We start from the raw sequence: 44,702 nt of genomic DNA, 5'->3' as shown, positions 1-44,702 counted from the left end.
GTGCCGATGATGCCGAAGCCCTCAAAAAGACGCAACGGTAGTACTAGGGAGAAAATTCGGCCTTCACGAACGTGGGCTCGCGCGCCGGCGCGAGCGCGGTGGGGATGCGGGTGCCGCGATCCGGCCACCGGATCGCGCGACCGACAGGGCCGGCACCGGGGGAGAAAGGTTTGGCGGGGGCGAGAAATCACCAGCTCGACGGCTTGCGCGGCTGTGCGGCGGCGGCGGTGGTCGTCTATCACGCCATCCTCGCCACCGATCCCACGTTGCTCTCGCGGGTTCTGTCGCCGCCGGTCCACCGTCTGCAGGACGCAGCCGATCTTCCGATCAAGGCCGCGCTCGCGCTCGCCAATGGCGAGGCGGCGGTGACGATCTTCTTCGTGCTGTCCGGCGCGGTGCTGTACGCCAGCCTGCAGCGGCGGCCGGCGCCGCTGTCGTTCCCGGTGCGGCGGCTGTTTCGCATCTATCCGGCGCTGATCGGCGCGGTTCTGCTCGGGGCGGGGGTGCTCGCCGCGCAGGGGAACCCGCCGGCCCTCGGCCAGATCGCCGCCGACGCCGCCTTGCTGGACACCGCCGTCATCGGGCCGGCCTGGACGCTGCAGGTGGAGGTGCTGGCGATCCCGTTCGTGCTGGCGAGCGCCTGGGCGGGAAAACGATTCGGGCCGGGGGGCATCGTCGGCGTTTTTCTGGCGGCGTTTCTGGTCACCAAGATTCCGCTGCTCGCGCCGGTGGTGGCGACCATCAAATCGCAGCTCCTGCCGTTCACGCTGGGCTTCCTGGTGGCGACGCCGCTCGGCGCGGCGCTCGGCAGGCGCTTGTCGGCCGGCTGGTTCGCCGCCGCATTGGTGGTCGTGCTGCTCGCCCGGCACGTGATCCCGGGGCCCAACACGGCGCTCCTGGCGCTGCAGCTCGGCGCCGGCCTCATGGTCTGCGCCCTCCATCACGGCCATGCCGGCGGGTTCGGCACGCTGCTCGGGCGCCCGACGGCGTGCTTCGTCGGCCGCATCAGCTACAGCCTCTATCTGTTCAACGTGCCGCTGCTGATCGCCGTCGATCCGCTGTTGCGCGGCAGTGATCCGCTGTTGGTCGGGGTGCCGCTCGGACTGCTGATCGTCGCGCTGACGGTGCCGATCGCGGCGCTCGCCGAGCGCTGGATCGAGCGGCCCGGCATCCGGCTCGGCAGCCGCGTGGCGGCGATCCGTTTCGGCGGCACGCCGGCCGACCGCGCTCGCCCCGTGCCCGAGGCGTCGAACGGGCTTTAGGGCCGTCCCGAGGCGGCGCGCTCGGCGAGCGGCCGCGCCGGCTCCTCCTCCTCGTCGTCGGGCTCGGGCGGCGTCACCAGCGTGCGCCACAAGCCGCGCAGGCCGATCCAGATCAGGCCGATGACGGAGAGAAAGCCGATCAGCACGAGGCCGCCGGCGAGCGCGGCGATCACCCCGCCGAGCACTCGGTCGTCGAGATAGGCGAGCAGTCCCGCACCCACGGCGAATACGAGAAACACGAGCACGCGTACGATATTCGCCAGCATGGAGGTCCTGCTGTAGGGCGGGGCGGTCATGACGGGTCCCGCGGGTCGCAGCGACGTCCGCCGGGCGGTGTCGTCGTATCGTCATGACGGCCGCCGGGCAACCCGGGCGGCGCCTCACCATGCGGGGTGGTCGACGGATTCTTGCGGTCGGCGAGAACGGTCTGCGCACCTCGGCGCGCAAAAAAACTCACAGCCAGCCGAGCAGGCGCCACCACACGATGTCGAGCGGCCAGATCAGCACCACCGTGAGCACGGCGAGCACGAAGCAGTAGAGCGCGCCCTCGCGGCCCGGGATCACGCCGGCCTGCACGGCGACCGCGAGCGGCGGCGCCTGATAGGGCAGCAGCACGGTGGAGAAGCCGATCACCTGGCTCATCACCACCGCCTCGACCGGCAGGCCGGTGGCCGCGGCCAGCATCGGGGCGATCGGCGTGAGAATTGCCGGCACGCCGACCGCGGTGACGAACGGGCCGATCGCGAAGGCGACGCCGGCGAGCACCAGCACCGCCATCAGCGGGCTCGCGCCGGCCGGCCCCACCACCGCGGGGATCGCCTGGGCGAGCATCGCGCCGATGCCGGTGTGGTCGACGATGGCGCCGAGCCCGACCACGCCGGCGACATAGACGATGGTCTCGAAGCCGACCGCCTTGAGCGGCTGCTGCGGCATCAGGCCGGAGCCCGGCCACAGGCAGACGATCGCCCCCAGCATGCCGACCCAGGCGGCCGGGATGCCGTGCCAGCCGTCGGTGAGCCACAGGCCGATGGTGCCGATCAGCAGCGCGACGAGCCGCTTCTCGACCGCCGACAGCGGCGGCAGCGCGGTCCTCTCGCCCCCCGGCAAAGGCGCGACGTCACGGAAGCCGATCGAGAGGAGGGCGACGATCAGCGCGAGCTTGCCGAGCCCGAGCACCGGAAAGTGCAGCAGGAGATAGCGCGAGAACGACGGCACCCCGATCCCGGTGGTCTCGAGCAGGCCGGCCAGCACGTTGTTCGGCACGTTGGCGGGCAAAATCGCCATCGCCGGGAAGAAGGTGCCGAAAATGCCCGCCAGCATGATGCCGGCGCGGGCGCGCGAGCCCGGCGCGAGGCCGGCCCGCACCGCGAGCGAGTCGAGCAGCGGCGCCAGCAGGAAGATGCGGCCCATGCCGGACGGCATCACGAAGGCGAGCCCGGTGCCGAACGCCGCGACTCTTGCCAGCACCAGCGGATAGGAGCCCTTCACCAGCCCGGCGAGCATCGCGCCGAGCCGGTCGGACAGGCCGGTGTGGCGCAGCGCGACGCCGATCACCGCACCGGAGACGACGAGCCACACCGCGGGGCCGGTGAAGCCGGAGAGAAACACGCTGGGTGGCGCGATCGTCCCGAGCGCGCACAGCACGAAGAAAATGAAGGCGACGAGATATTCGGGCAGGACGCGGGTCGCCCACAGCGCGATGGTGACGACGACCACCACCAGCGGCAGCACCATGTCGTGGCCACCGAGGAGATGGCGCGCCAGCGCCCAGCCGGCGAGCAGGGCGACGAGGGCGACCGTGATCCACGGCTTCAGCGCGGCGGTGGTCATGGTCGATGTCTTGGAAACGATGTCTCGGAAACGACGGGCACCCCGTTTTGTCGCATCGCGGCGCAACGGTCGCAATTGCGAACTTTTGGCAATCCGCCCCGTCCGGCGCGCAAAGCTCGGGCATCGGCGGCACGAAGACCACCGGGTCCGGCCGGAGCCGAACCCGGTGGCGGGTGCGTGGGAATGGGGCCGGCCCGGCGGAGACGTCGACGACGGGCGAAAAGTGGGGGGACGAGTCCCGGGGACGAGTCCCGGGGGCTAGCCCCCTCGGCGCTCGCTGTCGAGCTGGGCGAGCTGTGCCCCCGCATAACGGTCGCCGGCCGCCGATCCTTTCGGCACCGCCCGCTCGATCGCGGCGAGATCCTGCGGCCTGAGCGTCACGTCGAGTGCGCCGAGCGCCTCGGTCAGCCGGTCGCGGCGGCGGGCGCCGACCAGCGGCACGATGTCGGCCCCCTGCGCCGCCACCCAGGCGATCGCCACCTGCGCGACGCTCGCGCCGAGGTCCTTCGCCACCGCCCGCAACGCCTCGACCAGCGCGAGGTTGCGGTCGATATTGTCGCCCTGGAAGCGCGGGCTGTGGGTGCGGAAGTCGGTCGCGTCCTGGCCCTGTTCCTTGCTCCAGTGGCCGCTGATCAGCCCGCGCGACAGCACGCCATAGGCGGTGACGCCGATGCCGAGTTTTCGCACCGTCGGCAGGATGGTCTCCTCGATGCCGCGCGAGATCAGCGAGTACTCGATCTGCAAATCCGAGATCGGATGTACTTTCGCCGCCCGCTCGATGGTCGCCGCCCCCACCTCCGACAGGCCGATGTGGCGCACCCAGCCCGCCTTCACGAGATCGGCGATCGCGCCCACCGTGTCCTCGATCGGCACGTTCGGATCGAGCCGGGCCGGGCGGTAGACGTCGACATGATCGGTGCCGAGCCGCTGCAGCGTGTAGGCGAGGAAGTTCTTCACCGCGGCGGGGCGGGCGTCGTTGCCGAACCAGCCGCCGGCCGGATCGCGCAACGCGCCGAACTTCACGCTGATCACCACCTTTTCACGAGGCACTTCGCGAAGGGCTTCCGCGATCAGCATCTCGTTGTGGCCCATGCCGTAAAAATCGCCGGTGTCGAAGAGCGTGATGCCGGCATCGAGCGCCGCGTGGATGGTGGCGATGCTCTCGCTGCGGTCGGCCGTCCCGTAGAACGCCGACATCCCCATGCAGCCGAGGCCGAGGGCGGACACGGCGGGTCCGGTCTTTCCGAGGGTCGTTTGGTCCATTGGTCGTCTCCGTCGAAAGGGGCGCCCGGCGCCACGACGAGAAACACGTGGCCGGGCCGATGCGGAGAGAATGGCGGTTTGCACGGCGTTCGATAATCCGTCACGATTGAAACAGGTCGTACGGAAAGACGAACAGTGGCCGATATCGATCTCGCAAATCTCGCCGCCTTCTCGGCGGTCGCCCGCCAGCGCAGCTTTCGCGGGGCGGCGGCGGTGCGCGGGGTCTCGGCCTCGACCCTGAGCGAGGCGGTGCGGCGGCTCGAGGCGCAGCTCGGCGTGCGGCTCCTCAACCGCACCACCCGCAGCGTCACCCCGACCGAGGCGGGCGCGCGCCTGCTCGAGCGGCTCGCCCCGGCGCTCGCCGAGGTCGCCTCGGCGCTCGATGCGGTCAACGGCTTCCGCGACAGCCCGACCGGCACGCTGCGGCTCAACGTGCCGACCATCGTCGCCCGTGAGATTCTGCCGAAGCTCGTGCCCGGATTTCTCGCCGCGCATCCCGGCATCACGCTCGAGATTTTGGCGGAGGACGGTTTTGTCGACGTCCTGGCGGAAGGGTTCGACGCCGGCGTGCGCTACGACGAGCGGCTCGCCCAGGACATGATCGCGGTGCCGATCGGCCCGCGTCGCCAGCGCTTCGTCGCCGCCGCCGCCCCCTCCTATCTCTCCGTGCGCGCAAAACCGGAAAGGCCGGAGGATTTGCTCGGCCACGCCTGCATCCGCCATCGCTTCACCAGCGGTGTGGCGCTTCCCTGGGAGTTCGAACGGGACGGCGCCGTGGTGCGGATCGCGCCCGCAGGGCCGCTGGTCGCCTCGAACCTGGAGCTCGAGGTTTCTGCGGCGCTCGCCGGGCTCGGGGTGGTCTACACCTTCGAGGAGACGCTCGCCCCGCACCTCGCATCGGGCGCCCTGGTACCGCTGCTCGAGCCGTGGTGGCAGAGCTTTTCCGGGCCGTTCCTCTATTACGCCAGCCGCCACCACGTCCCGGCGCCGCTGCGGGCGTTCGTCGACTGGCTGAAGGGCTCGGCGAAGGCGATGGAGTGAATTTTTGTTCGGCTGTCACTCCGGCACGGCGGCGGTGCGCGCCGCGGCGGGCGTTTCGGCAGGCACGCGCGTGACGTTGTCGGGGCCGGTCGTGACCGGCTCGGGGGCACTCGCCAGCCACAGGTCGAGGAAATCGGCGAGCCAGGCGCGCACCGCCCCGTCATAGACCGGCCGGTCGGCGAAATGCGCGAGCCGCGGCCGCGCGCCCGGCAGCGACAAACGCTCGTCGCCGCGCGTGGTCCAGCGGCACATCATCGCGTGGGTGACCTCGGGGTGGAACTGCACCCCGAACGCCGCCGGCCCGTAACGGAACGCCTGCACCCGAAAGGTGTCGCCGGCCGCCAGAAGCTCGGCGCCGGCGGGCAGCTCGAGCCCCTCGCGGTGCCACTGATAGACGTGGTCGGGCCAGGACGGCACGACGCTGCGGCCGCTCTCGGTCGCGCGCAGGGGGTAGTAGCCGATCTCGACCCTGCCGTCCGGCCGCGGTCCGACCGCCGCGCCGAGATGCTTCGCCAGCATTTGCGCACCCAGGCAGATGCCCAGGAACGGCTTTCTCTCGCGCAGCGGCACCTTCAGCCACTCGATCTCGGTCCTGACGTAGTCGTCGGGGTCGTTGGCGCTCATCGGCCCGCCGAACACCACCGCACCGGCGTGCTCGTCGAGCGTTTCCGGCAAGCGCTCGCCGAAGCGCGGGCGGCGCACGTCGAGCGGCAGGCCGCGCACCTGCAGGTAATGGCCGATCCGGCCGGGAGTCGATTGCTCCTGATGGAGAACGATCAGGACGGGTTTCAGCATGCGGCCGTTCGCACTCCGGCGTCGCTCCTTCGGGTTGCTCGGCCCGTCAGGCTAACGGGTCTTCGGCGCCGGCCGCAAGCGCGAGCGGCGAGCCGTCAGGCCACGCTGCTGCTGCGGTTGCGGAACTGGCCGGTCTTTCGATAGCGCCAGAGATAGGACGGAAGGATGGCGGCGGGCGGTCGCGGATCGATGCCGAGATCGGCCAGCGTGCGGTGCTCGGCGACGGCGGCGTCGGAGACCACGTTGTCGACTTTGAGAAGCTCGACCTGGTCCGGCGTGAGGGGCGGCGTGGGCAGGATCTTCAGCATCGCTCCCAGCAGCTTGGCGGCCCAGAACGGCACCGGCAAGAGGAGCCGGCGGCGCTCGGTCACCTGGAGCACGAGGCGCAGGATCTCCTTGAAGGTCATCACGTCCGGCCCGCCGAGTTCGTAGATGGTGCCGGGCCTCGCCTCGCCGGCGGCCGCCTTGCGCACCGCCTCGCCGACGTCGCCGCCAAAAACCGGCTGGAACTTCGTGCGGCCGCCGCCGATCAGCGGCAGGACCGGCGCGAACCGCGCCATCGACCCGAACTTGTTGAAGAAGTCGTCGTCCGGCCCAAAGATCACCGAGGGACGCAGGATCACCGCGTCGGGCGCGGCGGCGAGCACGGCCTGCTCGGCGCGGCCTTTCGTGCGGGCATAGAGGGCGCGCCCGTTCGGGTCGGCGCCGATCGCCGAGACGTGCACCAGCCGCGCGCCCTGCGCCGCCGCCGCCTTCGCCACCGCCTCCGCGCCGGCGAGATGCACTGCCTCGAAATTCTGCTTGCCCTTCTCGAACAGGATGCCGACCAGGTTGATCACCACCGCGCTGCCTTCGACGGCGCGGGCGATCGAATCGGCATTGCGGAGATTCGCCTGCACGGGGTGGATCTGCCCGACCCGGCCGAGCGGCTGCAGGTGGCCGGCGAGATCGGGGCGGCGCACCGCGATTCGCAGGCGCCACAGATCGGGGGCGAGCGCCCGCACGACGTGGCGGCCGAGAAAGCCCGAGCCGCCGAACACCGTGACGAGGTCGTCGCCGCGCAGCGGATCGGTGAGAGGGGTGTCGAGGCCGGTGGCGATCATGACGTGTCTCCCGCATCGAGACGGTGCCGCCGCATCGAGGCGGTGCCGCGGCGGAGCGGCGAACGGCGCAGCAAAACCGTTGCCGCACCGGCACCGCGGGCCGTTTCGGGCAATACAGGATCGCCCCCGGCCTGTACAGGGCGGCTGCGGCCGCAGGCCGCGATCGGGTGTTTCGCCCGCCGCGCCTTGGTGGTGCCGGGCGGCTTCGGGCTGGCGTCCGGGGCGACCTCGGGGCGGTTTCCGGGCGGCCTCGGAGGCGGCCTGCGGACTGACCTCGGGACGGCTTCGGAACCACACTGCACAGATTCTCGCCCGCCCTGCATGACGCGCCGTTGACAAGGACGAATCCGCCCCTCTATGAGTGCGCCCGTGCCCAGGTGGCGGAATTGGTAGACGCGCTGGCTTCAGGTGCCAGTGGCTTCACGGCCGTGAAGGTTCGAGTCCTTTCCTGGGCACCAAGCCATCCCAAAAGCTTTCCCAAAAAAGCTCGATGTCGAACGACCTCCGAGCATCGAAGGCGTTTTGACCGCCCGCCGGGTCACACGCGGGTGGTCCACATGGTGCTCGCAATGGCCCGGCCGTCCCGGCGCTCCGAAAGCTCCAACTTCCTCTTCTGCAAGCGCGTCCCCGCCGACACCCGAGCCAAGCAGGCCGGCGGCAAGGTCGTGTTCTCGTTCCCGCCCGAGATGGGGTCCGGCGAGCCGATCCGGGTGACGGGGGCGATCGGCGCCGAGATCAAGGTGTCGGTCAGGACTCGCGACCCGGAGGTGGCGTGCGCCAAAATAAGAAGGCCGGGGAACGGATGCAGCCCTACGACGACGCCGAGGTCGGCCGCATCCTCGCGCTGGCCGACAAGGAGACCAATCCGGCCAAGCGGTGGCTGCCCTGGCTGCTCGCGCTCAGTGGGGCGCGGGTGGGCGAGGTCGCCCAGCTCTGGGGGCTGCGGATCACCGAGGTCGACGGTGTCCCGGTGATGAAGATCGCGCCGGCCGAGGACGGCGGCTCGCTGAAGAACGAAGGCTCCGAGCGCACGGTGCCGATCCACCCGGCGCTCATCGAGCGCGGCTTCCTCGACTTCGTGCAGAAGCGGGGCGACGGACCGTTGTTCTACTGCGACAGGCGGATGCGAACCGACGCGAAGCCCGGCGATGCCCGCCGACACGCCTCGAAGGGCGTCGCCAATCACCTCGCGGCGTGGGTCCGGGAGAACGGGTTCACCAACCCGAGAAAAGCCCCGAGCCACGCCTTCCGGCACTGGCTCGAGACCCGCTGCCAGCGGCTCGGTATCCTCGACAGCGTCGCCGACGCGATCCAGGGCCACGCCAGCGGTCAGGAAGCGGACGGGTACCGGCATGGACCGATCGCGACCCTCGCCGAAGCGGTTTGCCGCATCCCGGTCCCCGAGGAGCCGACGCCCAACCGGCGTTGACGCTCAGGGCGATGGCTGGCCAAGGCCCGGCCGCGGGCGGCTCGAACACCCCCGCCGTCCGCCGGCTCCCGCGCCTCGGGCACCCGAACCGTTCGGCGAGGCGGGCGAGCGGGAAGGCCCGGCCGCGGGTGCAGACGAGTGTCTGCATGTCCAGCTCGGCACCGAAGGGGCACTCTCGGACGGACTTCATGGCCTCCCGCATCCCCCAGGCGCACCGCATGTGGACTCGCCAGCTCGCGTCCAGGGCCTCGACCAAGGTCGCGATCATGTGAACAAAGTGAGAACTTTTCCGTGGTCGTCAGTCCGAAAGGGCGCTAACGTGGTGTCCTCCGGCCTCGACCAGCCGCCCGCGACCCTGTGCGATCGGCAGCGGTCTCGGCCGCGGCTTCGTGTCGGTGAGGTCGGCCATGATCTACTACGTGGCGTTGCCGTTCGTGCGGCTCGACGAGGGCCTCGTTCCAGGCGAGGCAGTCGAGTGCCCCCATGCCGCTGCAGCGATCCGGCGGGCGGCTGCGTTGGCGTCCGCATCCACGAACGCGGGAGCCGTCGCCTTCTCCCGGTCCGGTGACCCCGACACCGGCGACTTCGACGAGGCGGTCGTCCTGCGGATTTTTGGCGAGGTCCCGGACGAGATCGCAGGGCAGCCCGACGATGACCGGACCGGCTCGTCCGGCTTCCCCTGAGCGGATGTGCAATCTCTACGCGATCACGAAGGGGCAGGCGGCGATCCGGGCGCTGTTCCGCATCGCGCGGGACAACACCGGCAACCTGCCGCCCATGCCCGGCGTCTTCCCGGACTACGCGGCGCCGATCGTCCTGGTCGGCCCCGACGGTCGGGAGCTGGCGCTGGCGCGGTGGGGCATGCCATCCCCGGTGTTCGCCCTGAAGGGCCGGACCACCGACCCCGGCGTGACCAACGTGCGGAACGTGAAGTCCCCGCATTGGCGCCGCTGGCTCGGCGAGGGCTGCCGGAGCGTCGTGCCGTTCACGTCGTTCTCGGAGTACGAGACCACGGCCGAGGGGAAGAAGGTCCCGGCGTGGTTCGCCCTCGACCCGAGCCGACCCCTCGCCGCGTTCGCCGGCATCTGGACGAGCTGGATGTCCGTGCGGAAGGCGAAGGAGGGCGAGGTGACCACCGACGTGTTCGCCTTCCTCACCACGGACGCAAACGCGATCGTGGCGCCGATCCACCCGAAGGCGATGCCGGTGATCCTGCGGACCGAGGACGAGGTCGAGACGTGGCTCCGGGCGCCGGCTGCCGAGGCGCTCGCACTGCAGAGGCCGTTGCCCGACGACGCGCTCCGGATCGTCGCCCGCGGGGAGCGGAAGGACGAGGCGCCGGGCCTCTGATCGGCGTCGCTCGAGAGGTTAGAGGAGAAGGGCACGGGCCTGCGCATCCTCAGCCTCGCCGGCGATACGATCGACACGCGCAGCGCCACCGGCAAGCTGATCCTGACCATCTTCGCCGGCTTTGCGCAGTTCGCGCGCGAGATGATGCTGGAGCGTCAGCACGAGGGCATCGCCAAGGCCAAGGCCAAGGCCAAGGCCAAGGCCAAGGCCAAGGCCAAGGCCAAAGCCAAGGCCAAGGCCGAGGGCTTGTACCGCGGCCGCAAGCCCACGGCTCGCGCCAAGGCGGAGGAGGCTCGCCGGCTCCACGCCGCCGGCAAGACCGTCACCGAGGTCGCCAGGGCGCTCGGCATCGGCCGGGCGAGCGTGTACCGGGCGCTGGGAGGGGCGGAGGGCTGAACGCGACGGCAGCGCGTCCCGGATCGCTGGACCCAGGCCCGCCGGCCGCATTTTTTCTGCGACCGCCCGAGAGCATCTGTTTTTTGCGAACTCGGTACGGCCGCTTACAGCCAAGCCCGCGGACGAGCCAAAGACGCGGCCCTGCGCCGCAAAAGCAAAGAGGCGGACCGGAGCCCGCCTCGATCTGGTGGCATGTGCCTTGTTAACGGAGAGGCCACGCCGCGTTCCTTGCTAGACGATGGCAACATACCATATCGCGCCTTCTTTTCAAGGTGCGCCCGAGCGTTGTACCGTTCGAGCTGGACGGGGAGGCGGGAATGGGGATCCGGTTCGCATTCGACCTCGGAACCAATTCGATCGGCTGGGCGGTTTGGCGGACCGGTCCCGGTGTGTTCGGGGAGGACACGGCCGCCTCGCTCGACGGCTCCGGCGTCCTGATCTTCAAGGACGGGCGCAATCCGAAGGACGGCCAATCGCTGGCGACGATGCGGCGGGTGCCGCGACAGAGCCGAAAGCGACGAGACCGCTTCGTCCTTCGACGGCGCGACCTGCTCGCGGCGCTGCGAAAGGCGGGGCTCTTTCCGGTCGACGTGGAGGAGGGGCGACGCCTCGCGGCGACGGACCCCTACCATCTGCGAGCCAAGGCGCTCGACGAGTCGTTGACGCCGCACGAGATGGGCCGAGTGATTTTTCATCTCAACCAGCGTCGCGGCTTTCGCTCCAACCGCAAGGCCGATCGGCAGGATCGCGAGAAGGGCAAGATCGCGGAAGGGTCCAAACGGCTCGCCGAGACGCTCGCGGCCACGAACTGCCGCACCCTGGGCGAGTTCCTCTGGTCACGGCACCGCGGCACCCCGCGAACACGGTCGCCGACCCGCATCCGAATGGAGGGCGAAGGCGCGAAGGCGCTCTACGCCTTCTATCCGACCCGCGAGATGGTGCGGGCGGAGTTCGAGCGGCTGTGGACGGCGCAATCGCGCTTCGCCCCCGATCTACTCACCCCCGAACGACACGAGGAGATCGCCGGCATCCTTTTCCGCCAGCGTGACCTCGCGCCGCCGAAGATCGGCTGCTGCACCTTCGAGCCGAGCGAACGGCGGCTTCCGCGGGCCCTGCCTTCGGTCGAAGCCCGTGGCATTTACGAGCGCCTCGCGCATCTGCGCATCACCACCGGCCCGGTATCGGACCGAGGGCTGACGCGACCCGAGCGGGACGTGCTCGCGTCCGCGCTTCTCGCCGGCAAGTCGCTCACCTTCAAGGCGGTGCGCAAGACGCTGAAAATCCTGCCTCACGCGCTCGTCAACTTCGAGGAGGCCGGCGAGAAAGGCCTCGACGGCGCTCTCACGGCGAAGCTCCTCTCGAAGCCCGACCATTATGGCGCCGCATGGCACGGCCTGTCGTTCGCCGAGAAGGACACATTCGTCGGCAAGCTGCTCGACGAGGCGGACGAGGAGCGTCTGATCAGGAGGCTCGTCACCGAGAACCGCCTCTCGGAAGACGCGGCACGACGCTGTGCCTCCATTCCGCTCGCCGACGGGTACGGTCGGCTCGGGCGGACCGCGAACACGGAGATCCTCGCGGCGCTCGTCGAGGAGACGGACGAGACCGGCACCGTCGTGACCTACGCGGAAGCCGTGAGACGGGCCGGGGAAAGGACCGGCCGAAACTGGCACCACTCCGACGAACGCGACGGCGTGATCCTCGACCGGCTGCCCTATTACGGAGAAATCCTGCAACGGCACGTCGTGCCGGGTAGCGGCGAGCCGGAGGAGAAGAACGAAGCCGCGCGGTGGGGCCGGCTCGCCAATCCGACCGTTCACATCGGACTCAATCAGCTCCGGAAGGTCGTCAACCGGTTGATCGCCGCCCATGGTCGGCCGGATCAGATCGTCGTCGAGCTGGCTCGCGAGCTGAAGCTCAATCGCGAGCAGAAGGAGCGGCTCGACCGCGAGAACCGCAAGAACCGCGAAGAGAACGAGCGGCGCACGGCAATCCTCGCCGAGCACGGCCAGCGCGACACCGCGGAGAACAAGATCCGGCTCCGCCTGTTCGAGGAGCAGGCACGGGCGAATGCAGGCATCGCGCTCTGCCCTTACACGGGCCGCGCGATCGGGATCGCCGAGCTGTTCACGTCGGAGGTCGAGATCGACCACATCCTGCCGGTCTCGCTGACGCTGGACGACAGCTTGGCGAACCGCGTCCTGTGCCGTCGTGAGGCGAACCGGGAGAAGCGGCGGCAGACTCCCTTCCAGGCGTTCGGTGCGACACCCGCATGGAACGACATCGTCGCCCGCGCCGCCAAGCTGCCGCCCAACAAGCGGTGGCGGTTCGATCCGGCCGCCCTGGAGCGGTTCGAGCGCGAGGGCGGCTTCCTCGGCCGCCAGCTCAACGAGACGAAGTACCTGTCTCGCCTCGCCAAGATCTACCTCGGAAAGATCTGCGATCCCGATCGGGTCTACGTCACGCCCGGCACGCTCACCGGCCTCCTTCGGGCACGGTGGGGGCTCAACTCGATCCTCTCCGACAGCAACTTCAAGAACCGCAGCGACCACCGCCATCATGCGGTCGACGCCGTGGTGATCGGCGTCCTCACACGCGGCATGATCCAGCGGATCGCGCACGATGCCGCCCGCGCCGAGGACCAGGATCTCGACCGCGTGTTCCGCGACGTGCCCGTGCCCTTCGAGGATTTTCGTGATCACGTGCGCGAGCGGGTTTCGACCATCACGGTCGCAGTGAAGCCCGAGCACGGCAAGGGCGGGGCGCTGCACGAGGACACCTCGTACGGCCTCGTGCCCGACACCGATCCGAATGCCGCACTCGGCAATCTGGTGGTGCGCAAGCCGATCCGGAGCCTCACGGCGGGAGAGGTGGACAGGGTGCGGGATCGCGCTCTGCGGGCCCGGCTCGGCGCCCTCGCGGCTCCGTTCCGCGACGAGAGCGGCAGAGTGCGCGATGCGAAAGGGCTCGCGCAGGCGCTGGAAGCATTCGGGGCCGAGAACGGCATCCGGCGCGTTCGCATCCTCAAGCCGGATGCCAGCGTCGTGACGATCGCCGACCGCCGGACCGGCGTTCCGTATCGCGCCGTCGCCCCCGGCGAGAACCATCACGTCGACATCGTGCAGATGCGGGACGGGTCCTGGCGCGGCTTCGCCGCCTCGGTCTTCGAGGTGAACCGACCCGGCTGGCGACCCGAATGGGAGGTGAAGAAGCTCGGCGGCAAGCTGGTCATGCGACTGCACAAGGGCGACATGGTGGAGCTGTCCGACAAGGACGGACAACGACGGGTCAAGGTCGTCCAGCAGATCGAGATCAGCGCCAACCGCGTTCGCCTGTCGCCGCACAACGACGGTGGCAAGCTGCAGGACCGCCATGCGGATGCCGACGATCCGTTCCGCTGGGACCTCGCGACGATTCCTCTCCTGAAGGACCGCGGATGTGTCGCCGTGCGGGTCGATCCGATCGGTGTCGTCACGCTTCGACGATCGAACGTCTGAGACGCGCGTCACACCTCCCTCATCTCCTTTCCGGCGCTCGTTCATCTCGGCACGGATCGTGCGAGAGCCATCTCGCTCACGTTGTTTGGTCTCGTTTCAGAACATCACCGCGTGTCACTCGTGCCATGGAAAGGCGGGTGTGCCGTGCTGGGACGTATCATCGAGGTGGAGGGTGAGGGCCGGCGTCTCTGTCTGGAGCGAGGCTTCCTCCGGATCACGGGTCCGGCGGGTCTTCTGGGCAAAATTCCGCTCGACGACATCGAAGCCGTCATCCTGACGCATCCGGCCGCGAGCCTGACGACGCAGGCCGTCGCCGCCCTGGCCGCGCGAGGCACACCACTCGTCGTCAGTGGTCCCGACTTCCGACCGGTCGCCTTTCTGCTCCCGATCGACGGTCACCACGGCCAAGGACACCGGCTCGAGGCCCAGGCCGAGGCGAGCCGTCCGACCCGCAAGCGAGTTTGGGCCGAGATCGTCCGCGCCAAGGTCACCGCGCAGGCGGACATGGTCGAGCACGTCGGAGGGGCTTCGGGCGCCATTCGCGCTCTCCTCCCGCGGGTGCGATCGGGTGATCCCGACAATGTCGAAGCCCTGGCCTCGCAGCGCTACTTCCCGGCCTTCTTCGGGACTGGCTTTCGACGCGACCGAAATGCCGCCGGAGCCAATGCGCTGCTGAACTACGGCTACACCGTTCTTCGCGCCGCGACCGCTCGCGCGATCGTCGCCGCAGGGCTCCATCCCTCGCTCGCGCTTCATCATCGCAGCCGAGGCGACGCGCTTCGCCTCGCGGACGACGTGATGGAGCCGTTCCGGCCGACCGTCGACCTCGCCGTCAAGATGCTGCTCGACGAAGGCCGCGAGGACCTCGACCAAGGTGCGAAGCGACGATTGGCCGGTGTGCTTCACGCCGACTTCGCGACGTCGGACGGCCGGACGCCGCTTTCGAACGTGCTCGCTCGGCTCGCGGTGTCGCTGGCGCAGGTGTTCACCCGCGAACGGCGGGGGCTCGCATTCCCCGAGACGCTCGTTCCGCTTCCGACCGCCGAAGACGACGGGTCGGCGAATGAAACCGCCGAGCATGCTGTCGGGGTATCGGATCTTGTGGATCATGGCGCTGTTCGACCTGCCCGTACTGACGAAGGCGGAACGCAAGCGGGCCACCAAGTTTCGGCAATTCCTGCTCGACGAGGGCTTCATGATGATGCAGCTCTCCTGCTATCTTCGGTTCACCGCTGGCAAGGAGCAGGCGGAGACGATCACCGGCAGGATAGGGCGCCACGTTCCGGCTCACGGAAAGGTGGATGTGGTGTGGTTCACCGACCGCCAATACGCCAATATCCGCAGCTTCAGGGGGCGTCACGACGGCCCTCGTCCGGCCCGGCCGGATCAGCTTTCACTCTTCTGAGCGATGAAAAGCGATGCGACCCGCCCCTGAAAGACCAGCCGGTGCCGGTTCTGGCGCGGTGCAAATGCAAAAATCCCCCTGTTTTCAGGGGGATCTTCGCAGGCAGGTCTAGCAGGGAACGCGGCGCGGCCCAACCGCAACGGTACTGTCTCCAAAGTGATTTGCGACCCCGGTCTAGCAGGGAACGCGGCGCGGCCCAACCGCAACAAGCGCACCAAGGTGCAGGCGCCGGCACTGGTCTAGCAGGGAACGCGGCGCGGCCCAACCGCAACAGCGAGAAACTTGTGGATGTGCCCGAGCATGGTCTAGCAGGGAACGCGGCGCGGCCCAACCGCAACCGGCACCAGATGCGTCCACCTGACGGTCGCGGTCTAGCAGGGAACGCGGCGCGGCCCAACCGCAACTGTCGTCGAGATGACGCGCACCAAGCATGTGGTCTAGCAGGGAACGCGGCGCGGCCCAACCGCAACCGGACCGCATAAAGCGCAACCCGGGATGGGGGTCTAGCAGGGAACGCGGCGCGGCCCAACCGCAACTCAATCCAGGTCTCGCCGAGGTGGCGGAAGGTCTAGCAGGGAACGCGGCGCGGCCCAACCGCAACCTGCCGACGAAATTCCAGGAGGTCGAGCTCGGTCTAGCAGGGAACGCGGCGCGGCCCAACCGCAACGACAAAGCCAGGCAGAAGCGTCGCGCAGTCGGTCTAGCAGGGAACGCGGCGCGGCCCAACCGCAACGGCGGCGGAAGCTTTGCGATCCGCGGCCCGGGTCTAGCAGGGAACGCGGCGCGGCCCAACCGCAACCTGCCGACGATCGTTATCACGCGGGCCGGCGGTCTAGCAGGGAACGCGGCGCGGCCCAACCGCAACGTGCCAGCGTAACCCCGGCATGCCGATGTCGCTGCTTGTCCGGCGGCCACAGAACTGGTACACAACGCGTCATCCGCGGTCGAAATTCCTTCGTAAGTTCAAGAAATAACAAGCAAAATCGGCCTTTCCTTTCCTAGGCACCACGTCATCCCAAAAGCTTTCCAAAAAAGCTCGATGCCGAACGACTTCCGAGCATCGAAGGCGTTTTGGCCGCCCGACGGGTGACACGCGGGTGGTGCACATGGTGCTCGCAGCGGGCCGTCCGTCCCGGCGCTCCGAAAGCTCCGATTTCCTCTTCGCCAAGCGCGCGATCGAGCGTGCGATCGAGCGGATCCCGATTCCCGCGGGTCCGACAGCCGAACACCCGAGACGGTGATCGGCGGGTGGTGAACGGCGGGGGGTGATCGGCGGGGGTGATCAGCGGCGACGCTCGACCGCGCCCGGCGGGTCGGACAGCGCCGTCACTCGCCAATACGCACATCGAGGGCAACGGTGTCGCTCGGCGAGCCGGCCAGGCGGGAACGGCTGGCGCCGCGTGATCGCCTGCTCGCGAGTGAAGGCCGGCGTCTGCATGCCCGACCGGGCGGCGGAGCTGCAGTCCCGGACGGAGGTCGGCCCTTTCGCGTTCCCGATGCTCTGCGCATGGGGATCCGCCGGCCCGCGTCCGGAGCCACCCCCTGGCAGTCCCATCCCGTCGACCACGGTCGTCCTGCCGCCCAGAATCGCATCGGTCTGGGCCATCAGTGTCCGGGATTGCGCGATCAGCTTGCTGGTGTGGTCGCGCGTGGTGCGCATCTCACCGCACGCCGCAGCGACGCGTTGCTTGAAATCCGTCTGAATTGCGATCGATTCGGTCACGAGCGCGGAGAACGGTCGTCCCATGGGTCGCTCCCGTTGTGCAGGCGGGAGCGCAACCGGTCTCTCGGCCACCGGCGCCCACATGTGGATCGCTGCCGGCGATATGAAACAACCTCCAGCGAGCGCGATTGTTCCGCGCGGGAACGGAGTCCCGGAAGATCCGCCCCGGAAAACCCGCCCCGAGGGACGCCGGGTGTGCGTTGGCGCGGTGACCTCACGGTCTCACGGCGACCGCGTCACCCGGTCGGGCTGCCGTCAGGGCCGAGGGCGGCAGGAGCGCGGTCGCCGTGGCATGAGCCCACACCAGCAGAACGAGGCCGGTGATGATCCAGAGTAGCAACGTCCTGTCGAACATGACGGCCCCGTGCGTTCCGAAGACGACAGAGGAGAACGCCGGACGGAGGGTAAAGGCTCCGCCTGGGATCGTCCGATGGAGCTCGCCGGACCGCGACCGCGCGCCGGTGTCGGCGCCTCCCCCGTCCGTGCGCCGACACCGCCGGCTGGACATCCGCATCGCAGGCCGGCATGAACGGGCCGAGCCGCCGCCTGCGGCCGAGCGAGACGTCATGCCCTCCGATCCGATTCTCGTCACCGGTGCTGCCGGCTTCATCGGCTTCCATCTGACGCGCCGGCTGCTCGCCGCCGGCCGTACCGTGGTGGGGGTCGACGACCTCAACACCTATTACGACCCCGCGCTCAAGCGCGACCGGTTGGCGGCGCTCGGCGGCGGCGCGGATTTCCGCTTCGAAGCGCTCGATCTCGCCGATCGCCCTGCGGTCGCTGCCCTCTTCGCTCGCGAAAAATTTCCGGTCGTGGTGCATCTCGCGGCACAAGCGGGGGTGCGCCACTCGCTCGATGCGCCGTTCGCCTATCTCGACTCCAACCTCACCGGTTTTCTCACCGTGCTCGAAGGCTGCCGCCACAACGGCTGCGGCCATCTCCTCTACGCCTCGTCGTCCTCGGTCTATGGCGCCGACACCGCGGTGCCGTTTTCGACCGCGCAGCACGTCGACCACCCGCTCAGCCTCTACGGCGCGACCAAGAAGGCGAACGAGCTGATGGCGCACGCCTACGCCCATCTGTTCGGCCTGCCGACCACGGGCTTGCGCTTCTTCACGGTGTACGGGCCGTGGGGCCGGCCCGACATGGCGATGTGGCTGTTCACCCGGGCGATCGCGGAAGGCCGGCCGGTGCGGCTGTTCAACGGCGGCGACATGCGGCGCGACTTCACCTATGTCGACGACGTGGTCGAGGCGATGGTCCGGCTGATCGACCGGGTGCCGGCGGGCGACCCCACATGGTCGGGCGAGGCACCGGACCCGGCCTCCAGCCGGGCGCCGTTCCGGGTCTACAATATCGGCAATTCCGCGCCGGTCGCGGTGCCCTACGTGGTCGATCTGATCGAGCGCGCGCTCGGCCGCGAGGCGATCCGCGAGATGCTGCCGATGCAGCCGGGCGACGTGCACGAGACGTTCGCCGACGTCTCCGCGCTGACCGCGGCGGTCGGCTTCCGGCCGAAAACGCCGATCGAGGAGGGCGTCGCCCGCTTCGTCGGCTGGTATCGCGAGCGCTACGGCGTCTGACGCCGGCCGCGTCGCGGTCGACGTCTAGCGGGACGGCGCGTGGCTCATCCCGGCTCGCCGGATCTTTCTCCGGATTTTTCGCCCGGCTGCTCGCCGGGCTTCGAGGCCGCCACCAGCCATGCGGTGACCGCGGCGAGCCCGCGCTCGGGATCGTCGTCGCCGTCGGCCTCGGCAAAGACGCCGAGCTGGCGGTCGGCCGAGGTGCCGGTCGCGCAGATCGTGCGGCACGCCGCGACCTCCGCCGCGCAGCCGAGCGCGTCGGCGTCCTCCGCCACCAGCTCCAGCACCCGGTCGAGCAGCGCCGGCACCGGCACCAGCGCGTCGTCGGTCTCGGTGACCAGCGCCGCCGAGACCCCCCAGCGCTGGGCCCGCCACTTGTTCTCGAGCGCCAGCGCCCGGCCGACCGCCGAGATGTCGGCATTGACCGACGGGTCGCGCACCAGCCGGCGCACCAGCGCCCGGTAGAGCGCGGTGAGCGCGATCGCGTGGTCGAGCGAGGTGCACACGTCGGGCGCCCGCAGCTCGAGTGTCGGCAGCTTCGCCGAGGGCCGCATCATCCACCACACGAAGCTGCCGTCGCGGATCACGCCGGTGCGGGTCAGCGCCGCGACATAGGCCTCGTACTCCTCGGTGCGGCGAAACAGATGCGGCAGGCCGGTGCGCGGCATCTCGTCGTAGAGCGCGAGCCGATAGCAGCGCAGCCCGGTGCGGTGGCCCTGCCAGAACGGCGAGGAGGTGGCGAGCGCGACGAACAGCGGCAGATAGGGCAGGAGCCGCGCCATCACCTCGACCCGGCGGTCGGGATTTGGCAGCTCGACATGCACGTGCATGCCGCACACGAGATCGCGCCGGCCGACGATCTGCAGCTCGCGAATGATGGTGTCGTAGCGCTCGCTCGGCGTCTGGCGGGCGTCGGTCCAGATCGCGGTCGGGTGGGTGCCGGCGGCGACCGGCGCACAGCCGTGCGCGGCGGCGATCTTCGCCACCGTGCGGCGCAGCCCGGCGAGCTCGCGGCGGGCTTCCGCGATGTCGGTGTGCGGCCGCGTCTGCACCTCGATCTGCGCCTGCAGCAGCTCGTGGTCGACCGAATCGCCGAGCGCCGCGGTCGCCGCCTCGTGCAAGCCCTCCGGCGCCTTCTCGATCAAGGCCCGCGTCTCGGCATCGACGAGAAAGTACTCCTCCTCGATCCCGAACCTGTAATCGTCCGCCATGCGCTCGCCCCCACTCGCCTCGCGGATCACGCGTTCCACGCGCGTCTCGCGCTCGCCGTGCCGGCGGCGCCGCCGGCCGCCCGAACAACAGCTCGAACGGCCGGAGCATCTTCCGTGTTCCTCAATGCGACATCAGCACCGGCACGGTCATCGCCGCGAGCATGCCACGGGTGGCGCCGCCGAGCACGAACTCGCGCAACCGCGAATGGCCGTAGCCGCCCATCACGATCATGTCGGCGGAGACGTCGGCGGCATAGGACAGAAGGGTGCTCGGCACGTCGACGTCGTCGGCGACGATCCGCTTCACCTCCACCTTGATGCCGTGGCGGGCGAGATGGCGGCCGAGATCGGCGCCCGGCACCTCGTCGCTGCGGGTGCGGCCGGTGGCGACCATCACCACGTCGACCTTGCGGGCGAGCCGCAGGAACGGCAGGGCGTCGGCGACCGCGCGCGCCGCGGGCTTGCTGCCGTCCCAGCAGACCATCACGTGGTCGAGCGTCAGGCCCTGCTTCTGGATGTAGGGCACGATCACGATCGGTCGGCCGGACTCGAACAGCGCCGCCTCGGTGAACATGTCGATCGGCGACACCCGGTCGGGCTCGCGCTGGCCGACCACCGCGAGGTCGAACCGCCGGGCGAGCCGGCCGAACATTTCCGTCGCGCCGCCGAGCGTCGCCTCGACGATGCGGTGCTCGCAGCCGACCCCGGCCGCGGTCGCCGCCTGCTCGAACCGCTCCGCCGCGCTTTTGGCGAGCGCCTGGCTCTCGCGGCGCTGCGCGTCGATCCAGTCGGTCGAGACGCCGTCCATCACGCTCGGCGCGACCACCGGATCGTAGACGAACACGACGCCGGTGAGATGCGCCTCGAACCGCTGGGCGATCGAGGCCGCGAACGGAACCGCGGGATCGTGATCGGGAACGAGCGCCAGATTGACGATGATGTCCTTGATCATGGTGGAACTCCCGTAGGGCGCGGTCCCCGCGGGAGGGACCGCCTCCGACTTGCGAGGGTAGGGGCGGGACCGGGTCGCGTCTTGACCGGCGTCAAAGCCTCGCACGACGGCCGGTTCCGGCGCCAGTGGCCTCGCGCGGGGGCGCATGGAATCCGTCTTATCGGGACCGATCCGGCGCGCTACCATGACGTCACGAGAGCCCGGCAGAAGGCTCCGTGGAAACGACAGGAGGAAGCCCATGAGCGTGGCCATGCCGCCGCTCGACGCGGGCGTGCTCGCCCGTCGCGACGAGATCGTCGCCGCACTGCGCGCGATCGTGCCGGGCGAGGGCGTGATCGCCACCTCGCGCGAGATGCGCCCCTACGAGTCCGACGGGCTGACCGCCTATCGCCAGCTCCCGCTGGTCGTCGTGCTGCCCTCGACCACCGAGCAGGTGTCGCGGGTCTTGCGCTATTGCCACCAGGCCGGCGTCAAGGTGGTGCCGCGCGGGGCGGGCACGTCGCTGTCGGGCGGCGCGCTGCCGGTCGGCGACGGCGTGCTGCTCGGCATGGGCAAGTTCAACCGCATCCGCGCGATCGACTACGAGAACCGCCTCGCGGTGGTCGAGCCGGGGGTCACCAATCTGGCGATCACCCGCGCAGTGGAAAAATCCGGCTTCTATTATGCCCCCGACCCCTCCTCGCAGATCGCCTGCACCATCGGCGGCAACATCGCCGAGAACGCCGGCGGCGTGCACTGCCTGAAATACGGCCTCACCACCAACAACGTGCTCGGCTGTGAGATGGTGCTGCCGGACGGCGACGTGATCCGGCTCGGCGGCGGCCATCTCGATGCCGGCGGCTACGACCTTCTCGGCGTCGTCACCGGCTCCGAGGGGCTTTTGGGGGTCGTCACCGAGGTGACGGTGCGCATCCTGCCGAAGCCCGAGACCGCCCGCGCGCTGCTGATCGGCTTCGACACCGCGGAGGCCGCCGGCGACTGCGTGGCGAAGATCATCGGCGCCGGCATCATCCCCGGCGGCATGGAGATGATGGACCGCATGACCACCGCCGCGGTCGAGGATTTCGTCCATGCCGGCTATCCGCTCGACGTCGAGGCGATCCTGATCGTCGAGCTCGACGGGCCGTCGGCCGAGGTCGACCATCTGATCGAGCGGGTGTCGGAGATCGCGCGCGGGTGCGGGGCGCGAAATTTGCGGGCCTCGACCTCGGAGGCCGAGCGGCTGCTGTTCTGGGCCGGCCGCAAGGCGGCGTTCTCGGCGGTCGGCCGCATCTCGCCCGACTATTACTGCATGGACGGCACCATCCCGCGGGCGAAGCTCGCCACTGTGCTGCACCGCACCCGCGAGCTGTCGGAACACTACGGGCTGCGCTGCGGCAATGTGTTTCACGCCGGTGACGGCAATCTGCACCCGCTGATTCTCTACGACGCCAACGACCCCGACCAGCTCGCCCGTGCCGAGGCGTTCGGCGCCGATATTCTGAGACTGTGCGTGGAGGTCGGCGGCGTGCTGACCGGCGAGCACGGGGTCGGCGTCGAGAAGCGCGACCTGATGCCGTCGATGTTCTCCGAGCTCGATCTCGAGCAGCAGCGTCGCCTCAAGCGCGCCTTCGACGGCAAGGAGCTTCTGAACCCCGGAAAGGTGTTCCCGCTGCTCTCCAGCTGCGCCGAGCAGGGCCGCATGCACGTCTCCGGCGGCCAGACCGCCTTTCCCGACATCCCGCGGTTCTGAATGGGCCACACCCCGATCGAGCGTGCCCCGATCTCCGCTCGTTCCCGCGAAGGCGGGAACCCAGAGGATCTCGCCGCGGGGCTCCTGGGTCCCCGCTTTCGCGGGGACGAGCGGAGTGTGGTGCGATGCGCTCCCGTTTCGACGACCCGCCGAGCAAATCCGATTCCGACGATCGATCGGGCAAGGGATCCGTCCACATGACGCACACGCTCGCGCCGAAAAATGCCGGAGAGGTCGAGGAGGCCGTGCGCTGGGCGCACGGCGAGAAGAAGACGCTCGCGGTGATCGGGACGGGCTCCAAGCGCGCACTCGGCCGGCCGTCGCAGGTCGACGCCACGCTCGATCTCTCGGGGCTTTGCGGCGTCACCCTCTACGAGCCGAACGAGCTGGTGCTGTCGGCCAGATCCGGCACGCCGATCGCCGAGATCGCGCGGCTCGTCGCCGACAACGGCCAGCAGCTCGCCTTCGAGCCCGCGGACCTCTCGGCGCTGCTCGGTGGCGCGCCGGGCACCGGGACATTGGGCGGCGTGCTGGCGGTCAATCTCTCCGGGTCCCGCCGGATCGTGTCGGGCGCCGCGCGCGACCATTTTCTCGGCTTCTCCGCGGTGTCGGGGCGCGGCGAGACCTTCAAGTCGGGCGGCCGGGTGGTGAAGAACGTCACCGGCTACGACCTCTCCAAGCTGATGGCCGGCTCGTTCGGCACGCTCGCGGTGACGACCGACGTCACCATCAAGGTGTTGCCGCGTCCCGAGACCGAGGCGACCATCCTGGTGCTCGGGCTCGATCCGGCGAGCGCGGTGGCGGCGATAGCGGCAGCGTTGGGCTCGCCCTTCGAGGTGTCGGGTGCCGCGCATTTGCCGGGACCGGTGGCGGCGCGCACCGACGGCGTGCTGCCGGCCGGACACTCGGTCACCGCGCTGCGGCTCGAAGGCGTGGCGCCCTCGGTCGCGCATCGCAAGGCGATGCTGCTGCGGCTCCTGGACAGCCGCGGCTCGCTCGGCGAGCTCGACGCGGCGGCCTCCGCGACGCTGTGGCGGACGGTGCGCGACGTGACGCCGTTCGCCGCCCCGCCCGGCGGGGCCGACGCCGCGCGGCCGGTGTGGCGCATCTCCACCGTGCCCTCGCGTGGCCCGGAGATTGCCGACATCGTCGCCGCGCGCACCGACGCGGACTTTCTGTTCGACTGGGCGGGCGGCCTCGTCTGGGCCTCGCTCGCGCCCGCCGACGACGCCGGCGCGGCGATCGTGCGGGCGGCGACCGCGAGCTGCACCGGCCACGCGACCCTGATCCGGGCACCGGCGGCGGTGCGTGCGGCGGTTTCGGTGTTCGAGCCGCAGCCGGCCCCGCTCGCCGCGCTGACGAAGCGGGTGAAGGAGAGCTTCGACCCGGCCCGCATTCTCGAGCCCGGCCGCATGTGGGCGGGGGTGTGAGCGGGAGGGAGTGCGAGTGCACGCGGCACGACACGGCGGACGGCGGCCGCCGTCCGCAAAATCCATCGGGGCAGGGGTGTGAAGAAAGGGTGACATGAGAACCGAGTTCTCGCTCGCGCAGCTCGCCGATCCCGCCATCGCCGACGCCGATCGGATTCTGCGGGCGTGCGTCCATTGCGGCTTCTGCACCGCCACCTGCCCGACCTATGTGCTGCTCGGCGACGAGCTCGATTCCCCGCGCGGGCGGATCTATCTGATCAAGGACATGCTGGAGAACGACCGCCCGGCCGCGGCCGAGGAGGTGAAGCACATCGACCGCTGCCTCTCCTGCCTGTCCTGCATGACCACCTGTCCGGCAGGTGTGCATTACATGCATCTCGTCGACCACGCCCGCGTCCACGTCGCCGAGACCCACACCCGCCCGCTGCGTGCCCGCTTTTTGCGCGCGCTGCTCACGCGGGTGATCCCGAGCCCGACATTGTTTCGGATGGCGAGTGCCGGCGCGGGTTTTGCGCGCCCGTTCGTGTCGCTGGTCGAGCGGATTTTTGGCCGCGAGCTCGCGGCGCTCGTGCGGATGGCGCCACGCAAGCTCGCAAAGCCCGCACCCTCCGGACGGCGGGTGTTTCCGGCCGAAGGCGCGCCGCGCGGCCGCATCGCGCTGCTGTCGGGCTGCGTGCAGCGGGTGATGGCGCCGAACATCAACGACGCGGCGATCCGCGTGCTGACACGGCACGGCTTCGAGGTGGTGCTGCCGGCGGGCGAGGGCTGCTGCGGCTCGGTCACCCATCACATGGGCGACGAGGCGCGTGCGCTCGCCGCCGCGCGGGCGAACGTCGATGCGTTCCTCGCCGAGATCGACGGCGCGGGGCTCGACGCGATCGCCGTGACGGCGTCCGGTTGCGGCACCACGATGAAGGACTACGGCCACATGCTGCGCACCGACCCCGCTTATGCCGACAAGGCCGCGCGGGTGGCGGCGAAGGTGCGCGACATCTCGGAGGTGCTTTACGCGATCGGTCCGTTGAAGTCGGTCGGGCGTCCGCCGCTGGTCGTCGCGCATCACGCGCCGTGCTCGTTGCAGCACGGACAGAAGATCGTTCGCGAGCCGAAGGAGGTTCTCGAGCGGTCGGGTTTCGTCGTGAGAGACGTGCCCGACGGGCATCTGTGCTGCGGCTCCGCCGGTGTCTACAACGTGCTCCAGCCGGAGTTGGCAAATCAGTTGCGCGAGCGCAAGATCGTGACTATCGAGAGGATCGTGCCCGACGTGATCACGGCCGGCAATCTCGGCTGCATCACACAGATCGCATCGGGGACGACAATCCCGGTCGTGCATCCGGTCGAGCTGGTCGACTGGGCGACCGGAGGATCGGCGCCGTTGGCCATGGAGCGTCGCGAGAATGGGTGAGTCCGGCGTGTCCGGAACGAGGGCGGTGGTTCGGTCCGCGCTCTCGCCGAAGCGGACCACCGTCCGACGGTCGTGGTCGGTATCGACAGTCGAACTCAGCTCACGATCGGGAGAACGATGATGGCGAAGGCAGCGAAGGCGGTGAAGGCGCCGTCGAAGGCGAAGTCCGACACCGCCGCCGAGGAGAGGACGCCGAAGGCGTTTGCCAAAACCGTGAATACCAAGTCCGCGCGTGAAATGGCCGGCACCAGCAAGGGGCCGACGAGCAAGGTGCGGGCGACCAAGGTGCGGGCGGGGAAGTCCGTGACGGCTTCGAAGGGCGCCGCCGCGAAGGCGAGCACGGCGACCAAGCCGGCGAAGCCCGAGAAGGCCGTGAAGGCCGCAAAGGGGTCGAAGCCCGGCAAGGCCGCGACGGTGGCGGCGCCGAAATCCGCTGCGAAGGGGACCGCCGCCAAGGGGGCCGGCAAGTCCGTGGTAGGCAAGTCCGTGGTGAACAAGTCCGTGGCGGGCAAGTCCGTGGTAGGCAAGTCCGTGGCGGGCAAGACGGCCACGACGAAGACGGCCGCGGGCAAGACCATCGCCAAGACCATCACCAAGCCCGCCGCGCGCAAAGCGGCCGCGCCCAAGGGAGCCGCGTCGAAGGGCGCCGCATCCAAAGCTGCTGCACCGAAGACCGCGGCATCCCGCGGAAAAGCGTCGGCGACGAGCGTGCGGACAAAATCCGCCGGCAAGGCGAGTGTCGGCACGGTGCGGGCGAGCAAGGCCGCGGCGAGCGAGCTTCCGGCGCGCAAGCTCGCGCGCACCACGCCGGCGCGCACCGCGCGTGGCGGCGTGCGCGCGGAGGTCGAGAGCAGGGCCGAGGGTTTGGCCAAGAGTTCGGCGAAGAGTTCGGCCAAAGGCCCGGTGAAGAGTTCCGCGAAGCGGAAGAGCACGGTCGCGAAGCCGGTCGAGGTCTCGGCCGCGCGCGCGAGCGAGAAAAGCCCGGCGCCGGCCGCCGCCACGCCCGTCGCCGCCGTGGTCGCGAAATCCGCCCGCCCGCCGCGCCAGCGCGTCGCGGCCGCACCGTCCGCTCCGGCCTCGATCGCGGTGCCGGTGCCGCCCGCCGTGCCGCCGATGGAGCCGCCGGCGCTCGCCGCAAAGCCGCGCCGCGCCGCCCGGCGTCCCGTTTCCGTTCCGTCCGTTCCGGCGGACGTCACCCCCCCGCCGCCGCCCGCCCAGAGCCTCGCGGGCAGCAGCGAGACCGAGCAACAGAGTCCGTAAGGACCGAGAGACCAGCGAAGAGGTCACATGGCCGCGAAGACGAGTCGTCGTTCGAGCAAGAAGAACAAGAAAGCCGACGCGGAGATCGCGTCGAAGGTCGCCGAGCCGAAGCGCAGCAAGACGGCGCGCTCCGCGGCGGCAGCGGCGGACGTCGGCGAGACGAAGCGCACAGGGGCGAAGGCGTCGCGGAGCGCGGCGCCGAAGGCCGGCGGCAAGTCGGCAGGCAAATCCGCGGGCAAGCGCGCCGCCGCCGCGGCGGCGGGCAAGTCCACGGACAAGCCCGCCAAGGGCAAGGTCGCGAAGGCGGGCACCGGCAAGCGTGCGGCCGAGAGCGTCGGCAAGACCCCGTCCAAATCCAAGGCGGCGGGCAAGGCAGCTTCGAAGTCGGCGGCGAAGTCGGGCGCCAAGGCGAAGGACGCCAAGTCCGCGACGGCGAAGTCCGCCAAGGCGGCAAAGGCTGCGAAGCCCGTGAAGGCGGGCAAGGCCGCGCGCACGTCGTCCGCCGCGGCTCCGGCCGAGGGCGCCGCGAAGCGAGGCGGCAAGCGCGCCGCCGCGGCGAAGGCGCCGGCCCGCACCGCCGGCCGCCCGGCGACCGCGCGCACGGCTGCAAAACCCGCGACGGGGCGTTCGGCCGGCAAGTCTGTCACGGGCAAGTCGGTCGGCGGCAAGCCGGCGGCCGGCAAGAGCGCGACCGCGAAGGGCGCGACCGCCAAGGCGACGCGTGGTCGGACGGCCGCGTCGGGCTCGGCCGGCCGCTCCACCGGCCGCAGTGCTGCACCGGCGCGCACCGGCGCCCGCCGTGGCGCCGCCGTGACGACCGGCCGGTCGGCCGCCGCACCGACGACCGCCGCCCGCGGAAAGGCCCGTGCGGCAACGACGCCCGCGACCAAATCCTCGGCCAACTCCGGGTCCAAGTCCGGGTCCAAGTTCGCGTCCAAGTCCGCGTCCAAGTCCGCGGTCGCGGCGGCGCCGTCGAAGCCCGGCCGCAAGCCGGCCTCCAAGACGCTCGCGTCCAAGACGCCCGCCTCCAAGTCGCCCGCATCAAAGCCGCCGGCCTCCGCGTCGCCCCCGTCCAGGACGAGCGCGTCCAAGACGAGCGCGTCCAAGACGAGCGCGTCCACGAGGCGAGCCTCCGGCGGGACGAAGGGCAGAACCTCGGCGACGCCGCCGGCGCACGCCACGGGGCTTTCCGCCGCGGAGCTGTCGCGCGAGCGCGCGGCCGGCCGCGTCAAGCGGGCGGTGCGCCGGGCGGTGTCGTCGGTCGGTGAGGCCGGGTCCTCGGCGATCAAGCCGGCACCGCGGTCGACCTCGGCGCTGCGTCCCGAGACGAAACCGCGTCCGCGCGCTGCGGCGCGCAAGGCCGGCGGACCGCAGGGCGTCGCCGTCAAGGGTCGCATGGGACCGCGCTACACCGAGATCCTGTCGCCGGGCGCGCTCGCCTTCCTCGCCGAGCTGCACCGGAAATTCGAGGAGCGGCGGCGCGAGTGTCTGGAGGCGCGGCGCGAGCGGCAGGCCCGCTTCGACGCCGGCGAGCTGCCGGATTTCCTCGCCGAGACGCAGGAGATCCGCGACGGCGACTGGACGGTCGGCCCGATCCCGGCCGATCTTCAGGATCGCCGCGTCGAGATCACCGGCCCGGTCGACCGCAAGATGATCGTCAACGCCCTCAACTCGGGCGCGACGCATTTCATGGCCGACTTCGAGGACGCCAACTCGCCGACCTGGGCGAACGTCATCGAGGGCCAGATCAATCTGCGCGACCGCTTCGAGGACAAGATCGACTTCACCGACGAGACCTCGGGCAAGCGCTACGCGCTCGGCGAGACGCCCGCGGTGCTGATCGTGCGGCCGCGCGGCTGGCATCTCGTGGAGGAGCATCTGACCGTCGACGGCGAGCCGATCTCGGCGGCGCTGTTCGATTTCGGGCTGTACGTCTTCCACAACGCCAAGACGCTGCTCGCCCGCGGCACCGGGCCGTACTTCTACGTGCCAAAGCTCGAGTCGCATCTCGAGGCGCGCCTGTGGAACGAGGTGTTCGTCCACGCGCAGGAGAAGCTCGGTATTCCGCACGGCACCATCAAGGCCACCGTGCTGATCGAGACTTTGCCGGGCGGCTTCGAGATGGACGAGATCCTCTACGAGCTGCGCGACCACGCCGCCGGCCTCAATGCCGGGCGGTGGGACTACATCTTCTCGTTCATCAAGAAGCTCGCCAAGCGCGCCGACTATGTGTTGCCCGACCGCGGACAGGTGGTGATGGGCAAGGCGTTTCTCGGCGCCTATGCGACGCTTTTGGTGAAGACCTGCCACCGTCGCCGCGCGTTCGCGATGGGCGGCATGGCGGCGCAGATCCCGATCAAGAACGACCCCGCGGCCAACGAGGCGGCGTTCGCAAAAGTGCGTGCCGACAAGGAGCGCGAGGTCAACGACGGCCACGACGGCACCTGGGTCGCGCATCCCGATCTCGTCCCCGTGGCGAAGGAGGTGTTCGACCGGCTGATGCCGCAGCCGAACCAGGTCGACCGCCAGCGCGACGACGTGGTGGTGGGCCAGGAGGATCTTCTGCGCATCCATGAAGGCACCAAGACCGAGGACGGCTTCCGCCTCAACATCCGGGTCGGCGTGCAGTACATCGAGGCGTGGCTGCGCGGCCGCGGCGCGGTGCCGATCTACAATCTGATGGAGGACGCCGCGACCGCCGAGATCTCTCGTGCGCAAATCTGGCAGTGGCTGCAATACGGCGCGGTGCTGGAGAACGGCATCGCGGTGACGCCGGAATTCTTCGAAACGGCCCTCGGCGAGGAGATGGACCGCGTGAAGGAGGAGATCGGCGCGGAAGCCTACGACGCCGGCCGCTTCCCCGAGGCGATCGACCTCTTCAAGCGGCTGTCGCTGGCGCCGGAGTTCGAGGATTTTCTCACGCTGCCGGCCTACAAGCTGATCGCCTGACGCGACCGGCCGGGCCGCCGCCCGTCCGCACGCCGAACGATCGACCGATCGATGCACCGGATGCCCGCGCTCGCTGCGGGCATCCGTCGTTCGGGCCAAGCCAGCGCCACACCCTCTCCCGCGCGAAATCTCGCCCGAACCTTCGCCCGGGCCGCGCGCGGCACGGCGACCCGTCGCGCCTCGCGCCTCGCTCTCGCGAGGTCGGCCCGCGCGGACACTCCGAGGGTGCGGTGCGAGCCGCCTTCGCCGGCGTCGCCGAGCGCCGTGCCGAGCATCGTGTCGAGCGCCGTGGCGCAGCGCGTGCGGGGCCGGCTCCTCGCGTCGTCCGCCCGCCGCCGACCGGCCTCACGGGTGCCGCACGGCCGCCAGAGTCGAGCCGGCGACCGCCCCTTCGCCGCCGTTTTCGCCGCAGAAATACGGGAAATCACTTAGAAAAAGTGGGCTTTCCGGGTGACGAATGTGACCAATTTGCAACGTCTCTAGGAATCAGACGGCGTCTGCTCGAGCATTGTGCAATTGCAAATGGATTTACCTTGCCGTGCACATGTCCCGTATGAGTTTATGATCCTCGATTTCGCCACCGTCGTCACGACGGGAGATCACTGGGGGATTTGGCGAGGCGAGCTCACGGCCCGCCTCGCAAAGGATAGGGGGCTCTCATGAAGAAGATCGCTCTGGCCACCGTGGCTGCGGCGTGTGTCGCCGGTATCGGCACCTCCGCGTTCGCTGCCGATCTGGCCGTCAAGGCGCCGCCGATGGTCGCGCCGCCGGTCGTCAGCCCGTGGGACGTCGCTTTCGGCGGCGCGTTGATGACGGATTACGTCTTCCGCGGCATCAGCCAGTCGGCCCGCAGCGGCTCGGTCGCCGCCTATGTCGAGCCGCGCTACAACGTGCTGCCGAACCTGCAGCTCTATGCCGGCGTCGCCGGTGAGAGCATCAAGTTCGCCAACGACGCCGCGGCCGAGATCGACGTCTATGGCGGCTTCCGGCCGACCTTCGGCCCGCTCGCCTTCGACTTCGGCTTCTGGTACTACGCCTATCCGGACGGATCCAATAGCTATTATGCGCCCTACGGTGATCCGCTCGTCAACTTCTTGGTGCCTGCCCTCAAGGATCAGAACTTCTACGAGGTCTATGGCAAGGTCACCTGGACCATCAACGACTTCTTCGCGATCGGCGGCAACGTCTTCTACACGCCGAGCTTCCTCAACACCGGCGCGGACGGGACCTACTTCTCGGCCACCGCCAAGCTGACCGCGCCGGCCGGCATGCTGCCTTACGACGTCGGCGCCTATGTGTCGGGCGAGATCGGCCGCCAGGAGCTCGGCACCACCGACGTCATTCCGCTGGTCTATACGCCGGCGGTCGATCTGCCGAGCTACACCACCTGGAACGTCGGCCTCGGCTTCACCTGGAAGGCGTTCACGCTCGACCTGCGCTACATCGACACCGACCTGTCGGAAGAGAACTGCTTCGTGCTGACCGGCGATCCGGATGCGTCGAGGGGTACTCTCGGTCTCGGCTCCAACTGGTGCGGCGAGACCTTCGTGGCGAAGCTGTCGTTCGACACGTCCATTCTCTCTCTGAAGTGAGCCGGACGACCTCCGGTCTCTCTCGTCGAAGTCCCGAGGGGCGGCGCTTCACCGAAGCGTCGCCTCTCTCTTTTGGTGCGCCGCCCGCGCGGTTTCCCCGCGGGTGAGCGCGGCCGCAAGCCGATCGGGCCGGGCGCGGAATCGTTCGACTCGAGCGGGTTTTCGCGACGGAGCGGTGACGCTCGCCGCCTACGATGGAGAGACGGGGAGGCGTGCAACCACAGTCGCGAGAGGGCGCCATGCTGAGCTCTCACAAGACGTCGCACTTCGCGTGGAGCAAGGACGACCGGGCGGCGGAGGAATCGTTCTTCCGGGCCCACGCCCGCCACTGGCATCCGACCGCTCACCGGCACGAGCCCGACGCGGTGGTCGCGGTCGCTGTCGACCTCGCCGTCGGGCCCGCCGTCACCGCCGCCGAGACGCCCCTCGAGCCGGCCGCCGAGACGGCGACGCCCGGCTGGACCGCCTGGCAATTCGTCGAGTGAGCCCGTTTCCGGCCTTCGCCGCCGGTCGGCCGTCCGCCTGCCGCTGCCGCCCTGCGCGCCGGGCGGTCGCGCCCGAGTTGCCAGCCCGTTCGCGTTTCGTTAACCTTTTGCCGATGTGGCATCGCAAGCGCCCGGCCGCCGCGAGGACGGACGAGGCGGCTCCGCCCCGGCTGCGGACCGCCCTCCGCGAGGCGCGCCTGGAGGCGGCCGAGCGCACCGGCGTGGTGGTCGATCTGCGCGACGCCGACGTCGCCCGGCTGGAGATTCTGCTGGAGGCGCTCGCCCCGGTGTTCGCCGAGATTCCCGACGAGGTCGACCTGTTCGACCCGGCGATCTCGACCGGCGCGACGCCGCGGCTGTGGATCGACGCGGTCGCCCATGTGGCGATGGCGCGCGACAAGCGCACCTATCGCTTTCTCCACGACACCCGGATCGGCCGCAAGGTCTCGGCCGAGTCGCCCGAGCTGTCGGAGATCGTCGCGGCGGTCACCCGCTACGTCGCCCGGCGGCTGGTCGAGCGCGAGCGGGCGCTCGGCGAGACCCGCGAGGGTTTCCTCGACGGCTCCGGCCGGGCGCGCCGGCGGCGCCTGCTCGGCGCGGTGGGGCTGGTCGTGCTCGGCATGCTGCTCGGCGTCGCCACGGTATTCGTCGCCGCCTTCGTGGTCGCGCTCGGCCTATCCGGCGGGTAGCAGCACGCGGCGGCCGAGCTCGCCGATCGGCGCGGTGGCGGTGGAGAAGCCGCGCGTCGTCATGGTGCAGCGCCAGGCGCCCGGCTCGCCCTCGATGCCATAGAGATTGTAGGCGGCGGGCGGCTTCTTGCCGTCCGGCGCGGCGGAGGCCGATGGCAGCCCGACCGCCGGGATCGGCCCGCTCGGCCCGTCGAGCCACATCAGCGCGTGCACGTGGTCGTGGCCGTGCAGCACCAGCTCGGCGCCGGCGCGGGCCAGCGCCTGGCGAAAGGGCGCGGCGTCGACCAGCCGCTTGTGGCGGCTCGCGGCGGTCTTGTGCGGCGGGTGGTGCAGCAGCACGACGCGGAAGAGGCCGTCGTCGCCGAGCGCCTTCAGCCGGGTCTCGAGGCCCTCGATCTGGTCGCGGCCGAGCAGGCCGGTGGCGAGGAAGGCGGCGGTCGGCACCGCGCTCGACAGGCCGACCAGCGCCACCGGCGGGCGGCGTCGCACGAACGGAAAGCGGGGCCCGAGCGATTCGATCGCCTCCTTGTCCCCGCACATGAATTCGTCCCAGTGCTGGTCCCAGCGGTCGATTGCCGAGCGGACATAGGCGTCGTGATTGCCGGGCACGAAGGTGACGTCGTTCGGCGGCCCGAGCGCCTCGAGCCACTCCGCCGTGTGGGAGAACTCGCCGGGCAGCGCGAGATTGACGAGGTCGCCGGTCACCGCGGTGTGGTCGTGCGGCTGGGTCGCGAGATCGGCGATCAGGTCGTCGAGGATGTCGACACGGTGGCTGCGCGCGCGGTTGCGCCGCCAGTTGAGGTAGCCGATCAGCCGCTTGGAGACGAGCTCGCGCAGCCGCGGCCGCGGCAGCGGGCCGATGTGCGGATCGGTGAGATGGGCGAGGACGTACATCCGCCCGCTATCGCAAAATTCCGCCGGGTCGTCACGTTCGAGTGGTCTTGCCGCGCCGCGGTTGCACGAGTGGGTGCTTGTCCGTCGAAAGCGACGGCGCTAAGCATAACCTCCAACGGGGGTGAGGCGGCGATGGAACAGCGATCGGGGGCGACCACGGAGGTTTTGGCCGCCGCGCGGCCGGCGGGTGCGCCGGAGGACGCGGGCCGGCTGCCGTGCCTCGTGGTGCCGCGCCGGTTCCAGGACGCGCGCGGCTGGTTTTCCGAGACCTACAACGCCCGCCGGCTGGCCGAGCAGCACGGCATCGGCGTCGCCTTCGTGCAGGACAATCAGTCGTGGTCGGCCAAGCGCGGCACGATTCGCGGCCTGCACTTTCAGGCGCCGCCGCACGCCCAGGGCAAGCTCGTTTCCGCCGCGAAGGGCGCCATCCTCGACGTCGCGGTCGACATCCGCCGCGGCTCCCCGACTTTTGGGCAGTACGTCGCCGCCGAGCTCACCGCCGACAACGGCCGGCAGCTGTGGATCCCGGCGGGATTCGCGCACGGCTTCTGCACGCTGACCGACGACGTGGTGGTCGCCTACAAGGTGACCGACTTCTATGCGCCGGAGACCGAGGGCGGCATCCGCTTCGACGACCCGACCATCGCGGTCGACTGGCCGGTGCCGGCCGGCGAGGCGTGCCTCTCCGACAAGGACACCCGCTATCCCGCGCTCGACGGTTTTGCGAGCCCGTTCGCCTATGACGGCGCCCCGCTGCGGCCGCTCGCCCTCTGAGCCCCGAGGAGACCATGCTGCGCGACACTCGTATTCTGGTGACCGGCGGGGCGGGCTTCATCGGCTCGGCGGTGGTGCATCATCTGGTGCGTGATCTCGGCGCCGCGGTGCTGGTGGTCGACAAGCTCACTTATGCCGGCAATCTCGCCTCGCTCGCCGCGCTCGACGGCCATGCCGGCTACCGCTTCGCCCAGGCCGACATCTGCGACGCCGCGCGCATGGCGGAACTCTTTGCCGCGTTCGATCCGGACGCGGTGATGCATCTCGCCGCCGAGAGCCATGTCGACCGCTCGATCGACGGCCCGGCCGATTTCATCACGACCAACGTGGTCGGCACCTACACGCTCCTGCAGGCCGCCGTTGCGCACTGGCGCAAGCTGCCGAAGGACCGCGCCGACGCGTTCCGCTTCCATCACGTCTCGACCGACGAGGTTTTCGGCGCGCTCGGCGAGGAGGGGCGGTTCACCGAGACCACGCCCTACGATCCGCGCTCGCCTTACTCCGCCTCCAAGGCGTCGTCCGATCATCTGGTCAGCGCCTGGGGCCACACCTACGGCCTGCCGATCGTGATCAGCAACTGCTCCAACAATTACGGCCCGCGGCAGTTTCCCGAGAAGCTGATCCCGCTGACGCTGATCAAGGGCTTGCACGGCGAGCCGATGCCGGTCTACGGCGCCGGCAAGAACGTGCGCGACTGGCTCTATGTCGAGGATCACGCGCGCGCATTGGCGACCGTCCTGGCGCGCGGAAAAGTCGGCGAGACCTACAATGTCGGCGGCGGCGCCGAGCGGCGCAACATCGAGGTGGTCGAGACGCTCTGCACCACGCTCGACGCCCTGGCGCCGCGTGAAAAACCGCACCGCGAGCTGATCACGTTCGTGGCCGACCGGCCGGGCCACGATTTCCGCTACGCGATCGACTGCAGCAAGCTCGAGCGCGAGCTCGGCTGGCGGGCGCAGGAATCGTTCGAGACCGGGCTCGCCCGCACGGTGCGCTGGTATCTCGACAATCGCGCCTGGTGGGAGCCGCTGGTGAAGACCCACGACGCCGCGGCCCGCCGTGGGCTGGCGACGACCGCCGGACGATGACATGAATGTCCTTCTCCTCGGCGGAACGGGCCAGCTCGGCCGCGAGATTCTGCTCGCCGCCGGCGACGGCGTGCGGATCGCCGCACCCGGACGTGAGACGGTCGATCTGACGAGCGCCGCCTCGATCACGGCAGCTGTCGCCGCAAAGCCGTGGGACGCGGTGATCTGCGCCGCCGCCTACACCGCGGTCGATCAGGCCGAGCGCGAGAAAAACCTCGCCTTCGCGATCAATGCCGAGGCGCCGAGAGTTTTGGCCGAGGCGACGGCGCGGACGGGAACGCCTCTCGTGCACGTCTCGACCGACTACGTGTTCGACGGCAGCAAGGGCGCGCCTTATCGCTCCGACGATCCGGTCGCCCCGCTCGGCGTCTACGGCGCCTCCAAGGAGGCCGGCGAGCGCGCCGTGCGCGAAAACAATCCGCGCCACGCGATCGTCCGCACGTCGTGGCTCTACAGCCCGTTCGGCAAGAACTTTCTCAAGACCATGCTCCGCCTCGGCGCCGAGCGTGAAAAGCTCACCGTGGTCGACGATCAGCGCGGCTGCCCGACCGCGGCGGCCGATCTCGCCCGCGCCTGCCTCGTGATCGCGGAGACGCTCGCGCGCGATCCGGATGCGCCGGGGGGCACGTTCCACTTCGCCAGTGCCGGCGACACCACCTGGTGCGGTTTTGCCCGCGAAATTTTCGCGCAGTCCGCCGGGCGGCTTCCGCGTCTTCCCGAGGTGGCGGCGATCACGACCGACCAGTATCCGACGCCTGCCCGCCGACCGGCCGATTCGCGGCTCGACTGCAGCGACACCGTCGCCCGCTTCGGCGTCGCGCAGCCCGGCTGGAAGACGGCGCTCGCCGCGACGCTCGCGCGTCTCGCGGCCATCGAGGACGCAGCATGAAGGGCATCATACTCGCCGGCGGCAGCGGCACCCGGCTCTATCCGGCGACCCTCGCGGTCAACAAGCAGCTCCTGCCGGTCTACGACAAGCCGATGATCTATTATCCGCTGTCGGTGCTGATGCTGGCCGGCATCAAGGACATCCTGCTGATCTCGACGCCCGAGCATCTCGACTTCTATCGCCGCCTGCTCGGCGACGGCGCGGTGTGGGGCATCCGGCTGAACTACGTCGTGCAGGACAAGCCGATCGGCCTCGCCCACGCCTTCGTGCTCGGCCGCGACTTCGTCGGCGACGACAAGGTGTGCCTGATCCTCGGCGACAACATCTTCTATGGCCACGGGCTCAGCGTCGAGCTGGCGCGCGCCGCGGAATCGGACGCCGGCGCCACCGTGTTCGGCTATTTCGTGCGCGAGCCGAGCCAGTACGGCGTCGTGGTGTTCGATGCCGACGGCCGGCCGACCGAGCTGATCGAGAAGCCGAAGGATTTCCGCTCGCCCTGGGCGGTCACCGGCCTGTATTTCTACGACAACCGGGTGCTCGACATCGCCGCCGACCTGAAGCCGTCCGCGCGCGGCGAGCTGGAGATCACCGACGTCAACCGGCGCTACCTCGAGATGGGCGCGCTCGACGTCGTCAAGCTCGGCCGCGGCTATGCCTGGCTCGACACCGGCACCCACGATTCGCTGCTCGAGGCGTCCGAGTTCGTGCGCTCGATCCAGGCGCGCCAGGGCTTGCTGGTCGGCTGCCCGGAGGAGATCGCCTACCAGAAAGGCTTCATCGGCCGCGACGCGCTGCTCGCGCTCGCCGGCCGCTTCGACAAGACCGCCTACGGGGCGTATCTCGCACGTCTCGCGCAGGACGGCGGGGCCCGCCCCGATCGCGGCGCCGCACCGGTGGGCTCGCCGGTCGCGACCTCGTAGAGTTTCGCCCGGGCGACGGCGCGACGATGTCGCTCGCCCGACTCTCCTCGTGCAGATCCGCGGTGAAGATCCGGCGTTTCCCTGGCCGCTCCCACCCGCGGGCCGCACATTCGATTGAAGTCGCTCGCGTCACGGTGTAACCGAGTAGGGTATTGATCGTTCAGGCTGCAGCGCTCGCGCTGCCGGAACGTGGCTTGCCCGTGAAAGGACGTCGAGCGGGGACCGGGTGTTTCATGATCCGCCGGCGGATCGATCTCGTGAAGGCTGCTCGCGCGCCGGTGCCGTCGGAGAACGAGGGCGCCGACGGCAGCGACGGCACCGTCTCGCCGTCCGATCGGCGGCGCGAGATCGCCCTCGACCTGCACGAGGCCGGCATCCACGGCTGGTACCGCATCAAGATCGTCGCGGGGCACGAGAACATCGAGCGCGTGGCGCTCGACGCGATCGACCAGGCCGGCAAGGCGCTGGGCTCGCTGCGCACGCTGGTGTGGCGCGAGGGGTTCCGCGGCTACGTCCATCTCGGCCGGGCGGTCGCACGCCTCTCGATCAGGGTCGAGTTCGCCGATCCGCGCACCGCGCCGCTCACCGCCACGCTGCGGCCGCTGTCGGCGGCCGAGATCCTGTGGCAGGCGGTGCGCCAGGGCCGGCTGCGGCACGCGCTGCCCTGGGTGGTGTCGATGCTCCGCCCGCACCGGCCGTTCGCCTTCTTCCGCAGCTTTCCGACGCCGTCCGATGCCGACTACGACCGCTGGATCGAGATTCGCGAGCCCGCCCTCACCACCGCGGCGCTCGCCGACCTGCGGGTGATCGCGGCCGCGCGGCCGACCATCGCCGTGCTGCTGCCGGTCCGTGATCCGCCGCCGCATCTGCTCGCCGCGGCGATCGACTCGGTGAAGCGGCAGACGACCGGCGGCTGGCAGCTCTGCATCGGCGACGACGCCTCGGCCGACCCGGAGGTGCGGCAGATTCTCGACGACGCGCGGAGCATGGCGAACGTGCGGGTGGTCTCGTTCGACCGCCGCGCCGGCCCGGCGGCAGCGACGGCTGCGGCGTTCGCGCTCGCCGACGCGCCGTTCGCCGGCTGGCTCGGCGCCACCGACCGGCTCGCCCGTAGCGCGATCGAGGTGGTGAGCGGCACCCTCGCGCAGGCGCCGGAGACCGCGCTCCTCTATACCGACGAGGACCGGATCGATCGCCAGGAGCGGCGCGGCACGCCCTACTTCAAGCCCGACTTCTCCCGCGACCTGCTCTACTCCTACAACTATTTCAACCATTTCACCGTGTGCCGGTCGCACGTCGTGCATCGCGCCGGCGGCTGGGACGCCGCGTTCGACGGGGCGCACGACTACGACCTCGTGCTGCGCATCCTCGAGCGGCTGGACGATCCGGGCCGGATCGCGCATCTGCCGCTCGTGCTCTATCACTGGCGGATCGGCTGTGGCGCGGCGGGCGAGGATCCGGACGACGGGCTGCGGCTGGAGGCGGGGCGGCGCGCGCTCGCCGGCCATCTCGCACGAACGGGTGTGCGGGCGGAGGTGTCGGTGGTGCCCGGCGCCGGCTACCGGGTGCGCTACGTGCTGCCCGATCCGCCGCCGCGCGTCTCGATCGTGATTCCGTTCCGCAATCGCGCCGACCTCCTGCGCAACTGCATCACCTCGATCCGCGAGCGCACCCGCTACGACGATTACGAGCTTCTGCTGCTCGACAACGACTCGACCGATCCGCAGACCCGGGCGCTGCTCGCCTCCTATGCGAGCGACCCGCGCATCCGGATCGTGCCGGTGCCGGGGCCGTTCAACTACTCGGCGGTCAACAATCGCGGCGCCGCGCTCGCCACCGGCGAGTATCTGTGCTTCCTCAACAACGACACCGAGGTGATCTCGCCCGACTGGCTCGCCGACATGGTGGGCTACGCCTCCCAGGTGGGCGTCGGCTGCGTCGGCGCCAAGCTCTATTACGACGACGACACCGTCCAGCATGCCGGCGTGGTGATGGGGGTCGGACGCTTCTCCAATCACGTCTTCCTGCATCAGCCGCGCACGGCCTCGGGCTATTTCGGGCGGCTGCGGGTCGCCTCGAACTATTCCGCGCTGACCGGGGCGTGCCTGCTGATGCGCCGGGCGGTGTTCGACGAGGTCGGCGGGTTCGACGCCGAGGCCCTGCCGGTCGCCTACAACGACATCGACCTCTGCCTGCGGGTGCAGGCGAAGGGCTATCGCAACGTCTTCACGCCGTTCGCCGAGCTTTATCATCTCGAATCGGCGAGCCGAGGTCGAGAGAATAGCGTCGACGAAATCGATCGGTGGGCACGTGAGACCGATGCGATGCTGCTCCGCCATCGCATGGTGTTCGAGCACGACCCGTGCTACTCGCCGCACCTCACCCGCAAGACGACCGACTTCTCCATCGCGGTCGACGAGTGCGCGTAATTGTCTTGTCGACGTCGGGAGCGCGGCAACCCGCGTGATCCTGCGCGGGCGCGGGCGCGGGTCGTGGTCGCCGGCGTCGAGCACGGGTGCACCCGACAAAAAAAGAGGCCGCCCGGGTGGGGCGGCCTCCTCGTCTCGTGTCGTGCGGGCGTGGATCAGAAGTCCATCCCACCCATGCCACCGCCGGGCGGCATCGGCGGCATCGGCGCCGCCTTCTTCGGCAGCTCGGCGACCATCGCCTCGGTGGTCACCAGGAGGCCGGCGACCGAGCCGGCGTCCTGCAGCGCGGTGCGCACCACCTTGGCCGGGTCGATGATGCCCTTCTCGACCAGGTCGACATACTGCTCGGTCTGCGCGTCGAAGCCGAAGGTCTCCGACTTGTTCTCGAGGATCTTGCCGACCACGATCGAGCCCTCGACGCCGGCGTTGTCGGCGATCTGACGGATCGGGGCCTCGAGCGCCTTCAGCACGATGTTGATGCCGGCCTGCACGTCGGCATTGTCGTTGGTGATCTTGCCGACCGAGTTCTTGGCGAGCAGCAGGGCGACGCCGCCGCCCGGGACGATGCCTTCCTCGACCGCCGCGCGGGTCGCGTTGAGGGCGTCCTCGACGCGGTCCTTCTTCTCCTTCACCTCGATCTCGGTGGCGCCACCGACGCGGATCACCGCGACGCCGCCGGCGAGCTTGGCGAGCCGCTCCTGCAGCTTCTCGCGGTCGTAGTCCGAGGAGGTCTCCTCGATCTGCGCCTTGATCTGGCCGACCCGCGCCTCGATGGCCGCCTTGTCGCCCTGACCGTCGACGATCGTGGTCTTTTCCTTCTCGATGATGATCTTCTTGGCCCGGCCGAGCATCTGGATCGAGACGTTCTCGAGCTTGATGCCGAGGTCTTCCGAGATCACCTGGCCGCCGGTCAGGGTGGCGATGTCCTCGAGCATCGCCTTGCGGCGATCACCGAAGCCCGGCGCCTTGACCGCCGCGACCTTGAGGCCGCCGCGCAGCTTGTTGACCACCAGGGTGGCCAGCGCCTCGCCCTCGACGTCCTCGGCGATGATGACGAGCGGCTTGCTCGACTGCACCACCGCCTCGAGGACGGGGAGCATCGCCTGCAGGCCGGACAGCTTCTTCTCGTGCAGGAGGACGTAGGCGTCCTCGAGCTCGGCGGTCATCTTCTCGGCATTGGTGATGAAGTAGGGCGAGAGATAGCCGCGGTCGAACTGCATGCCCTCGACCACCTCGAGCTCGGTGTCGAGCGCCTTGGCCTCCTCGACGGTGATCACACCCTCGTTGCCGACCTTCTGCATGGCGCCCGCGATCATCTCGCCGACGGCGGTGTCGCCGTTCGCCGAGATGGTGCCGACCTGCGCGACCTCGGCCGACGAGCCGACCTTCTTGGCGCGCTTCTCGATGTCCTTCACCACCGCGGCGACGGCGATGTCGATGCCGCGCTTGAGGTCCATCGGGTTCATGCCGGCGGCGACCGACTTGGCGCCTTCCTTGACGATCGCCTGGGCGAGCACGGTCGCGGTGGTGGTGCCGTCACCGGCCAGGTCGTTGGTCTTGGCCGCGACCTCGCGCACCATCTGCGCGCCCATGTTCTCGAACTTGTCCTCGAGCTCGATCTCCTTGGCGACGGTGACGCCGTCCTTGGTGATGCGCGGGGCGCCGAAGCTCTTCTCGATCACGACGTTGCGGCCCTTGGGGCCGAGCGTCACCTTCACCGCATTGGCGAGGATGTCCACGCCGCGCAGCATCTTGTCGCGCGCCTCGGTGGAAAAGCGGACGTCTTTGGCAGCCATGTTTGCTTGCTCCGAATTCTTCTCGTCAGGTCCGTCGTCGCGCGGCGGCGCACGGGGCGCGCAGCCCTCGAGCGAACGGCGGACGCGGGGGATGTCGTCGGTCCGGCGAGCGCCGGATCAGCCGACCACGCCCATGATGTCGCTCTCCTTCATGATCAGGAGATCCTCGCCGTCGAGCTTCACCTCGGTGCCCGACCACTTGCCGAACAGCACCTTGTCGCCGACCTTCAGGTCGATCGGGATCAGCTTGCCGGCCTCGTCGCGCCCGCCCGGGCCGACCGCGATCACCTCGCCCTGGCTCGGCTTCTCCTTGGCGCTGTCCGGGATGATGATGCCGCCGGCGGTCTTCTCCTCGGCCTCGATACGCTTCACGACGACCCGGTCGTGCAGCGGGCGGAACTTGGTCTTCGCCATGGATCGTGTATCCTCGTCGCCACCAACGTGGCTTCAGGTTGAGTTTTTTCACTCGGTTGAGAAGGCTTGGCACTCCGACGGGGAGAGTGCCAAAGCTGGCCCGCAGATAGGCGGTCGGGTCCGGGGTGTCAAGACGCCGGGCGGTCTGCGCGGGCGTCGGCGCGGGGATGCCGCAGGCGCATGGTTAAGGCGGCCACGCGGTCGGGATCGTCGTGCCGCCGGCCGGGGCTGCCGCTCGCGGGCAGCCGCGCGGAACCGCCCGGGCGCAAAGGGGCGGACGAAGACGGCCGGACGAAGACGACCAGAACCGAAAGTTTCGAAAAAGGACGAAAAAAGAAGCCGCGGCGGGTGCGCCACGGCTTCCGGACGAAAACGTCCCGTTGTCGACCCTGGCGGGTCGCTCGTCGGTCGCTGGCGGACCCGGTCGCTTACTGGTTGCCGCCGGACTGGCCCGACTGCCCGGACTGCCCGGACCAGCCGGAGCCGCTGCGATCGTTCATCGAGCCCGACGCGCCGCCGCTCGACGAGCCCCCTTGGCCGGTGGTGGTCGAGCGATCGCTGCGGAACTGCGAGGCGTCGAGGTCGAGCGCCTGCAGGGTGCGCGGATCGAGCTGGTTCTCGCCGGTGGCGTAGCCCTGGCGGCGCTTGAAGTTCTCCAGCGCGGCGCGGGTGTCGGGGCCCCACTGGCCGTCCACGTCGCCGGAGCTGAAGCCCTTCTTGTTGAGCGCCTTCTGAATCTGGCTGATCTGGCTGCGGCTGAGCTGGGTGGCGTCGACCGGCTGCTGGTTCGCCGCCTGGTTCTGCGACCCGCTCTGGCCCTGGCCGGCCTGCGACTGCTGATTCCGGTTCTGGTTCTGGTTCTGCGTCTGGCTCTGGCCCGACGTCTGGCCGGATTTCTGGACCGAGGATTGGCCCGATTGCGATTGGCCGGATTGGCTCGGTTGCTGGGCGTGAACCGGCAGCGACAAGAGCGCCGCGGCGGCCGTCGCGAGAAGAATGCGTTGCATCGTCGGTCTCCCTGGGTGCGATTTGCGGCTCCGTGCGAGCCGTCTGGTGCGTGGGCCAACCCGCCGATCGCCGAATCGTTCTTCTCGCCTCGGTGGTGTCGGCGCGGTACCGGGCATTTCCCGTTGCCGCGGACGTCATCGAATCGCCCATCTCCGATGCGTCATGGCGATATGGGCTCGTCCCCGCCGCATCCGGGCGGTAAAGAAGCGCTTGCGCCGGATTCTTCCGCCCCCCAGAGTGGGCGCCTTCAAGTCGGAGACCGTCATGCCCGGTTCGTTCGACGGCCCTGTGCGCGCGGCATTCGCGCTGACGGCCGTTCTCGCCCTCGCCGGATGCGGGGGTGGCTTCAACCTCCCGTCCTTTTCCGGTCCGAGCCAACCCGAGGCGCCTCCGCCGCCGGAGCCGGCGCCGCCGTCGAGCATCCCGCCCGAGAATCTGGTCGGACGCTGGGGGCTCGCCGCCTATCACCGGCCCGAGGACCGCGCCCGCACCGAATCGGCCGCCCGCAGCCAGTGCGGCAACCCCTATGTGATCAACCGCAGCTCGATCGGCGTGGCCATGCTCGGCCACGACGACCCGAAGGTGCAGGACATGTTCGTGAAGGGGAGCCACGACGGCAAGTCGTACATCGGCCCGAGCCCGCAATCGGGCGACGCCGACGACCGTGAGGTGGTGTCGTTCGACGGCCGCGTGCTGGTGCTCAAATGGGTCGATCCCGAGGTCGCCGGCCGTTACGGCATCCAGGTCCTGGTGCGCTGCGGCGCCGAAGGGACCGCCACCCGCTCCTCGCGTGCCGCGCCGCCGCGCCCGCCGGCCCGTCAGCCGGCGCCGGCCGCCGCCACCCCGGTGCCCGCCACCCCGCGCTGATCCGGCGCGCCGGCAAATCCCCGGCCTTTTGCGCGCAGGAAAGAGCACGCCAGAACCACAGAAAAAGGGCGGCCGGCACGCAACCGGCCGCTCACCGTTTTCGCGCGATGCTCGCGTTCCCGCACGACGCCCTTGCCGGGTGACGCGCCGCACGCGATCGTGGGGCTTCGTGCCGGCCGATGGTCGCGCCATCGTCGCCGGTCCCGGACGGTCCGACGCGGCGTCGAGCCGGGAAGACGTCGAGCCGGGAAGTCGAGGAGCCGCCCCATGACCGCCACCCACCGAAATCTCCTGTGGCTGCCGCTCGCCCGCTTCGAGCGCGACGCCGTGAGGTCGGCGCTGCAGCGCTCGGGGCTGCGCTCCGACGACGTCGACGTCGACGCCCCGGGCCGCTGGTTCTGGCGGTTCGAGGAGGACGACGTGCCGGTCGGCTTCGGCGGCATCGAGGTGGCCGGCGACGCCGGGCTGCTGCGCCTCGTCACCCTGCCGCTGGTGCGCCACCGCGGCCTCGGCGGGGCGATGGCGGAGGCACTCGAGGGCGAGGCCGTCGCGCTCGGCTGCAAGGACCTCTATGTCGCCCCCTCGGGCGAGGACGCCTTCTTCGGCGATCTCGGTTATGCCCCGTGCCCGCCCGACGCGCTGCCGCCGGCGGTCGCGGCCCGTTTCCCCGGCGCCGCCGCCGCGGTGATGACCAAGCGCGTCGGCTGAGGGCGGACGCGTCCGCTCGGCCGGGTTCGCGCGTCCAGCCGCTTGATCCGGGAAGCACCGGTCCCATTCGGCCAGTCGACCTCGCGGGCGACCGGGACCGTGTGGCTCGCGATGCGGCCGAGGCTCTTGTAGAGGTCGTTGACGCTCTCGCTCTCGCCCGCGGGATCTTCTCGGCGATCTTGGTCTGGCAGCCCATCGCGTCGATGGTGACGAGGGCGCCGGTGAGCTGCAGGCGCTCGAGCAGCAGCGGGATCGCGACGATCTCGTTCGACTTCTGGTTGACTGCCTGCTAGCCGAGGACCAGCCGTTGCCGGCTCGCCCAGGCGCTCACCACGTGCAGCGGATGTGCCTCGCCGCGCCTGGCCCGGCGCGAGGTCTTGCCGTCGAGCGCGACGATGTCGGGCTCGTCCTCCCGCAGGTTCTCCACCCAGGCGACGAAGCAATCGGAGAACCTCGCCGGGTCGAGCGCATTCATCACGTCCTCGAGCGTGTCGTGCGACGGGATCCCCTTCTCGAACGGCAGCATCGTCCGC

The 44,702-nt window shown here is 69.9% G+C and carries 37 protein-coding genes, 1 tRNA gene, 3 pseudogenes and 1 CRISPR repeat array; of the genes and pseudogenes, 26 read left to right on the top strand and 15 right to left on the bottom strand.

Annotated features, from left to right (window positions below):
- Positions 1–170 precede the first annotated feature (170 nt).
- Positions 171–1,262 carry an acyltransferase family protein gene (locus tag A33M_RS11130; RefSeq protein WP_008387006.1) on the top strand — a complete coding sequence of 364 codons (1,092 nt, stop codon included), beginning with the start codon at positions 171–173 and terminating at the stop codon, positions 1,260–1,262.
- On the opposite strand, the gene A33M_RS11125 is transcribed toward A33M_RS11130, so the two are convergent.
- From A33M_RS11125 to A33M_RS11115, 3 genes are all read right to left on the bottom strand, one after another.
- The gene (locus A33M_RS11125) at positions 1,259–1,558 is read right to left on the bottom strand and encodes a hypothetical protein (protein WP_157223434.1); all 300 of its coding nucleotides are present in this window, start codon (positions 1,556–1,558) and stop codon (positions 1,259–1,261) included. The two genes, A33M_RS11130 and A33M_RS11125, sit on opposite strands and share 4 nt — an antisense overlap.
- A 157-nt stretch (positions 1,559–1,715) precedes the next feature.
- Positions 1,716–3,092, bottom strand: a complete 1,377-nt coding sequence (locus tag A33M_RS11120; protein ID WP_008387002.1) for an SLC13 family permease — start codon at positions 3,090–3,092, stop codon at positions 1,716–1,718.
- 258 nt (positions 3,093–3,350) lie between these two features.
- Positions 3,351–4,355, bottom strand: a complete 1,005-nt coding sequence (locus tag A33M_RS11115) for an aldo/keto reductase (RefSeq protein ID WP_008387000.1) — start codon at positions 4,353–4,355, stop codon at positions 3,351–3,353.
- 135 nt (positions 4,356–4,490) lie between these two features.
- Here A33M_RS11115 and A33M_RS11110 point away from each other — a divergent pair, with 135 nt between their 5' ends.
- Entirely contained in the window at positions 4,491–5,396 is a 906-nt protein-coding gene (locus tag A33M_RS11110) for a LysR family transcriptional regulator (protein WP_008386997.1), read from the top strand.
- Between the two features lie 15 nt (positions 5,397–5,411).
- On the opposite strand, the gene A33M_RS11105 is transcribed toward A33M_RS11110, so the two are convergent.
- Together A33M_RS11105 and A33M_RS11100 are read right to left on the bottom strand one after the other, a co-directional pair.
- Positions 5,412–6,191 (bottom strand): glutamine amidotransferase, encoded by a 780-nt coding sequence (locus A33M_RS11105; protein ID WP_008386995.1) that lies wholly within the window; start codon positions 6,189–6,191, stop codon positions 5,412–5,414.
- Positions 6,192–6,286: 95 nt separating this feature from the next.
- Complete coding sequence (locus A33M_RS11100; RefSeq protein WP_008386993.1) at positions 6,287–7,294, bottom strand: complex I NDUFA9 subunit family protein; 1,008 nt, start codon at positions 7,292–7,294, stop codon at positions 6,287–6,289.
- A 371-nt stretch (positions 7,295–7,665) separates the two neighbouring features.
- On the opposite strand from A33M_RS11100, the gene A33M_RS11095 reads away from it, so the two are divergent.
- The 9 genes and pseudogenes from A33M_RS11095 (at position 7,666) to cas2 (ending at position 15,371) form a co-directional block, all read left to right on the top strand.
- Positions 7,666–7,752 (top strand) — tRNA-Leu (locus A33M_RS11095).
- Between the two features lie 344 nt (positions 7,753–8,096).
- Positions 8,097–8,723, top strand: a complete 627-nt coding sequence (locus tag A33M_RS23895) for a site-specific recombinase, phage integrase family (protein WP_008386990.1) — start codon at positions 8,097–8,099, stop codon at positions 8,721–8,723.
- Between the two features lie 407 nt (positions 8,724–9,130).
- Positions 9,131–9,406 carry a hypothetical protein gene (locus tag A33M_RS11080; RefSeq protein WP_008386988.1) on the top strand — a complete coding sequence of 92 codons (276 nt, stop codon included), beginning with the start codon at positions 9,131–9,133 and terminating at the stop codon, positions 9,404–9,406.
- Positions 9,407–9,410: 4 nt separating this feature from the next.
- Positions 9,411–10,073, top strand: a complete 663-nt coding sequence (locus tag A33M_RS11075) for an SOS response-associated peptidase (protein ID WP_008386986.1) — start codon at positions 9,411–9,413, stop codon at positions 10,071–10,073.
- Positions 10,074–10,094: 21 nt separating this feature from the next.
- Positions 10,095–10,256: pseudogene (locus A33M_RS25245) on the top strand (recombinase family protein); the annotation flags it as partial.
- Positions 10,257–10,319: 63 nt separating this feature from the next.
- Positions 10,320–10,469 (top strand): helix-turn-helix domain-containing protein, encoded by a 150-nt coding sequence (locus tag A33M_RS25240; RefSeq protein WP_272943323.1) that lies wholly within the window; start codon positions 10,320–10,322, stop codon positions 10,467–10,469.
- A 317-nt stretch (positions 10,470–10,786) separates the two neighbouring features.
- A complete protein-coding gene (cas9, locus tag A33M_RS11065) occupies positions 10,787–13,966 on the top strand; it encodes a type II CRISPR RNA-guided endonuclease Cas9 (RefSeq protein ID WP_008386983.1) in 3,180 nt (1,059 codons plus the stop codon).
- 111 nt (positions 13,967–14,077) lie between these two features.
- Positions 14,078–14,881 (top strand): annotated as a pseudogene (gene cas1, locus A33M_RS25375) (type II CRISPR-associated endonuclease Cas1); the annotation flags it as partial.
- A 193-nt stretch (positions 14,882–15,074) separates the two neighbouring features.
- Complete coding sequence (gene cas2 / locus A33M_RS11055; RefSeq protein WP_237718351.1) at positions 15,075–15,371, top strand: CRISPR-associated endonuclease Cas2; 297 nt, start codon at positions 15,075–15,077, stop codon at positions 15,369–15,371.
- 105 nt (positions 15,372–15,476) lie between these two features.
- A CRISPR array of direct repeats spans positions 15,477–16,236; the repeat unit is 36 nt; unit sequence GGTCTAGCAGGGAACGCGGCGCGGCCCAACCGCAAC.
- A gap of 417 nt (positions 16,237–16,653) precedes the next feature.
- Here cas2 and A33M_RS11050 read toward each other — a convergent pair.
- Positions 16,654–17,118 (bottom strand): hypothetical protein, encoded by a 465-nt coding sequence (locus A33M_RS11050; protein WP_040620198.1) that lies wholly within the window; start codon positions 17,116–17,118, stop codon positions 16,654–16,656.
- Between the two features lie 542 nt (positions 17,119–17,660).
- On the opposite strand from A33M_RS11050, the gene A33M_RS11040 reads away from it, so the two are divergent.
- A complete protein-coding gene (locus A33M_RS11040; protein WP_008386977.1) occupies positions 17,661–18,677 on the top strand; it encodes an NAD-dependent epimerase in 1,017 nt (338 codons plus the stop codon).
- A 44-nt stretch (positions 18,678–18,721) separates the two neighbouring features.
- On the opposite strand, the gene A33M_RS11035 is transcribed toward A33M_RS11040, so the two are convergent.
- On the bottom strand, positions 18,722–19,927 hold the full coding sequence (locus A33M_RS11035; RefSeq protein ID WP_008386975.1) for a carboxylate-amine ligase: 1,206 nt from the start codon (positions 19,925–19,927) through the stop codon (positions 18,722–18,724).
- Between the two features lie 82 nt (positions 19,928–20,009).
- Entirely contained in the window at positions 20,010–20,840 is an 831-nt protein-coding gene (locus A33M_RS11030) for a universal stress protein (protein ID WP_008386974.1), read from the bottom strand.
- A gap of 244 nt (positions 20,841–21,084) precedes the next feature.
- On the opposite strand from A33M_RS11030, the gene A33M_RS11025 reads away from it, so the two are divergent.
- The 3 genes from A33M_RS11025 to glcF all read left to right on the top strand — a co-directional run bounded on the left by A33M_RS11025 (position 21,085) and on the right by glcF (position 25,407).
- Positions 21,085–22,572: an FAD-linked oxidase C-terminal domain-containing protein gene (locus tag A33M_RS11025; RefSeq protein ID WP_008386971.1), complete on the top strand. Its 1,488-nt coding sequence runs from the start codon at positions 21,085–21,087 to the stop codon at positions 22,570–22,572.
- A gap of 197 nt (positions 22,573–22,769) precedes the next feature.
- Entirely contained in the window at positions 22,770–24,002 is a 1,233-nt protein-coding gene (locus A33M_RS11020) for an FAD-binding protein (RefSeq protein ID WP_040620221.1), read from the top strand.
- Positions 24,003–24,096: 94 nt separating this feature from the next.
- Positions 24,097–25,407, top strand: coding sequence for a glycolate oxidase subunit GlcF (gene glcF / locus A33M_RS11015; protein WP_008386965.1), 1,311 nt, complete (start codon positions 24,097–24,099; stop codon positions 25,405–25,407).
- Between the two features lie 95 nt (positions 25,408–25,502).
- Here the strand turns inward: glcF and A33M_RS24425 are convergent, their stop codons facing one another.
- The gene (locus A33M_RS24425; protein ID WP_192814107.1) at positions 25,503–26,603 is read right to left on the bottom strand and encodes a hypothetical protein; all 1,101 of its coding nucleotides are present in this window, start codon (positions 26,601–26,603) and stop codon (positions 25,503–25,505) included.
- A gap of 87 nt (positions 26,604–26,690) precedes the next feature.
- Positions 26,691–27,956, bottom strand: a complete 1,266-nt coding sequence (locus tag A33M_RS24900) for a hypothetical protein (RefSeq protein ID WP_157223431.1) — start codon at positions 27,954–27,956, stop codon at positions 26,691–26,693.
- Positions 27,957–27,981: 25 nt separating this feature from the next.
- Here A33M_RS24900 and aceB point away from each other — a divergent pair, with 25 nt between their 5' ends.
- The 4 genes from aceB to A33M_RS22345 all read left to right on the top strand — a co-directional run bounded on the left by aceB (position 27,982) and on the right by A33M_RS22345 (position 32,382).
- The gene (gene aceB / locus A33M_RS24895) at positions 27,982–29,616 is read left to right on the top strand and encodes a malate synthase A (RefSeq protein WP_083850424.1); all 1,635 of its coding nucleotides are present in this window, start codon (positions 27,982–27,984) and stop codon (positions 29,614–29,616) included.
- Between the two features lie 659 nt (positions 29,617–30,275).
- Positions 30,276–31,208, top strand: coding sequence for a TorF family putative porin (locus A33M_RS10995; protein ID WP_008386956.1), 933 nt, complete (start codon positions 30,276–30,278; stop codon positions 31,206–31,208).
- A gap of 239 nt (positions 31,209–31,447) precedes the next feature.
- On the top strand, positions 31,448–31,693 hold the full coding sequence (locus tag A33M_RS10990; RefSeq protein ID WP_008386954.1) for a hypothetical protein: 246 nt from the start codon (positions 31,448–31,450) through the stop codon (positions 31,691–31,693).
- Positions 31,694–31,806: 113 nt separating this feature from the next.
- A complete protein-coding gene (locus A33M_RS22345) occupies positions 31,807–32,382 on the top strand; it encodes a hypothetical protein (protein WP_008386952.1) in 576 nt (191 codons plus the stop codon).
- Here A33M_RS22345 and A33M_RS10980 read toward each other — a convergent pair.
- Positions 32,368–33,276, bottom strand: a complete 909-nt coding sequence (locus tag A33M_RS10980) for a metallophosphoesterase family protein (RefSeq protein ID WP_008386951.1) — start codon at positions 33,274–33,276, stop codon at positions 32,368–32,370. The genes A33M_RS22345 and A33M_RS10980 overlap by 15 nt on opposite strands.
- Positions 33,277–33,408: 132 nt before the next feature.
- On the opposite strand from A33M_RS10980, the gene rfbC reads away from it, so the two are divergent.
- The 5 genes from rfbC (at position 33,409) to A33M_RS10955 (ending at position 39,376) form a co-directional block, all read left to right on the top strand.
- Positions 33,409–34,050, top strand: a complete 642-nt coding sequence (gene rfbC, locus A33M_RS10975; protein ID WP_008386950.1) for a dTDP-4-dehydrorhamnose 3,5-epimerase — start codon at positions 33,409–33,411, stop codon at positions 34,048–34,050.
- A gap of 14 nt (positions 34,051–34,064) precedes the next feature.
- Positions 34,065–35,138, top strand: a complete 1,074-nt coding sequence (gene rfbB / locus A33M_RS10970) for a dTDP-glucose 4,6-dehydratase (protein WP_008386949.1) — start codon at positions 34,065–34,067, stop codon at positions 35,136–35,138.
- Between the two features lies 1 nt (position 35,139).
- Positions 35,140–36,027, top strand: a complete 888-nt coding sequence (gene rfbD, locus A33M_RS10965; RefSeq protein WP_040620195.1) for a dTDP-4-dehydrorhamnose reductase — start codon at positions 35,140–35,142, stop codon at positions 36,025–36,027.
- Positions 36,024–36,947 carry a glucose-1-phosphate thymidylyltransferase RfbA gene (gene rfbA / locus A33M_RS10960; protein WP_008386947.1) on the top strand — a complete coding sequence of 308 codons (924 nt, stop codon included), beginning with the start codon at positions 36,024–36,026 and terminating at the stop codon, positions 36,945–36,947. Before rfbD ends, rfbA begins: the two co-directional genes overlap by 4 nt.
- A 257-nt stretch (positions 36,948–37,204) precedes the next feature.
- Positions 37,205–39,376 carry a glycosyltransferase family 2 protein gene (locus A33M_RS10955; protein ID WP_192814106.1) on the top strand — a complete coding sequence of 724 codons (2,172 nt, stop codon included), beginning with the start codon at positions 37,205–37,207 and terminating at the stop codon, positions 39,374–39,376.
- 155 nt (positions 39,377–39,531) lie between these two features.
- Here A33M_RS10955 and groL read toward each other — a convergent pair whose 3' ends face one another.
- The 3 genes from groL to A33M_RS10940 all read right to left on the bottom strand — a co-directional run bounded on the left by groL (position 39,532) and on the right by A33M_RS10940 (position 42,593).
- Positions 39,532–41,172: a chaperonin GroEL gene (gene groL / locus A33M_RS10950; RefSeq protein WP_008386945.1), complete on the bottom strand. Its 1,641-nt coding sequence runs from the start codon at positions 41,170–41,172 to the stop codon at positions 39,532–39,534.
- Between the two features lie 117 nt (positions 41,173–41,289).
- A complete protein-coding gene (groES, locus tag A33M_RS10945; RefSeq protein WP_008386944.1) occupies positions 41,290–41,586 on the bottom strand; it encodes a co-chaperone GroES in 297 nt (98 codons plus the stop codon).
- A gap of 428 nt (positions 41,587–42,014) precedes the next feature.
- Positions 42,015–42,593 carry a peptidoglycan-binding domain-containing protein gene (locus A33M_RS10940; RefSeq protein ID WP_008386942.1) on the bottom strand — a complete coding sequence of 193 codons (579 nt, stop codon included), beginning with the start codon at positions 42,591–42,593 and terminating at the stop codon, positions 42,015–42,017.
- Between the two features lie 265 nt (positions 42,594–42,858).
- Here A33M_RS10940 and A33M_RS10935 point away from each other — a divergent pair, with 265 nt between their 5' ends.
- Positions 42,859–43,461 (top strand): hypothetical protein, encoded by a 603-nt coding sequence (locus tag A33M_RS10935; RefSeq protein WP_192814105.1) that lies wholly within the window; start codon positions 42,859–42,861, stop codon positions 43,459–43,461.
- 267 nt (positions 43,462–43,728) lie between these two features.
- Positions 43,729–44,169: a GNAT family N-acetyltransferase gene (locus A33M_RS22340; RefSeq protein WP_008386938.1), complete on the top strand. Its 441-nt coding sequence runs from the start codon at positions 43,729–43,731 to the stop codon at positions 44,167–44,169.
- A gap of 163 nt (positions 44,170–44,332) precedes the next feature.
- Here A33M_RS22340 and A33M_RS10925 read toward each other — a convergent pair.
- A pseudogene (locus A33M_RS10925) lies at positions 44,333–44,702 on the bottom strand (ISAs1 family transposase); the annotation flags it as partial.

Origin of the sequence: Rhodovulum sp. PH10 (assembly GCF_000293785.1) — a bacterium.
Classification (GTDB): Bacteria; Pseudomonadota; Alphaproteobacteria; order Rhizobiales; family Xanthobacteraceae; genus Rhodoplanes.
Note: the sequence above shows the minus strand (reverse complement) of the source record. Positions and strands in the feature narration are given on the sequence as shown.

Excerpts from the sequence above, each read along its gene's own strand:
- rfbD (WP_040620195.1), top strand. The coding sequence starts at position 35,140 with ATGAATGTCCTTCTCCTCGGCGGAACGGGCCAGCTCGGCCGCGAGATT.
- cas9 (WP_008386983.1), top strand. The coding sequence starts at position 10,787 with ATGGGGATCCGGTTCGCATTCGACCTCGGAACCAATTCGATCGGCTGG.
- cas2 (WP_237718351.1), top strand. The coding sequence starts at position 15,075 with ATGGCGCTGTTCGACCTGCCCGTACTGACGAAGGCGGAACGCAAGCGG.
- A33M_RS22345 (WP_008386952.1), top strand. The coding sequence starts at position 31,807 with ATGTGGCATCGCAAGCGCCCGGCCGCCGCGAGGACGGACGAGGCGGCT.
- A33M_RS11105 (WP_008386995.1), bottom strand. The coding sequence starts at position 6,191 with ATGCTGAAACCCGTCCTGATCGTTCTCCATCAGGAGCAATCGACTCCC.
- groL (WP_008386945.1), bottom strand. The coding sequence starts at position 41,172 with ATGGCTGCCAAAGACGTCCGCTTTTCCACCGAGGCGCGCGACAAGATG.
- A33M_RS11080 (WP_008386988.1), top strand. The coding sequence starts at position 9,131 with ATGATCTACTACGTGGCGTTGCCGTTCGTGCGGCTCGACGAGGGCCTC.
- A33M_RS11100 (WP_008386993.1), bottom strand. The coding sequence starts at position 7,294 with ATGATCGCCACCGGCCTCGACACCCCTCTCACCGATCCGCTGCGCGGC.
- A33M_RS22340 (WP_008386938.1), top strand. The coding sequence starts at position 43,729 with ATGACCGCCACCCACCGAAATCTCCTGTGGCTGCCGCTCGCCCGCTTC.
- A33M_RS11125 (WP_157223434.1), bottom strand. The coding sequence starts at position 1,558 with ATGACCGCCCCGCCCTACAGCAGGACCTCCATGCTGGCGAATATCGTA.
- A33M_RS11115 (WP_008387000.1), bottom strand. The coding sequence starts at position 4,355 with ATGGACCAAACGACCCTCGGAAAGACCGGACCCGCCGTGTCCGCCCTC.
- glcF (WP_008386965.1), top strand. The coding sequence starts at position 24,097 with ATGAGAACCGAGTTCTCGCTCGCGCAGCTCGCCGATCCCGCCATCGCC.
- rfbB (WP_008386949.1), top strand. The coding sequence starts at position 34,065 with ATGCTGCGCGACACTCGTATTCTGGTGACCGGCGGGGCGGGCTTCATC.
- rfbC (WP_008386950.1), top strand. The coding sequence starts at position 33,409 with ATGGAACAGCGATCGGGGGCGACCACGGAGGTTTTGGCCGCCGCGCGG.
- A33M_RS11030 (WP_008386974.1), bottom strand. The coding sequence starts at position 20,840 with ATGATCAAGGACATCATCGTCAATCTGGCGCTCGTTCCCGATCACGAT.
- A33M_RS11020 (WP_040620221.1), top strand. The coding sequence starts at position 22,770 with ATGACGCACACGCTCGCGCCGAAAAATGCCGGAGAGGTCGAGGAGGCC.
- groES (WP_008386944.1), bottom strand. The coding sequence starts at position 41,586 with ATGGCGAAGACCAAGTTCCGCCCGCTGCACGACCGGGTCGTCGTGAAG.
- A33M_RS11050 (WP_040620198.1), bottom strand. The coding sequence starts at position 17,118 with ATGGGACGACCGTTCTCCGCGCTCGTGACCGAATCGATCGCAATTCAG.
- A33M_RS11040 (WP_008386977.1), top strand. The coding sequence starts at position 17,661 with ATGCCCTCCGATCCGATTCTCGTCACCGGTGCTGCCGGCTTCATCGGC.
- A33M_RS23895 (WP_008386990.1), top strand. The coding sequence starts at position 8,097 with ATGCAGCCCTACGACGACGCCGAGGTCGGCCGCATCCTCGCGCTGGCC.
- A33M_RS11075 (WP_008386986.1), top strand. The coding sequence starts at position 9,411 with ATGTGCAATCTCTACGCGATCACGAAGGGGCAGGCGGCGATCCGGGCG.
- A33M_RS10940 (WP_008386942.1), bottom strand. The coding sequence starts at position 42,593 with ATGCAACGCATTCTTCTCGCGACGGCCGCCGCGGCGCTCTTGTCGCTG.
- A33M_RS11120 (WP_008387002.1), bottom strand. The coding sequence starts at position 3,092 with ATGACCACCGCCGCGCTGAAGCCGTGGATCACGGTCGCCCTCGTCGCC.
- A33M_RS10980 (WP_008386951.1), bottom strand. The coding sequence starts at position 33,276 with ATGTACGTCCTCGCCCATCTCACCGATCCGCACATCGGCCCGCTGCCG.
- A33M_RS10935 (WP_192814105.1), top strand. The coding sequence starts at position 42,859 with ATGCCCGGTTCGTTCGACGGCCCTGTGCGCGCGGCATTCGCGCTGACG.
- A33M_RS10990 (WP_008386954.1), top strand. The coding sequence starts at position 31,448 with ATGCTGAGCTCTCACAAGACGTCGCACTTCGCGTGGAGCAAGGACGAC.
- A33M_RS10995 (WP_008386956.1), top strand. The coding sequence starts at position 30,276 with ATGAAGAAGATCGCTCTGGCCACCGTGGCTGCGGCGTGTGTCGCCGGT.
- rfbA (WP_008386947.1), top strand. The coding sequence starts at position 36,024 with ATGAAGGGCATCATACTCGCCGGCGGCAGCGGCACCCGGCTCTATCCG.